General features: G+C 61.0%; 50 protein-coding genes (1 of these 50 only partly in view). 22 read left to right on the top strand and 28 right to left on the bottom strand.

Features of this window, described 5'->3' with window-relative positions; all coding sequences use genetic code 11:
* Positions 1-198: 198 nt before the first annotated feature.
* Positions 199-1,119: a histone deacetylase gene (locus J4E63_RS01080; RefSeq protein ID WP_207280772.1), complete on the bottom strand. Its 921-nt coding sequence runs from the start codon at positions 1,117-1,119 to the stop codon at positions 199-201.
* Between the two features lie 73 nt (positions 1,120-1,192).
* Between J4E63_RS01080 and J4E63_RS01085 the strand changes: the two genes are divergently transcribed.
* The 3 genes from J4E63_RS01085 to J4E63_RS01095 all read left to right on the top strand — a co-directional run bounded on the left by J4E63_RS01085 (position 1,193) and on the right by J4E63_RS01095 (position 3,326).
* A complete protein-coding gene (locus tag J4E63_RS01085; RefSeq protein ID WP_092332940.1) occupies positions 1,193-1,762 on the top strand; it encodes a GNAT family N-acetyltransferase in 570 nt (189 codons plus the stop codon).
* Positions 1,763-1,866: 104 nt separating this feature from the next.
* Positions 1,867-2,736: an acyl-CoA thioesterase II gene (gene tesB / locus J4E63_RS01090; protein ID WP_072411434.1), complete on the top strand. Its 870-nt coding sequence runs from the start codon at positions 1,867-1,869 to the stop codon at positions 2,734-2,736.
* A complete protein-coding gene (locus tag J4E63_RS01095; protein WP_207280773.1) occupies positions 2,733-3,326 on the top strand; it encodes an HAD family hydrolase in 594 nt (197 codons plus the stop codon). The genes tesB and J4E63_RS01095 overlap by 4 nt, the downstream gene beginning before the upstream one ends.
* A 118-nt stretch (positions 3,327-3,444) precedes the next feature.
* Here J4E63_RS01095 and J4E63_RS01100 read toward each other — a convergent pair whose 3' ends face one another.
* Entirely contained in the window at positions 3,445-4,392 is a 948-nt protein-coding gene (locus tag J4E63_RS01100) for an alpha/beta hydrolase (protein WP_207280774.1), read from the bottom strand.
* Positions 4,393-5,277, bottom strand: coding sequence for a neutral zinc metallopeptidase (locus J4E63_RS01105; protein ID WP_207280775.1), 885 nt, complete (start codon positions 5,275-5,277; stop codon positions 4,393-4,395).
* 252 nt (positions 5,278-5,529) lie between these two features.
* Here J4E63_RS01105 and J4E63_RS01110 point away from each other — a divergent pair, with 252 nt between their 5' ends.
* Entirely contained in the window at positions 5,530-6,408 is an 879-nt protein-coding gene (locus J4E63_RS01110; RefSeq protein ID WP_207280776.1) for a DMT family transporter, read from the top strand.
* 180 nt (positions 6,409-6,588) lie between these two features.
* Here J4E63_RS01110 and J4E63_RS01115 read toward each other — a convergent pair whose 3' ends face one another.
* The gene (locus J4E63_RS01115) at positions 6,589-7,926 is read right to left on the bottom strand and encodes an MFS transporter (protein ID WP_207280777.1); all 1,338 of its coding nucleotides are present in this window, start codon (positions 7,924-7,926) and stop codon (positions 6,589-6,591) included.
* A gap of 271 nt (positions 7,927-8,197) precedes the next feature.
* On the opposite strand from J4E63_RS01115, the gene quiC reads away from it, so the two are divergent.
* Positions 8,198-10,099, top strand: a complete 1,902-nt coding sequence (gene quiC / locus J4E63_RS01120; RefSeq protein ID WP_192263572.1) for a 3-dehydroshikimate dehydratase QuiC — start codon at positions 8,198-8,200, stop codon at positions 10,097-10,099.
* Between the two features lie 103 nt (positions 10,100-10,202).
* On the top strand, positions 10,203-10,880 hold the full coding sequence (locus J4E63_RS01125; protein ID WP_060740520.1) for a TetR/AcrR family transcriptional regulator: 678 nt from the start codon (positions 10,203-10,205) through the stop codon (positions 10,878-10,880).
* 151 nt (positions 10,881-11,031) lie between these two features.
* Here the strand turns inward: J4E63_RS01125 and J4E63_RS01130 are convergent, their stop codons facing one another.
* The 4 genes from J4E63_RS01130 to J4E63_RS01145 all read right to left on the bottom strand — a co-directional run bounded on the left by J4E63_RS01130 (position 11,032) and on the right by J4E63_RS01145 (position 14,976).
* A complete protein-coding gene (locus J4E63_RS01130; protein WP_404943321.1) occupies positions 11,032-11,883 on the bottom strand; it encodes a shikimate dehydrogenase in 852 nt (283 codons plus the stop codon).
* Positions 11,884-11,888: 5 nt separating this feature from the next.
* Positions 11,889-12,329: a type II 3-dehydroquinate dehydratase gene (aroQ, locus tag J4E63_RS01135; RefSeq protein WP_047702651.1), complete on the bottom strand. Its 441-nt coding sequence runs from the start codon at positions 12,327-12,329 to the stop codon at positions 11,889-11,891.
* Positions 12,330-12,604: 275 nt separating this feature from the next.
* Complete coding sequence (gene trmA / locus J4E63_RS01140; RefSeq protein WP_092205477.1) at positions 12,605-13,684, bottom strand: tRNA (uridine(54)-C5)-methyltransferase TrmA; 1,080 nt, start codon at positions 13,682-13,684, stop codon at positions 12,605-12,607.
* A complete protein-coding gene (locus J4E63_RS01145) occupies positions 13,681-14,976 on the bottom strand; it encodes an NCS2 family permease (protein WP_092174016.1) in 1,296 nt (431 codons plus the stop codon). Before J4E63_RS01145 ends, trmA begins: the two co-directional genes overlap by 4 nt.
* Before the next feature lie 204 nt (positions 14,977-15,180).
* Here J4E63_RS01145 and J4E63_RS01150 point away from each other — a divergent pair, with 204 nt between their 5' ends.
* From J4E63_RS01150 to J4E63_RS01170, 5 genes are all read left to right on the top strand, one after another.
* Positions 15,181-15,633, top strand: a complete 453-nt coding sequence (locus J4E63_RS01150) for a DUF4879 domain-containing protein (protein ID WP_092205475.1) — start codon at positions 15,181-15,183, stop codon at positions 15,631-15,633.
* Between the two features lie 137 nt (positions 15,634-15,770).
* Positions 15,771-16,337, top strand: coding sequence for a DJ-1 family glyoxalase III (locus J4E63_RS01155; protein WP_207280782.1), 567 nt, complete (start codon positions 15,771-15,773; stop codon positions 16,335-16,337).
* Between the two features lie 178 nt (positions 16,338-16,515).
* Positions 16,516-17,037: a (2Fe-2S)-binding protein gene (locus J4E63_RS01160; protein ID WP_060740527.1), complete on the top strand. Its 522-nt coding sequence runs from the start codon at positions 16,516-16,518 to the stop codon at positions 17,035-17,037.
* Positions 17,034-18,035 (top strand): xanthine dehydrogenase family protein subunit M, encoded by a 1,002-nt coding sequence (locus tag J4E63_RS01165; RefSeq protein ID WP_207280784.1) that lies wholly within the window; start codon positions 17,034-17,036, stop codon positions 18,033-18,035. The genes J4E63_RS01160 and J4E63_RS01165 overlap by 4 nt, the downstream gene beginning before the upstream one ends.
* Positions 18,035-20,236, top strand: coding sequence for a xanthine dehydrogenase family protein molybdopterin-binding subunit (locus J4E63_RS01170; protein WP_207280785.1), 2,202 nt, complete (start codon positions 18,035-18,037; stop codon positions 20,234-20,236). Before J4E63_RS01165 ends, J4E63_RS01170 begins: the two co-directional genes overlap by 1 nt.
* Here J4E63_RS01170 and J4E63_RS01175 read toward each other — a convergent pair.
* The gene (locus J4E63_RS01175; protein ID WP_060740530.1) at positions 20,233-21,471 is read right to left on the bottom strand and encodes an MFS transporter; all 1,239 of its coding nucleotides are present in this window, start codon (positions 21,469-21,471) and stop codon (positions 20,233-20,235) included. The two genes, J4E63_RS01170 and J4E63_RS01175, sit on opposite strands and share 4 nt — an antisense overlap.
* A gap of 516 nt (positions 21,472-21,987) precedes the next feature.
* Here J4E63_RS01175 and J4E63_RS01180 point away from each other — a divergent pair.
* The 3 genes from J4E63_RS01180 to J4E63_RS01190 are packed head-to-tail and all read left to right on the top strand — an operon-like array spanning position 21,988 to position 24,605.
* A complete protein-coding gene (locus J4E63_RS01180; RefSeq protein WP_192263584.1) occupies positions 21,988-23,418 on the top strand; it encodes a cytochrome ubiquinol oxidase subunit I in 1,431 nt (476 codons plus the stop codon).
* Between the two features lie 3 nt (positions 23,419-23,421).
* Positions 23,422-24,429: a cytochrome d ubiquinol oxidase subunit II gene (gene cydB, locus J4E63_RS01185; protein ID WP_207280786.1), complete on the top strand. Its 1,008-nt coding sequence runs from the start codon at positions 23,422-23,424 to the stop codon at positions 24,427-24,429.
* Between the two features lie 11 nt (positions 24,430-24,440).
* Positions 24,441-24,605 (top strand): DUF2474 domain-containing protein, encoded by a 165-nt coding sequence (locus tag J4E63_RS01190; RefSeq protein ID WP_003205785.1) that lies wholly within the window; start codon positions 24,441-24,443, stop codon positions 24,603-24,605.
* 40 nt (positions 24,606-24,645) lie between these two features.
* On the opposite strand, the gene J4E63_RS01195 is transcribed toward J4E63_RS01190, so the two are convergent.
* Entirely contained in the window at positions 24,646-25,785 is a 1,140-nt protein-coding gene (locus tag J4E63_RS01195) for a class I SAM-dependent methyltransferase (RefSeq protein WP_207280787.1), read from the bottom strand.
* Positions 25,786-25,965: 180 nt separating this feature from the next.
* Positions 25,966-26,679, bottom strand: a complete 714-nt coding sequence (locus J4E63_RS01200; RefSeq protein WP_207280788.1) for an autoinducer binding domain-containing protein — start codon at positions 26,677-26,679, stop codon at positions 25,966-25,968.
* Positions 26,680-26,971: 292 nt separating this feature from the next.
* On the opposite strand from J4E63_RS01200, the gene J4E63_RS01205 reads away from it, so the two are divergent.
* Entirely contained in the window at positions 26,972-27,748 is a 777-nt protein-coding gene (locus J4E63_RS01205) for a ferredoxin--NADP reductase (protein ID WP_092332978.1), read from the top strand.
* 2 nt (positions 27,749-27,750) lie between these two features.
* Here J4E63_RS01205 and mscL read toward each other — a convergent pair whose 3' ends face one another.
* Positions 27,751-28,164, bottom strand: coding sequence for a large-conductance mechanosensitive channel protein MscL (gene mscL / locus J4E63_RS01210; protein ID WP_003205779.1), 414 nt, complete (start codon positions 28,162-28,164; stop codon positions 27,751-27,753).
* 283 nt (positions 28,165-28,447) lie between these two features.
* Here mscL and katB point away from each other — a divergent pair, with 283 nt between their 5' ends.
* The 3 genes from katB to radA all read left to right on the top strand — a co-directional run bounded on the left by katB (position 28,448) and on the right by radA (position 32,067).
* Positions 28,448-29,989, top strand: coding sequence for a catalase KatB (gene katB / locus J4E63_RS01215; protein WP_092205467.1), 1,542 nt, complete (start codon positions 28,448-28,450; stop codon positions 29,987-29,989).
* A gap of 119 nt (positions 29,990-30,108) precedes the next feature.
* Positions 30,109-30,657: an ankyrin repeat domain-containing protein gene (locus tag J4E63_RS01220; RefSeq protein ID WP_207280789.1), complete on the top strand. Its 549-nt coding sequence runs from the start codon at positions 30,109-30,111 to the stop codon at positions 30,655-30,657.
* Positions 30,658-30,699: 42 nt separating this feature from the next.
* Entirely contained in the window at positions 30,700-32,067 is a 1,368-nt protein-coding gene (gene radA, locus J4E63_RS01225; RefSeq protein ID WP_207280790.1) for a DNA repair protein RadA, read from the top strand.
* Positions 32,068-32,205: 138 nt separating this feature from the next.
* Here radA and J4E63_RS01230 read toward each other — a convergent pair whose 3' ends face one another.
* Positions 32,206-32,562 (bottom strand): PilZ domain-containing protein, encoded by a 357-nt coding sequence (locus J4E63_RS01230; protein WP_207280793.1) that lies wholly within the window; start codon positions 32,560-32,562, stop codon positions 32,206-32,208.
* 158 nt (positions 32,563-32,720) lie between these two features.
* On the opposite strand from J4E63_RS01230, the gene J4E63_RS01235 reads away from it, so the two are divergent.
* From J4E63_RS01235 to yjiA, 3 genes are all read left to right on the top strand, one after another.
* Complete coding sequence (locus tag J4E63_RS01235; RefSeq protein ID WP_207280794.1) at positions 32,721-34,787, top strand: carbon starvation CstA family protein; 2,067 nt, start codon at positions 32,721-32,723, stop codon at positions 34,785-34,787.
* 15 nt (positions 34,788-34,802) lie between these two features.
* Positions 34,803-35,000 carry a YbdD/YjiX family protein gene (locus J4E63_RS01240; RefSeq protein ID WP_003182142.1) on the top strand — a complete coding sequence of 66 codons (198 nt, stop codon included), beginning with the start codon at positions 34,803-34,805 and terminating at the stop codon, positions 34,998-35,000.
* A 291-nt stretch (positions 35,001-35,291) separates the two neighbouring features.
* Positions 35,292-36,260 carry a GTPase gene (yjiA, locus tag J4E63_RS01245; protein WP_060740538.1) on the top strand — a complete coding sequence of 323 codons (969 nt, stop codon included), beginning with the start codon at positions 35,292-35,294 and terminating at the stop codon, positions 36,258-36,260.
* Here yjiA and J4E63_RS01250 read toward each other — a convergent pair.
* From J4E63_RS01250 to J4E63_RS01275, 6 genes are all read right to left on the bottom strand, one after another.
* Complete coding sequence (locus J4E63_RS01250; RefSeq protein WP_207280795.1) at positions 36,252-36,965, bottom strand: GntR family transcriptional regulator; 714 nt, start codon at positions 36,963-36,965, stop codon at positions 36,252-36,254. The genes yjiA and J4E63_RS01250 overlap by 9 nt on opposite strands.
* A gap of 22 nt (positions 36,966-36,987) precedes the next feature.
* Positions 36,988-37,692, bottom strand: coding sequence for a FadR/GntR family transcriptional regulator (locus tag J4E63_RS01255; protein WP_060740540.1), 705 nt, complete (start codon positions 37,690-37,692; stop codon positions 36,988-36,990).
* A gap of 59 nt (positions 37,693-37,751) precedes the next feature.
* Entirely contained in the window at positions 37,752-39,065 is a 1,314-nt protein-coding gene (locus J4E63_RS01260) for a C4-dicarboxylate transporter DctA (protein WP_192263832.1), read from the bottom strand.
* Between the two features lie 326 nt (positions 39,066-39,391).
* The gene (locus tag J4E63_RS01265; RefSeq protein WP_207280796.1) at positions 39,392-39,937 is read right to left on the bottom strand and encodes a hypothetical protein; all 546 of its coding nucleotides are present in this window, start codon (positions 39,935-39,937) and stop codon (positions 39,392-39,394) included.
* A 207-nt stretch (positions 39,938-40,144) separates the two neighbouring features.
* Entirely contained in the window at positions 40,145-41,398 is a 1,254-nt protein-coding gene (gene glyA / locus J4E63_RS01270; protein WP_060740543.1) for a serine hydroxymethyltransferase, read from the bottom strand.
* 229 nt (positions 41,399-41,627) lie between these two features.
* Complete coding sequence (locus J4E63_RS01275; RefSeq protein ID WP_207280797.1) at positions 41,628-45,476, bottom strand: bifunctional diguanylate cyclase/phosphodiesterase; 3,849 nt, start codon at positions 45,474-45,476, stop codon at positions 41,628-41,630.
* 271 nt (positions 45,477-45,747) lie between these two features.
* On the opposite strand from J4E63_RS01275, the gene ettA reads away from it, so the two are divergent.
* Positions 45,748-47,412, top strand: a complete 1,665-nt coding sequence (ettA, locus tag J4E63_RS01280; RefSeq protein WP_192263824.1) for an energy-dependent translational throttle protein EttA — start codon at positions 45,748-45,750, stop codon at positions 47,410-47,412.
* 119 nt (positions 47,413-47,531) lie between these two features.
* Here the strand turns inward: ettA and lanM are convergent, their stop codons facing one another.
* The 9 genes from lanM to J4E63_RS01325 form a co-directional block, all read right to left on the bottom strand.
* Positions 47,532-50,600: a type 2 lanthipeptide synthetase LanM gene (gene lanM / locus J4E63_RS01285; RefSeq protein ID WP_207280799.1), complete on the bottom strand. Its 3,069-nt coding sequence runs from the start codon at positions 50,598-50,600 to the stop codon at positions 47,532-47,534.
* An 84-nt stretch (positions 50,601-50,684) separates the two neighbouring features.
* Positions 50,685-50,843 (bottom strand): hypothetical protein, encoded by a 159-nt coding sequence (locus J4E63_RS01290; RefSeq protein WP_170842353.1) that lies wholly within the window; start codon positions 50,841-50,843, stop codon positions 50,685-50,687.
* Positions 50,844-50,996: 153 nt separating this feature from the next.
* Positions 50,997-51,140: a hypothetical protein gene (locus tag J4E63_RS01295; protein ID WP_207280803.1), complete on the bottom strand. Its 144-nt coding sequence runs from the start codon at positions 51,138-51,140 to the stop codon at positions 50,997-50,999.
* Between the two features lie 190 nt (positions 51,141-51,330).
* On the bottom strand, positions 51,331-51,822 hold the full coding sequence (locus J4E63_RS01300; protein WP_207280804.1) for a GreA/GreB family elongation factor: 492 nt from the start codon (positions 51,820-51,822) through the stop codon (positions 51,331-51,333).
* Between the two features lie 70 nt (positions 51,823-51,892).
* Entirely contained in the window at positions 51,893-52,249 is a 357-nt protein-coding gene (locus J4E63_RS01305) for a hypothetical protein (protein WP_207280805.1), read from the bottom strand.
* A gap of 114 nt (positions 52,250-52,363) precedes the next feature.
* Positions 52,364-52,933 (bottom strand): hypothetical protein, encoded by a 570-nt coding sequence (locus J4E63_RS01310; RefSeq protein WP_207280807.1) that lies wholly within the window; start codon positions 52,931-52,933, stop codon positions 52,364-52,366.
* Entirely contained in the window at positions 52,930-54,189 is a 1,260-nt protein-coding gene (locus J4E63_RS01315; protein ID WP_207280809.1) for an AAA family ATPase, read from the bottom strand. Before J4E63_RS01315 ends, J4E63_RS01310 begins: the two co-directional genes overlap by 4 nt.
* A 131-nt stretch (positions 54,190-54,320) precedes the next feature.
* Positions 54,321-56,174, bottom strand: coding sequence for a DUF4105 domain-containing protein (locus tag J4E63_RS01320; protein WP_207280811.1), 1,854 nt, complete (start codon positions 56,172-56,174; stop codon positions 54,321-54,323).
* Between the two features lie 89 nt (positions 56,175-56,263).
* Positions 56,264-56,686, bottom strand: partial view of a DUF3015 domain-containing protein gene (locus J4E63_RS01325; protein WP_057451579.1) — the 3' portion only. It continues 66 nt past the right edge of the window; the window shows 423 of its 489 coding nt (coding positions 67-489); its start codon lies beyond the right edge, outside the window; its stop codon occupies positions 56,264-56,266.

Consider the following 56,686-nt stretch of genomic DNA (forward strand, 5'->3'; position numbering starts at 1 on the left):
GTGTCAGCGGCATTGATGTAGCTGACCCTCCGCTATCGCGAGCAAGCTCGCTCCCACAATTGGGTCGGTAGGTGTTGTTGAGAACTCTGATCAAAAAACAGCCAAGCCCCTGCAAGCTATAGGCAACATAGCCTGTAGGCCGTTTCGCTCAGGTTATCCACAGGCCGCTCCACAGGCATTGTGGGTAAAGCCCAGGTTTCAGTGACAACCTGATGACGTCCAGACCCTTTGTGCGCTGTGGTGCAGGATCCCGTGGCGGCGAGCCAGGGCCTGGCGGTCCTTGCTGTAGCCACCGCCGATCACGCCGACCACCGGGATGTCGCGGCCCAGGCAATGGCGCATGACGCTCTCGTCCCGGGCGGCGAGGCCTTCGTCGGTCAGTTTCAGATAGCCGAGGGCATCGTCCTTGTGCACATCGACACCGGCGTCATACAGGACCAGGTCCGGTTGGTAGAGCGGCAGCAGGTAGTTCAGGGCGTCGTCCACCACCTTCAGGTAGGCGGCGTCCTCCATGCCCATCGGCAGGGGAATGTCCCAATCGCTGTGCGCCTTGCGTGCGGGAAAATTCTTTTCGCAGTGCAAGGAAACTGTCACGGCGTCCGGGGTGTCATGGAGTATTCGGGCGGTGCCGTCGCCCTGATGCACATCGCAATCGAAAATCAGCACCCGCGAGACCCGACCGCTGGCCAGGAAATAGCGGCTGATCACCGCCAGGTCGTTGAAAATGCAGAACCCGGCCGGGTGGTCGTAGTGGGCGTGATGGGTGCCGCCGGCCAAGTGACAGGCCAGTCCGTGTTCAAGGGCTTGTTCGGCGGCCAGCAGCGAACCGCCCACGGCGCGTACCGTTCGGCGGGCCAGGGCTTCGCTCCAGGGCAGGCCAAGTCGCCGTTGGTCTTCGCGGGACAACTCGCCGCCCATGTAGCGTTCGATATAGGCACGGTCGTGGGCCAGGGCGAGGATGTCCGGCGGACACAGCGATGGGCGCAACAGGTCCGTGTCGCGGGTCAGGCCGCTGTCCACCAAGTGATCGCGCAGCAGGCGAAACTTGTCCATGGGGAAACGGTGTTCCGCCGGGAATTCGGGGCTGTAGTCTTCGTGATAGATCAGCGGCAGTGACATGGTGTTTTCAGTAGTGATTGAGTGACGGATCCTACCAGCGATGTAGACTCTGGAGCATGGAAAGGGAGTGAAGATGGAGCCGATACTGGAACTGGAAAGCGCACGGTTGCTCTTGCGGCAGTGGCGCGATGATGACTTGCCGGAATTTGCCGCCATGTGCGCCGACCCGCAGGTGATGCGTTATTTCCCGGAACGCCTGAGCCGCCTGGAAAGCGCCGCCCTGATCGGCCGTGTGCGAGGGCATTTCGCCGAGCATGGTTTTGGTTTGTGGGCGCTGGAACGCAAGGACACCGGGGACTTCATCGGCTTTACCGGGCTCGGTGTGGTCGGGTTCGACGCGCCGTTCACGCCGGCCATCGAAATCGGCTGGCGCCTGGCCCGGGAGCACTGGGGCCTGGGGTATGCCAGCGAAGCGGCGTGGACCGCCCTGCGTTGTGCCTTCGACCAGTTGACGCTGGACGAAGTGGTGGCGTTCACCGCCGTCGATAACCTGCCCTCGCAAAAGGTCATGCAGGCCATTGGCATGCATCACGACCCGGCGGACGACTTCGAGCACCCGACACTCGCCGTCGGTCATCCATTGCGTCACCATGTGCTTTATCGCATCAATCGTGAGCAGTGGTTGCAGACCCTGCACGGTTAGCCGACACGGACGTTTACAATGCCCGCCAAATGGCCCGGGCCAACAATCGATCCACCGCCGCAGCGTAGACTGCGCGGTCATTGCGCTGTGTGAGGAAAGTCTGAATGAGCCACGTGTTGGAAGATCTGGTCGACCTGCTGACCCTGGAACCGATCGAAGAGAACCTGTTTCGCGGTCGTAGCCAGGATCTGGGGTTTCGCCAATTGTTCGGCGGCCAGGTGCTGGGCCAGTCGTTGTCGGCGGCCAGCCAGACTGTGGAAGAGGCGCGCCATGTGCATTCGATGCACGGTTATTTCCTGCGTCCGGGCGATGCCGCGCTGCCGGTGGTCTACCAGGTGGACCGGGTGCGCGACGGGGGCAGCTTCAGCACCCGGCGGGTGACGGCGATCCAGAAGGGTAACCCGATTTTCACCTGCAGTGCGTCGTTCCAGTACGACGAACAGGGCTTTGAGCACCAGAGCACCATGCCTCAGGTAGTCGGGCCGGAAAACCTGCCGTCCGAGCTGGAGCTGACCCAGCAGCGCGCGCACCTGCTGCCCGAGCACATGCGCGAAAAACTGCTGTGCCCCAAGCCGATCGAGGTGCGCCCGGTCACCGAAAAAGACCCTTACAACCCGCAACCAGCCGACCCGGTGAAATACGTGTGGTTCCGTGCCGATGGCGCCCTGGCGGACTCGCCGGCCTTGCACAAGTACCTGCTGGCCTACGCGTCGGACTTCGGCCTGCTGACCACTTCGCTGCTGCCCCATGGCAAATCGGTGTGGCACAAGGATATGCAGGTCGCCAGCCTCGATCACGCCTTGTGGTTCCATGCCGACCTGCGCGCCGATGACTGGTTGCTCTACGCCATGGACAGCCCGTGGGCCGGCAATTCCCGTGGATTCTCCCGGGGCAGCGTGTTCAACCGCGCCGGGCAACTGGTGGCCTCGGTCACCCAGGAAGGCCTGATTCGTCACCGCAAGGACTGGGCATGAGCCTGTCCGAGGTTCGTCATTGGGTGTTCGACATGGATGGCACGCTGACCATTGCCGTGCATGACTTCGCGGCAATCCGCGTGGCCCTGGCGATTCCCGCCGAAGATGACATCCTCACTCATCTGGCAGGGTTGCCCGCTGAGGAAGCGGCGGCCAAGCATGCCTGGTTGCTGGAACACGAACGGGACCTGGCGCTGGGTTCCAAGCCTGCGCCTGGCGCGGTCGAGTTGGTGCGAGAACTGGCCGGGCGCGGCGATCGCCTGGGGATCCTGACCCGCAACGCCCGCGAATTGGCCCACGTGACCCTGGAGGCCATTGGCCTGGCGGACTGTTTCGCCGTGGAGGATGTGCTGGGCCGCGACGAGGCACCGCCCAAGCCACATCCCGGTGGCCTGTTGAAACTGGCCGAGGCCTGGAACGTGGCGCCGGACACGCTGGTGATGGTGGGTGACTACCGCTTCGATCTGGACTGTGGCCGGGCGGCGGGTGCGCGGACGGTGTTGGTGAACCTGCCGGACAATCCATGGCCGGAGCTGACGGATTGGCATGCACGCGATTGTGTTGAGTTGCGGCAGATGTTGTCGGCTTGAGAGGACGGTTGACTGATCGATCGCCATCGCGAGCAAGCTCGCTCCCACAGTGGCGCATGCAGAAAACTTTGTGGGAGCGAGCTTGCTCGCGATGAGGCCCTGTAAGCCTCCACAAAGCTTACTGCCCGAACAACGCCTTCAGCCCCTCCGGCGAATTGAACATCCCACTCCCATCGTGCCCGACCCCCGGCACTTCGATCAGCCGCTGGTTCAGCCCCACGGGATGACGCCGGGTCAGGTAGTCGAAAAAGAAATGCCCGCGCAGTAACCGGTACGCCCCCTGGGTTTGCGCTTCACAGCCCTTGTCCAGCGCCGGATGCTCCGGGTCGACGTCCTGCTGCCCGAGCAGATAAGCGATGTCGCGTTTGACGTAGTTCTCCTCCAGGCGGGCGGGCGTCTGTCCGGCGGCATAGGCGGGCAGGTCCTGCAGGCCGTATTTCCAGCGATTGAAGCCAGGGCAACTGGCGGGGTCGAAGGCCATGGGCCGTTGCCCATCGAAATAGGCATAGGACGACGGGTTGGCGATGACAAACCGCGGGTTGATCCGGTACTGGCCCTGGGCGAGCAGGGCATAGCGCTGCACAACCTGGGCACCGCCGGAATGGCCGGCGATGACGATCTCCTTCACTTCGGGAAACTGCTGCCGGTCACTGACCCGCGCAACGATGTCATCGAGCACTTGGAAGGAACTGACCGGATTCGGCCCTGTGGACAGACCACCGGCCATCCAGTCGTTGCCGTGCCAGCGTAAAAGGTCGTTGGGCAATTGATGCCTGGCCACGTCCTGTTCGTTGAGAAACTGCGGGGCGATGATCAGGGTCGTGGCCAATTGACCCGCCTGCTCGGCGGCCTTTTCGGCGCTGTGCAGGTAGGTGTCGGCATTGCGCAGCCGACCATGGAGGATGATCAGCACGCGCTGGATGGACGCCGGGGGCGGGCTGACGGCGACGGCCATGGCACCGCCCTTGAGTTGCAGGCGCCCTTGGGCGACCACGTTGACGCCGTGTTCCTCGGCCTGGGCAACGGTGCAGCACAGCACCAGCCCGATCAACGCGCGCCACTTCATCTACAGGTTTTTCGCCGCGAACGTGTCGCACTGGCTGACCTGGCCCTGGGCGAAGCCGGTCTTGAACCAGCGCACCCGCTGCGCCGAAGTGCCGTGGGTGAAGGAGTCCGGCACTACGCGGCCCTGGCCTTGTTGCTGCAAGCGGTCGTCGCCGATGGCGTTGGCGGCGGTCAAGGCTTCCTCGATGTCCCCCGGCTCCAGCCAGTTCAGGCGTTTTTGCGCATGGTTGGCCCAGACGCCGGCCAGGCAATCGGCCTGCAATTCCTGGCGCACCAACAAGCCGCCGTCGCCTTCCATCTGCCGGCCTTGCTGGCGGGCTTCCTGGATCTTCGCCGATACACCCAGCAGCGTTTGCACGTGGTGGCCGATTTCGTGGGCAATGACGTAGGCCTGGGCGAAATCGCCAGCGGCGGCGAAGCGTTGGGACATTTCCTGGAAGAAGCTCATGTCCAGGTAGACCTGCCGGTCGGCCGGGCAATAGAACGGACCGGTCGCCGAGGAGGCCAGGCCGCAGGCCGAGTTGACTCGACCGCTGAACAACACCAGTTTGGGTTGCTGGTACTGGCGTCCGGCCTGTTGGAAAACCTGGCCCCAGGTGTCTTCGGTATCGCCGAGGATCGAGCGCACGAACTCGGCCTGTTCATCGTTGGCCGGTGGCGCCTGGCGGGTTTGTGACGTGGCAGGCGCGGACTGGTCCATCTGTCCGGCCAGTTGCCCGAGAATCTGCATCGGGTCCTGGCCAGTGATCCAGCCAATGCCGACGATCAGGATAATGGCGGTCAGGCTCAATCCCTTGCCGCCCCCGAAACGCATTCCGCCACCGCCCCCACCGTCACCACGGGCGTCCACCACGTTGTCACTGCGGCGACCTTTTCTCCATAACATGTGGGAATTCCTCTGAATGACCCTGCTAAAAATGACTGCTGTGGCGGTGAGTCTAGCTTTTAGGCGCCCAAGGTGCGCGCCGCGCTTGAGCTGTCAGGCAACGGACACGGGTTTTGGTTCAGCGGTGAGTCAATCCTGCCTGGCGCCGGAATTTTCATTACACTTCGGATTCAGAACTTATCGGCATGCTCGCGGGCCCAATAACTGCAACGTGCGTCACGGCCCCTACATCAAGCAACGCAGGTTTCCCTCATGACCGTCAGCACACCGCTCTCCGGCGTCAATCAGGCTTTCAAGGGCATCGTGCTTATTCTGGTCGCAACGTTTCTGTTCTCCAGTCATGATGCTTTAGCAAAATATCTCTCGGGTTTCTATCCGATCGTCATGGTGGTGTGGGCCCGCTATGTGGTGCACACATTGCTGATGGCGGGTATTTTCCTGCCCCGTTCTGGGTTGCGTGTCCTGCGTACCAAGCGCCCTTTATGGCAACTGGCCCGGGCTTTGTGCCTGCTGGGCACCAGTCTGTTTTTCACCACTGCGTTGATGTTCATTCCACTGGCGGAGGCGACGGCGGTCAACTTCCTCGCGCCCGTGCTGGTGACCGCGCTGTCGGTGCCGTTGCTGGGCGAACATGTGACGCGCGGTCAATGGATCGCGGTGATCTTCGGTTTTATCGGGGTGTTGATCATCGTCCATCCCGGTGGCGATCTGTTCACCCCGGCGGTGTTGTTGCCCTTCTGTTCGGCGTTGTTTTTCTGTTTCTACCAACTGCTCACGCGCAAGCTCAGTGAGATCGACAGCCCGACCACCAGTAATTTCTTTGCTGGCCTGTGCAACACCTTGGTGATGAGCGCGCTGGTGCCGTTCTTCTGGCAAGTGCCGAGCCTGTGGCATGGGGTGATGATGCTGGCGCTGGGTGCCTGTGGGATGACCGCGCACTTGATGCTGACCCAAGCCTTCCGCTTTGCCGCCCCGGCGCTGCTCGCGCCGTTCGGGTATTGCCAGATCGTGTTTGCCGGCCTGCTGGGCTGGTTGTTCTTCAGCCATACGCCGACGCTGACCACCGTGGTGGGCATCGCCCTGATCTGCTTGAGTGGGTTGGCGGCGGCGTGGCAACAGCGGCGCAAGTAACCGCCACACAGAACCCTTTGTGGCCAGCCCAGTCCCTTGGCCAGCACAGCCCTCTGTGGCGAGGGAGCTTGCTCCCGCTGGGCTGCGAAGCGGCCCTCGCTTTTTTGCGATTGCTGCGCAATCGAGCGGGAGCAAGCTCCCTCGCCACAGGTGGATCGCTGTCCGTTAGCGTGTGGACAGTCAGTTTTCCAGGGTCGGCACTTTGCGCGGCGCCATGAAGTACAGCCAGGTCAGGGCAATGAAGTACATTGCCGGAATCAGGGTGAACAGCACGGTGTAGTTGTTGTTGGTGATCGTAAGGATGTGGCCCACCAACTGGGTCATGAACATCCCGCCGATGGCCGCGCACATGCCGCCGAAGCCGAACACCGTACTCATCATGTGCTTGGGCGTGTAGTCCATCACCAGGCTCCAGATGTTGGCGGTCCAGGCCTGGTGCGCGCCGATGGCCAGGGAAATGGCGAACACCGCCATCCACAGGTTGCTTGCGCCGGCGGCCATGATCACGCCGATGATGCAGCAGGCGAACAGCAGCATGGACACCAGTCGCGCCTTGATCGGATTGAGGCCGCGACCGATCAGGAACGAAGACAGGATCCCGCCGCCCACGCTGCCGAAGTCGGCGGTGAGGTAGATGATGATCAGCGGGATGCCCATCTGGGTCACGTTGATGCCCAGGTTGTATTGCTGGTTCAGGAACGGCGGCAACCAATAGAGATAGAACCAGAACACCGGCGCGGTGATCGAGTAGGCCAGGGCGAAGGCCCAGGTGCCGCGCATGCGCAGGATGCGTGAGAACGGTACGCGGACCTGGTCCGGTTCATCCTGGGCCTGGATGTAGTCCAGCTCCGACTGTTTGACGGTGGGGTGGTCTTCGGGGTTGAAGTATTTCAGGCCCCAGAACAGCAACCAGATCCCGCCCAGGGCGGCCATGCACAGGAACGCGGCCTGCCAGCCCCACACGTGCAGGACCAGCGGCAGCAGCATCGGGGTGAACATCGCGCCAACGTTGGTCCCGGCGTTGAAAATGCCGGTGGCCACGGCCCGTTCACCGGCCGGGAACCACAGCCGGGTGGTCTTCACGCAGGCCGGGTAGTTGGCGGCTTCGGTGAGGCCGAGGATGAAGCGGCAGACCATGAAGCCCACCGCCGAGGTCGCGAGGCCATGGGCACCGGTCGCCAGGCTCCAGAGCAGCACGGCGCAGAAGAACACGCGCTTGACGCCGATCCGGTCGATGAGCCTCCCTTGCAACACAAAGCCGATGGCATAACCGACCTGGAACCAGAAGTTGATGTTGGCGTAATCCATCGCCGTCCAGCTCATTTCCTTGGCCAGGATCGGCTGCATGACGCCGAGGGCGGCGCGGTCGATGTAGTTCAGGGTGGTGGCGAAAAACACCAGGGCGAGCATGCCCCAACGGGTCTTGCCCACGGCCATGGCGCCGCGGATCTTGTCACCGACGCTGCCGGTGGAGGCCCCCAGGCCAGGGGCCAGGCGGGAACTTTGGGAAGGAATCATAGCGTGTACCCGTTTTTGAAATTCTTATGGTCGGTCTGGGTCTGTCCATCGACGTCGGCGATCAGGGCTTGCGTCGATGTGGGGAGCGATGGTGCGCAGTGAGCAAAAAATCGTCAATTCGGCAATCGGCATTTTGTTCGATAATCGCCCAAAAAACTAACCGGATGGTACATATTAAATTGCTGAAAGAAACCGGCAGCTCAATAATCGCCTGACTCTTTCAAAAGCGGCGCACCTTTTGTAGCCGATGCCTGTCCCGGGAGCCGAAGTCATGCAGCGTTCCATTGCCACCGTATCCTTGAGCGGTACCTTGCCGGAAAAACTCGAAGCCATTGCCGCCGCCGGTTTTGACGGGGTGGAAATCTTCGAGAACGACCTTCTCTATTACGATGGCAGCCCGCGGGAAATCAGGCAGATGTGCGCCGACCTGGGCATCGCCATCACCTTGTTCCAACCGTTTCGTGACTTCGAAGGCTGCCGTCGCGATCGTCTGTCGCGCAACCTGGAGCGGGCCGAGCGCAAGTTCGACTTGATGCAGGAACTGGGCACCGACCTGGTGCTGGTGTGCAGCAACGCCTCGGCCGACAGCGTCGGCGATGAACAGATCCTGATCGATGACCTGCGCCTGCTGGCCGAACGGGCCGGTGCGCGGGGCTTGCGTATCGGTTACGAAGCGCTGGCCTGGGGCCGCCACGTCAATACGTATCAACAGGTCTGGAACATCGTGCGCCAGGCCGATCACCCCAGCCTTGGCGTGTTGCTCGACAGCTTCCATACCTTGTCCCTCAAGGGCGATCCGAGTGCGATCGCCGAGATCCCTGGCGAGAAGATTTTCTTCGTGCAAATGGCCGACGCGCCAATCCTGGCCATGGATGTCCTGGAGTGGAGCCGACATTTCCGTTGTTTCCCGGGGCAGGGCGAATTCGACTTGCCGGGGTTCCTGGCGCCGATCATCAAGAGTGGTTATACCGGGCCGCTGTCGCTGGAGATCTTCAACGACGGCTTCCGCGCCGCGCCGCCACGGGCCAATGCTGCCGACGGTCTGCGTTCGCTGCTGTACCTGGAAGAAAAGACCCGCCAGCGTCTGGCCGAAGAAGCGAGCGTCGTCGGCAATGCCGACATCCTGTTCGCCACCCCGCCGGCCAGCGAATATGACGGCATCGAATTCCTCGAGTTCGCCGTGGACGATAGCCTCGGTGCCAAGCTTTCCCATTGGCTGGAGCGGCTGGGGTTCGTCAAGGCTGGCCAGCACCGTTCGAAGAATGTCAGCCTGCTGCGCCAGGGCGATATCAACCTGATCCTCAACAGCGAACCGTACTCCTTTGCCCACAGTTTTTTCGAAGCCCACGGGCCTTCGTTGTGCGCCACCGCCGTGCGCGTGAAAAACAGTGCCAGCGCCTTGGAGCGGGCCGTTGCCTACAAGGGCCAGCCCTACCGCGGGCTGGTGGGGCCCAATGAGCTGGAGCTGGCGGCGGTGCGTGCACCGGACGGCAGCCTGATCTACTTGGTGGACCAGGAAGCCGACGTCTACGGCACCGATTTCAACCTGCAACCGGGGGCTGTCATCGGGGCCGGGCTCAAGCGCATCGACCACATGGCCATGGCGCTGCCGGCCGACAGTCTCGACAGTTGGGTGCTGTTCTACAAGAGCCTGCTGGATTTCGAGGCCGACGACGAAGTTGTCTTGCCCGACCCCTATGGCCTGGTGAAAAGCCGTGCGCTGCGCAGCCGCTGCAGTTCGATCCGCTTGCCGCTGAACATTTCCGAGAACCGCAACACCGCGATCTCACACGCGCTGTCGAGTTATCGCGGCTCCGGTGTGCATCACATCGCCTTCGATTGCGACGACATCTTCGCCCAGGTCAGTCGTGCCAAAGAGGCGGGCGTGCCGTTGCTGGACATCCCGCTCAATTACTACGACGACCTGGCGGCGCGTTTCGATTTCGACGACGAGTTCCTTAGCGAACTGGCCTATTTCAATGTGCTGTACGACCGCGACGCCCAGGGTGGCGAGCTGTTCCACGTTTACACCGAGCCGTTCGAGGGGCGGTTTTTCTTTGAGATCATCCAGCGCAAGAACGGTTACGCCGGTTATGGCGCCGCCAACGTCGCGGTGCGCCTGGCGGCCATGGCCAAGTCCCGCAGCGGTGGCTTGCGGCACGCCAAGTTGTAGAGAAATCGTAAACGCGGCGGTAATGGGCAGTGGCGTGGCTTCCTTCAATGCACGGTGCGGCCCATAATCGCCAGCCTGTGCAGTGATGGCCGTGAGCCCCGCAATGACTATGAATCCAGAGCTTTCCGCCGCGCTCGACGAACCCGTCGCCACGCCGCGCAAGAGTCGCAAGAACAACCCGGAAAAGACCCGGGAAAACATTCTTCAGGAAGCCATCGTCGAGTTCGTCCAGCAAGGCCTGGCCGGCGCCCGGGTCGATGCCATCGCCGAGCGCATCCACACTTCCAAGCGCATGATCTACTACTACTTCGGCAGCAAGGAGCAGTTGTACGTCGAGGTGCTGGAAAAACTCTACGGGGATATCCGCACCACCGAGAGCCGCTTGCACCTGGCGGAACTGGCCCCGGTCGACGCGATCCGGCGCCTGGTGGAATTCACCTTCGACCACCACGACCGCAACGTGGATTTCGTGCGCATCGTCTGCATCGAGAACATCCACAACGCCGAGTACGTGAAGCAGTCAGGCACGATCAAGGCGATGACCAACACCATCCTCGATTCCCTGGGTGTGATCCTGCGTCGCGGCGCCGAAGAGGGCGTGTTCCGTGCCGGCCTCGAACCGCTGGATATACACCTGCTGATCAGCTCGTTCTGTTTCTACCGGGTATCCAACCGCCAGACGTTCGGTGAGATCTTTCAGATCGACCTGTCGGCTGAAGCGGTCAAGCAACGGCATCGGCAGATGGTTTGTGAGTCGGTGTTGCGCTACCTACAGCCCTGACACTGGAACCGAATGTGGGAGCGGGCTTGTGTGGGAGCGAGCTTGCTCGCGATAGCGGTCGATCAGCCAACACCGATTGTGACTGAAACACCGTCATCGCGAGCAAGCTCGCTCCCACAAGTCATTCCCACAAGGGATTTATCACCAGGCTTTAGTGATTCATGCTTTGAAAATGCGCCAGCATCCGCTGCGCATCCGGCGCCACGCCGCTGAACAGTTCGAACGCCTTCACCGCCTGGAACACCGCCATATTGCCGCCATCCAGGGTGCGGCAGCCGATGGCGCGGGCGTTGCGCAGCAGTTCGGTTTCCAGTGGGAAGTAGACGATTTCCGCGACCCACAGGGTGCCCCGCAACAGCTCGACCGGCACCGGCATGCCCGGTAGTTTCGCCATGCCCATGGGCGTGGTGTTCACCAGACCGTCGGCCTCGGCCATGGCGGTGGGCAGGTCATGCCCGGCGCGAGCGCGGCCTGGGCCGAAGTGTTGGTTCAAGTTGTTGGCCAGCGCCTCGGCACGGCTGACCTCGACGTCAAAAATGCTCAGGGTCTCCACGCCCTCCAGCAGCAGCGCATGGGCCACCGCCGCGCCGGCGCCACCAGCGCCCATCTGGACCACGCGCTGGCGCGCCACGTCCCCCAGGCCGCGACGAAAACCTTCGGCGAACCCCAGGCAGTCGGTGTTGTGGCCGATGCGCTTGCCGTCCTTGAGCACCACCGTATTGACCGCGCCGATGCCGCGGGCCTCGGGCGACAAGTCATCCAGCAGCGGGATGATCGCCTGTTTGCAGGGGAAGGTGATGTTCAGGCCGGTGAAGTCCATGCGTTCGGCGGCCACCAGCAAGTCAGTCAGGGCGCCGCTGTCGAGCTTCAGCGCGTCGAGGTCGATCAGCCGATAGAGGTAACGCATGCCTTGGGCATCGCCTTCCTGCTCATGTAGCGCAGGCGTGCGTGACGCCTGGATGCCCGCACCGATCAGGCCGGCCAGCACAGTGATATTCGACATGCTCATCAACCCTTCAACCGCTGACTGAAATGTTCAAGGGCCAGGCGATAACCATGGCTGCCAAACCCGCACATCACGCCAATGGCGACGGATGAGACGAAGGAGTGATGGCGGAATGTTTCGCGGGCGTGGACGTTGGACAGGTGGACTTCGATGACCGGTACTTCGCTGGCCACCAGGGCGTCGCGGATCGCCACGGAGGTGTGGGTCCAGGCCGCCGGGTTGATGACGATACCGGCGCACCGGCCCCGGGCGCCGTGAATCCAGTCCAGCAGCTCGCTTTCCTGATTGGTCTGGCGAAACTCCACCGCCAAGCCGAATTCTTCAGCGGCGCGGCCACACAGTGCCGAGATGTCGGCCAGGGTTTCATGGCCGTAGGTTGCCGGCTCGCGGGTGCCGAGCAGGTTCAGGTTCGGGCCGTTGAGCACCAGAACGATCGGAGGCATCGCAATTTCTCCACATTTTTATTGTTGGTGTCGGCGGGGTTTCAGCCGGTGGAGATAAATTGTACTAGATGGTTAATTTGGTCAAATAAAGCCGACGCCCATGGCCATTAAGTGTTCGATGATCGAACAAGGGGCTCAGACTCGGTAGTTGGGAGACTGCAACTGTGGCGAGGGAGCTTGCTCCCGCTGGGCTGCGCAGCAGCCCCAAGCTTTTTGCGGTTGCTGCGCAACCGAGCGGGAGCAAGCTCCCTCGCCACACAGGTGTGTGACTGGACTTACCGCCGAGTCAACAACACCCCGGATTCCATGTGATGGGTCCAAGGAAATTGATCGAACAACGCGCAACGCGTGATGCGGTGGGTGTCGTTCAGTTGCGCGATGTTCGCGGCGAGGGTGTCTGGGTTGCAGGAGATGTACAGGATGTTGTCGAAGCGCCGGGTCAGCTCGCAGGTATCCGGGTCCATGCCGGCGCGAGGCGGGTCGACGAAGACGCTGCCGAATTCGTAGCTTTTCAGGTCGATGCCCTGCAGGCGGCGGAACGGCCGGACTTCGTTCAGGGCTTCGGTCAGCTCTTCGGCTGACAGGCGCACCAGCGTGACGTTATCCACAGCGTTTTCGCTGAGATTGCTCAGCGCGGCGTTCACCGAGGTCTTGCTGATTTCGGTCGCCAGGACTTTGCGCACGCGGGTGGCCAGGGGCAGGGTGAAGTTGCCGTTGCCGCAGTACAACTCCAGTAGATCGTCGTTGCGCTCCCCCAATGCCTCGTAGGCCCAGTTGAGCATCTTCTGGTTCACCGTGCCGTTGGGCTGGGTGAAGGCGCCTTCGGGCTGGCGATAGCTGAAAGTGCGGCCGCCCACTTCGAGTTGCTCCACCACATAGTCATGGCCGATCACTTCCCGCTTGCCCTTGGAGCGGCCAATGATGCTCACGCCCAGGTCGGTTGCCAGTTTCGAGGCCGCAGCGTGCCAGTGTTCGTCCAGCGGGCGGTGATAACACAGGGTGATCATCGCGTCGCCCGCCAGGGTGGTCAGGAACTCCACCTGGAACAGTTTATGGCTCAGGGGCGCGCTGGCTTGCCAGGCGGCCTTGAGTTGCGGCATCAATTGGTTGATGCGCAGGCTGGCGATGGGAAATTCCTCGATGAGGATCGGCGTGCGCTTGTCGTCCTGGGAGAACATCGCGTAATGCCGTTCGCCGGCCTCGCGCCACAGGCGGAACTCGGCCCGCAGGCGAAAGTTTTTCAGGGGCGAATCGAACACCGCAGGTTCCGGTGCCTCGAACGGAGCCAGCAGGTCACGCAAGCGGGTGACCTTGTCCTGCAACTGAGCGGCGTAGGCCTGGGAATCAAAAGTCATGCGTTGAACCAACCCAACTTGATCACGAACAGGATCGACAGAATGACCAGCGCCGGGTTCAGTTCACGGCCACGGCCAGACACCAGTTTGATGGCGGTCCAGGCGATGAAACCGAAGGCGATGCCGTTGGCGATGGAGTAGGTGAATGGCATCGCCAGGGCGGTGATCACCACCGGGGCGGCGACGGTGATGTCGTCCCAGTCGATTTCCGCCAGGCCCGAGGTCATCAGCACGGCGACGAACAGCAAGGCCGGCGCAGTGGCGAAAGGCGGGACGCTGGCAGCCAGTGGCGAGAAGAACAGCGCCAGCAGGAACAGGATCGCCACCACGATGGCGGTCAGGCCGGTGCGCCCGCCGGCGCTGACGCCCGCTGCCGATTCGATGTAACTGGTGGTGGTGGAGGTGCCCAACAGCGACCCGGCCATGGCGGCGGTGCTGTCGGCGATCAGCGCACGGCCCATCTTCGGCATGTGGCCGTCCTTGCCCATCAGCCCGGCGCGCTTGGCGACGCCGATCAGGGTACCGGAGTTGTCGAACAGATCGACGAACAGGAAGGCGAAGATCACGCTCACCAGGCCGATGTCCAGGGCGCCCTTGATATCCAGTTGCAGGAAGGTCGGGGCCAGGGACGGTGGCGCGGAGATGACGCCGCCGAACGGGGTGAAACCCATCAGGATCGAGACAAGGGTGACCGCCAGGATGCCGATCAGCACCGCGCCGCGGACTTTCAAGGCTTCGAGGGCGACGATCAGGACAAAACCCAGGGTCGCGAGGATCGGCGCCGGTTGCTTCAAGTCGCCGAGGCCGACCATGGTCGCCGGGTTTTTCACCACGATGCCGGCATTGTTCAGGGCGATCAGTGCCAGGAACAGGCCGATACCCGCGGCGATGGCCGAGCGCAGCGGTAGCGGGATGCTGTTGATGATCCATTCGCGGATGCGAAAGATCGACAGCAGGAAGAACAGCACGGCGGAGATGAACACCGCGCCCAGCGCCACTTGCCAGGTATGGCCCATGTGCAGGACCACGGTGTAGGTGAAGAAGGCATTCAGGCCCATGCCCGGTGCGAGGGCGATCGGGTAGTTGGCGATCAGGCCCATGACCGTGGAGCCAATGGCCGCCGCCAGGCAGGTGGCGACGAACACCGCGCCTTTGTCCATGCCGGTTTCGCCAAGGATGCTCGGGTTGACGAACAGGATGTAGGCCATGGCCAGGAACGTCGTGACGCCCGCCAGGATCTCGGTCCGCACGTTGGTGTTGTGTGCCTTGAGTTGAAACAGCCTTTCCAGCATGTCTGCTCCCCGTGGCGCGCCCGGCGCCGTGAATGTATCGACCTCAACAGCAAAGCACAGGTCGCCAGCGGCGCCCGGGAATTTTCTGCGGGTCGGAAAAAGCCGCGCATCATACCAGCAGCGTAGCGTTGTGGCTGCGATCGTCGTCGATGTTTTGCCAACGCGCCAAGTGGGCCATACTGCGCGCGGTTCCGGGAGGTCTCTATGCTTCAGATGAATAAAAAGCTGCTAGCGGTCGTGGGTTGCGCGCTGGGCCTGTGGTTGCCCGGCCAGGCCGCCCATGCCGCGTCGGCGCCGCCCTTGAGTGAGGTCAAGGTGCTCAAGGTCGAGTCGCCGGCCTGCGGCTTCGAGGACATCGTCCCGGGGCAGGCGCAGACGCGTTGCGATCACGGCCCGACGATCAAGGTCTATGTGCTGGAGGTCGGCTATGGCCGTCAACCCCATGTCACCCTGGACGGCTTTGAAGTCGACGGCACCCGCTCGCCGGTGTGCGCGTACAGCAATGGCAATCTCAATGACTGCTCCGTGCGGACCAAGGTCGTCGGCTATTTGTATATCTTCGACCTGAAAGGCAAGCAAGAGGGCACCTTCAGCTTCAGCAACCAGTCGATCAACGCACCGGGCAACCGGATGTCGACCCAGCTGTACATCAAATAGCCGCTGGGCCCTGTAGGAGCTGCCGAGCGCAGCGAGGCTGCGATCTTTCCCCCGACGCTTGAATCCCAAGCGCATATCAAGAGATCGCAGCCTTCGGCAGCTCCTACACTACAAGCATCACCCAGCGGAGAGTGCCCATGATTCCTGGAACCAAGATCCCCCGAGCCCTGATAGCCGTCGCCGAGGGTGTCGACGACTTGCAGACGGTCACCTTGATCGACGTGCTGCGTCGAGCGCAGATCGAAACCGTGGTGGCGAGCATCGAAGGGCGGCGCATGCTCACCTGCGCCCGCGGCACGCGCCTGACGGCCGATGGGATGCTGGTGGACGTGCTCGCGCAGGATTTCGACCTGGTCGTCCTGCCAGGCGGCATCATCGGCGCCCAGCACCTGGCGGCTCATCAGCCGCTGCAACAACGGCTCAAGGACCAGGCCGCCGCCGGACGTTTCTTCGCCGCCATCGCCGAAGCCCCGGCCCTGGCGCTACAGGCCTCCGGCGTCCTGCGCCAGCGCCGCATGACCTGCCTGCCCGCAGTGAGCCAGCAGTTGTCCGGTTGCAGTTTCGTCGATCAGCCTGTGGTGGTGGACGGCAACTGCATCACCGCCCAAGGCTCGGCCGCTGCCCTGGCGTTTGCCTTGACGCTGGTGGAGCAACTCTGTGGCAAGGGCGTGAGGAGCGTGGTGGCGGCAGAGTTGCTGGCCTGACACTCTTGATCCACATCGGCCTGTGGCGAGGGAGCTTGCTCCCGCTCGGCTGCGAAGCAGACGCTGGCATTCTTTCATCGCGCATTTGCCTTGAACGCTCACCCCCACCCTGAAGTCGTACCCCTTATGACGGCGGTTTTCCAAAACGCCGCGAGTACGACCAACCGTGAGGTGTTCCATGAGCGCGACCCTGTCCGAAGCGACGCAGGCGTCCTTCGTCCGTCATCCGATCCGTCTGACCCTCAATGGCCAGGTGCGAGAGTTGCAAGTGCTGGCCTGGACCACGTTACTGGACCTGCTGCGCGAGCAACTGGACCTGGTGGGCAGCAAGAAAGGCTGCGACCACGGCCAGTGTGGCGCCTGCACGGTGCTGCGCGACGGCAAGCGGATCAATGCCTGTCTTACGCTGGCCGTCATGTGTGATGGCGCCGAACTGATCACTGTCGAAGGCCTGGCCAGCGACGACCAGTTGCATCCCATGCAGCAGGCTTTCATCAAGCACGACGCGTTCCAGTGCGGTTATTGCACGCCAGGGCAGATCTGTTCGGCGGTGGGCTTGGCCAACGAAGGCCGGGCGAAGACCCGTGGGCAGATCAGCGAGCTGATGAGCGGCAACCTGTGCCGCTGCGGCGCCTACACCAACATTCGCGATGCCATCGAAGAAGCTCTGCCACTTTGCCAGCAGGGAGGTGATCAATGAATCCCTTCCAATACAGCAAGCCCGACACGCTGCAGGCCGCCGTCGATTTGTCGAGCCCGGTTTCCCGCTTCATCGCCGGCGGCACCAACCTGCTGGACCTGATGAAGGAAAATATCACCCGTCCCGAGCACCTGATCGACATCACCGGGTTGCCCCTGGCGGACCTCAGTGAAACCCCTTCCGGCGGGGTGATGATCGGGGCCTTGGTGAGCAATGCCGACCTGGCCTGGCACCCGTGGATCGAGCGCCGTTATCCACTGCTGGCCCAAGCCATCCTGGCGGGTGCCTCGCCGCAACTGCGCAACATGGCCAGCACCGGCGGCAACCTGCTGCAACGCACCCGCTGCTATTACTTCTACGATGCGAGCGTACCGTGCAACAAACGCCGACCCGGCAGCGGTTGCCCGGCCCGGAACGGTTTGAACCGGATCCACGCGATTTTCGGTGCCAGCGATCAATGCGTGGCCACCCATCCCTCCGACATGTGCGTGGCTTTGGCGGCCCTGGAAGCGGTGGTCCATGTCCTGGGCCGGGGTGGGGCGCGGACCATCGAGTTCGCTGACTTCCATCGCCTGCCCGGCGATGCTCCGGAGCGGGATAACCAACTGGCCGACGATGAGCTGATCACCGCTATCGAATTGCCTGCCGCCGGTTTTGCCGACCATAGCCACTACCTGAAGATCCGTGATCGCGCTTCCTACGCCTTTGCGCTGGTTTCAGTGGCGGCGGCGCTGGAGCTGGACGGGCCGGTGATTCGCCAGGCACGCCTGGCCCTGGGGGGCGTGGCGCACAAACCCTGGCGCGACCGCGCCGTGGAGAGCTGGCTGACCGGGCAGACCGTCAGCCGCGAAACCTTCACCGCCGCTGCCGACGCGCTGCTGCAAAACGCCGAGCCGCTGGAGCACAACGGCTTCAAAGTCAGACTGGCGCGCCGGGCGATTGTCCGTGCCTTGAGTGACGCCGCATTGGGTTGCGCACCCCAGGGAGGACACGCCTGATGAACGCTCCGAGCAAATCCATAGGGCAACCCCTCGACCGGGTCGACGGCCTGCTCAAGGTGACGGGCCAGGCCCGTTACGCCGCTGAATACCCCGAGGACGGCTTGCTGCACGGCAGCGTCGTCTCCGGTACGGTCGCCCGTGGTCGCGTAGTGCGCATCGATGCATCCCGAGCCCTGGCACTGCCCGGCGTGGTCGCGGTCATCGACCACACCAACCGGCCAAGGATTGCCAGCTACGACGAGCCCTACCAGGATGCCGATGCGGCGGACGGCTCGCCGTTCCGGCCGTTGTACAACGACCAGGTGCTCTACAGCGGCCAGCCGCTGGCCCTGGTGGTGGCGGAAAACCTTGAGCTGGCCCGGTATGCCGGTTCGCTGGTGGAAATCGAATACGACGCCGAGGCGCATCAGACCGATCTGATCACCTTGCAATATGACGCCCATCCGGCACCGGCCGAACTGCCCAAGCCCCGTGGGAATTTTCAGGGCGAATACGCCAGCTCCGCGCTCAGCGTGGACGTTTCCTACAGCACGCCGGTCGAACACCACAACCCGATGGAGCCACACGCCTCTACCGTGTTGTATCAGCCTGATGGCAACCTGCACATCCACGACAAGACCCAAGGCACGCAGAACTGCCAAGCCTATGTGCAAAAGGTCTTCGGCCTCGAGAAAGAACAGGTGCGGGTGTTTGCCGCGTTTGTCGGCGGCGCCTTCGGTTCCGGGCTGCGCCCGCAGTATCAATTGCCGTTGGCCGTGATGGCGGCACTGGCTCTCAAGCGCTCGGTGCGGGTCAGCCTGACGCGCCAGCAGATGTTCACCTTTGGCTATCGGCCGCGAACCCTCCAACGGGTGCAACTGGGGGCGGCGGCCAACGGTCGCTTGCTGGCTGTGGCGCACACCGCTATCGGCCAGACCTCGCGTTTCGAGGACTTCACCGAGCACGTGGTGGAGTGGAGTGGCATGCTTTATCACTGCGACAACGTGGCGTTGACCTATAAGTTGGTGCCGCTGGACGTCTACACGCCCTTGGATATGCGCGCGCCCGGTGCCGCCCTCGGGCTGATCGGCCTGGAATGCGCCATGGATGAACTGGCCTGTGCCCTGGCGATCGATCCGATCCAGCTGCGCTTGATCAACTACGCCGAACGCAACGAGAACGAAGGCAAGCCGTATTCCAGCAAGGAACTGCGTGAGTGTTATGCCCAAGGCGCCCGTCGTTTCGGCTGGGACAAGCGCAACCCGGAACCACGCAGCATGCGTGAAGGCCGGCAATTGGTGGGCTGGGGCATGGCCGGTGGCGTTTGGGAAGCCATGCAGCAGAAGGCCAGTGCCCAAGCCTCTCTGGATACGCATGGCAAGCTCACCGTCAGCAGCGCCACCACGGACATCGGCACCGGGACCTACACGGTCATGACCCAGATTGCCGCCGAGGCGTCAGGCGTTTCCCTTGGGGACGTCACGTTTGTCCTAGGGGATTCGTCGCTGCCCACTGCGCCGCTGCAGGGCGGTTCGTTCACCGTCTCGTCGGTGGGTAGCGCCGTGCAGCAGGCCTGTGAAGCGCTGAAGGAAAAACTCCTGGCCGTGGCTCGCCAGGCTTGCCCGGCCTTCAGTGGCGCCACCCTTGAACAAGTCACCTTCGTGGATGGCCAACTGCGGCTGGGCGAGGCGAGTGTCGCATTAGCGGAGCTGGCGCAAAAAAGTGGCGAGACACCGTTGCAGGCCCAGGTCACCGCCGAGCCGGATGCAAAACGCCAGGCCTACGCCACGGCCACTCACTCCGCGGTGTTTGTCGAAGTGTGGGTGGATGAGGACTTGGGGACGGTAAGGGTCAACCGAGTGGTCAGCGCCATCGCCGCCGGCCGGGTCGTCAACCCGAAAACCGCCCGCAGCCAGATTCTCGGTGGCGTGGTGTGGGGCGTCGGCATGGCCTTGCACGAAGAAACCCTGACCGATCACGTCCTGGGGCGTCACATGAACCACAACCTGGCCGAGTACCACGTGCCGGTCAGCGCCGACATCGGCGACATTGACGTGGTTTTCGTCGCAGAACACGACGAGGTCGTCAATGCGCTCGGGTCCAAGGGCGTCGGCGAAATCGGCGTCGTCGGGGTGGCCGCGGCGGTGGCCAATGCGATTTACCATGCCACCGGCAAGCGGGTGCGGGACTTCCCCATCACCCTCGACAAGTTGCTCTAGGCTTTTGCTGCATCCACGGGTTCGTGCATCCGGTCACGGTTGGCCAGGGTCGGGAACAGCTTGATCCAGGTCCCGGTCACCAACAGCGTGCCGACACCGCCCATGACCACCGCCGGCACCGTGCCGAACCAGTGGGCGGTGAGGCCGGATTCGAACTCGCCCAGCTGGTTCGAAGCGCCGATGAACAGTCCGTTCACCGCGCTGACCCGGCCGCGCATTTCATCCGGGGTTTCCAGTTGCACGAACGAGGCACGGATCACCATGCTGATCATGTCTGCCGCGCCCAGCACCACCAGCACCGCCAGGGAAAACCAGAACGAGGTGGAGAGGCCGAAGGCAATGGTGGCGACGCCGAACACGCCCACCGCGGTGAACATCACCCGGCCGACCTTGCGCTCCACGGCAAACCGCGCCAGCCACAACGACATCAGCAAGGCCCCGACCGCCGGTGCCGAACGCAACAGGCCCAAGCCCCAGGGGCCGGTGAGCAGGATGTCCTTGGCAAACACCGGCAGCAGCGCCGTCGCGCCGCCGAGCAACACCGCGAACAGGTCCAGGGAGATCGCCCCGAGAATGTCCGGGCGGCTGCGAATGAAGCGAATCCCGGCCAGCAAAGAATCCAAGGTCGCCTTGCCTTTGTTCAGCGGCGTCTGCCGGGCGGGCAGGTTCAGCATCAGGCAGCAGGCGATGATGTAGAGCAGCACCGTCGGCCCATAGACCCAGACGCTGCCGAAGGCGTAGAGCAAGCCGCCGAGTGCCGGAGCGACGATGGTGGCCGATTGCTGGGCCGATTGCGCGGCGGCCACGGCGCGGGGAAACAGGCCCGCCGGTACGATGCTCGGCAGCAACGCCTGGGTGGTCGGCATTTCGAAGGAGCGAGCGGCGCCCAGCAGGAAGGCGAGGATGAAGATCATCTCCCGCGTGACGTTGTCGGTGGCGCTGCCAATCGCCAGCGCCAGGGCAATCATGGCCTGCAATGACTGGCAAATGGCTGCGACCTTGCGCCGGTCATAGCGGTCCGCCACGTGCCCGGTGTGGAGCATGAACAGCACGCGCGGGGCAAACTCCACCAACCCCACCAGGCCCAGGTCCAGGACGTTGCCGGTCAGTTGATAGAGGTTCCAGCCGATGGCCACGGTGAGCATCTGGAAGCCGCTGGCGGTGAATATCCGGGCCAGCCAGAAGGCGATGAAGGGACGATGGTGACGGAGCAGCAGCGGCGCTTGGCTGGGCATCTATGACGGGTCCGATGAGGAAGGCATCGAGATTATCACCGAGCTGTAACCAGAAATTACGCCCGCTGGAAAAAATAGTTAGCCAAACATCTACTTCAATCTTTGGAACTCTGTAGCCCAGGGGCATGGCGGACAACTGTGGCGAGGGAGCTTGCTCCCGCTGGGCCGCGAAGCGGCCCCAAGAAAGGCGACTGCTGCGCAGTCGAGCGGGAGCAAGCTCCCTCGCCACGGGATACCGTGGCTTCAAAACAACGGGGCCGATGCTGGTACCCCGCGCTGAGACAACCTGTCACGCGACAAAAGACCACGCCGTCCATCGGCAATATTGCGACTACTCTTTGAGCATTGCTTGATCCAGATCAATACCCTTCGGGGCGTTGGGCTGGCGGCCATCCGGCCAGAGTCCTGCGTTGTGACGGTTATAAAAAGAACGATTTGAAAAGCATCGCACTCCATATCCCTGGGGGCCGGTGCCAGCCCCGCCCGCAGCCGGTTTTACCTGACAGAGGAAGACTTATGTTCGGTTTGGAGGCGCTCGATCTCGCCCGAATCCAGTTCGCGTTCACGATCTCGTTCCACATCCTGTTCCCGGCCATCACCATCGGCCTGGCGAGTTACCTGGCAGTGCTCGAGGGGCTGTGGCTCAAGACCCGCGATGACACCTACCGCGACCTGTATCACTTCTGGTCGAAAATCTTTGCCGTCAACTTCGGCATGGGGGTGGTGTCCGGGTTGGTCATGGCCTATCAGTTCGGGACCAACTGGAGCCGCTTTTCGGACTTCGCCGGTGCGGTGACCGGCCCCTTGCTGACCTACGAGGTGCTCACGGCGTTCTTCCTCGAAGCGGGTTTCCTGGGCGTGATGTTGTTTGGCTGGAACCGCGTCGGCCGTGGCCTGCATTTCTTTTCCACGGTCATGGTGGCGATCGGCACCCTGATCTCGACCTTCTGGATCCTGTCCTCCAACAGCTGGATGCAGACCCCCCAGGGCTACGAAATCATCGACGGCCGGGTGATCCCGGTGGACTGGCTGGCGGTGGTGTTCAACCCCTCGTTCCCTTATCGATTGCTGCACATGTCCACCGCGGCGTTTGTCGCCACGGCGTTCTTCGTCGGCTCGTCGGCGGCCTGGCATTTGCTGCGCGGTCGCGATAACCCGGCCATCCGCCGGATGCTGTCGATGGCGATGTGGATGGCCTTGCTGGTGGCGCCGATACAAGCGGTCATCGGCGACTTCCATGGCCTGAACACCCTCAAGCACCAACCGGCGAAAATCGCCGCCATCGAGGGCCACTGGGAAAACGTCGGCAATGAACCGACCCCGTTGATCCTGTTCGGCTGGCCCGACATGCAAGCGGAAAAAACCAAATACGCCGTGGAAATTCCTTACCTGGGCAGCCTGATCCTGACCCACAGCCTGGACAAACAGGTGCCGGCCCTCAAGGAGTTCCCGCCTGAGGACCGACCGAACTCGACCATTGTGTTCTGGTCGTTCCGGATCATGGTCGGCCTCGGCTTGCTGATGATTTTCACTGGGCTGTGCAGCCTGTGGCTGCGCCGCAAGGATCGGATCTATCAATCCCGACCGTTCCTCTACATGGTGCTGTGGATGGGGCCGTCCGGGCTGGTGGCGATCCTGGCCGGCTGGTTTACCACGGAGATCGGCCGCCAGCCCTGGGTGGTCTATGGCTTGATGCGCACGGCCGATGCTTCGTCCGGCCACAGCTTCGCGCAGATGAGCATCACCCTGGTGTTGTTCGTCGTGGTGTATTTCGCGCTGTTCGGTGCAGGCTTGAGCTACATGATGCGCCTGGTGCGCAAGGGGCCGGAGGCCCACGAAGCCGAGCCGAGCGATGGTGGCCCGGGCCAGAAACGTACGCCGGCCCGGCCATTGTCGGCCGCCGACGACGATGTGGACCACAACGACCGCTCGAACAAGGGGAATTGAGTCATGGGTATTGATCTTCCGCTGATCTGGGCCGTGGTCATCATCTTCGGCATCATGATGTACGTGATCATGGACGGTTTCGACCTGGGGATCGGCATCCTCTTCCCCTTCGTCAAGGGCGAGCGCGACCGTGACGTCATGATGAACACCGTGGCACCGGTCTGGGACGGTAACGAAACCTGGCTGGTGCTGGGCGGTGCCGGGCTGTTCGGGGCGTTTCCGCTGGCCTACTCGGTGGTGCTTTCGGCGCTGTACCTGCCGTTGATCCTGATGCTCATCGGCCTGATCTTCCGCGGCGTGGCCTTCGAGTTCCGCTTCAAGGCCAAGGCTGAGAAGCGTCACCTCTGGGACAAGGCGTTCATTGGCGGTTCGCTGACGGCCACCTTCTTCCAGGGCGTGGCGCTGGGGGCGTTCATCGACGGCTTTGAAGTGGTCAATCGCCAGTTCGCCGGCGGTTCCCTGGACTGGTTCACGCCATTCACGGTGTTCTGTGGCCTGGCGTTGATCGCGGCCTACGCGTTGCTCGGTTGCACCTGGCTGATCATGAAGACCGAAGGCAAGTTGCAAGAGCAGATGCATGACCTGGCCCGGCCGCTGGCGTTCGCGGTGCTGGCCGTGATCGGTATCGTCAGCATCTGGACGCCGCTGGCCCACGCGGACATCGCGGCCCGCTGGTTCACATTGCCGAACCTGTTCTGGTTCCTGCCGGTGCCGATCCTGGTGCTGGTGACCATGTACGGTTTGTTCCGCGCGGTGGCCCGCAATGCCAACTACACGCCCTTCATCCTGACCCTGGTGCTGATCTTCCTCGGCTACAGCGGCTTGGGCATCAGCCTGTGGCCGAACATCGTGCCGCCGTCCATCTCGATCTGGGACGCCTCGTCACCGCCCCAGAGCCAAGGTTTCATGCTGGTGGGCACGCTGTTCATCATTCCGTTGATCCTGGTGTACACCTTCTGGAGCTACTACGTGTTCCGCGGCAAGGTGACCCACGACGACGGCTACCATTGAGGGCGTCGAGCATGGCCAAACCTGACTTGAAAGACATCGAGGCCGCCGAACGCAAGCCTCTCTGGCAGCGGCTCGGCTGGCTGGCGTTGATCTGGGCTGGCAGTGTGCTGGCGTTGTTCATCGTCGCCAGCCTGATGCGGATGTTCATGAATGCCGCGGGGCTGACCACCCACTGATTTCCCTGCCGGAGCGAGCTTTGCTCCCGCAACGGACGGTCTATTTGCGGGCTTTGAGAATCACGAATTTCGGCGTGGCGGCCACTTGCTCGACGCCTCGGAACAACCGCGCCAGTTTGCTGTGGTAGCCCAGGTGCCGGTTGCCGACGATGTACAGCGCGCCACCCACCACCAACGCTTCGCGAGCCTGCTGAAACATCCGCCAGGCGAGGAAGTCGCCCACCACTTGCTGCTGGTGGAAGGGCGGGTTGCACAACACCACATCCAGTGACTGCGCTTCTTGCCCGGCCAGGCCATCGCCGGCCCTGATGGTCACTTCGCGTTCGCCGAGGGCCGCACGCCAGTTCTCGGCGGCCGATTGCACGGCCATGTACGACTCGTCCACCAGGGTGTAGCGGGCCTCGGGATTTTGCAGGGCACTGGCGATGGCCAGCACGCCATTGCCGCAGCCCAGGTCCGCGACCCGGGCCGTGCCGAGGTTTTTCGGCAGGTGTGGCAGGAACGCGCGCGTGCCGATGTCCAGGCCTTCGCGGCAGAACACGTTGGCATGGTTGAGCAGTTCGATCTTCGGCTCGTCCAGCCAGTAGCGCGTGGGGTAGGGCGACACGACCGGCGTACTGCTGGGTGAAGAGGCAGCGGGCGGTGTGGCGATCAACAACCGCGCTTTTTTTACCGCCAGGGAGGCTTGCACCGGGCCGATGTAACGCTCCAGCAAATCGCCGGCGGCCCGGGGCAGGTGCTTGATCATGGCCCCGGCAATCACCTGGGCGCCCGGCGCCAGTTGGCCTTGCAGGCGAATCAGTTGTTCCTCCAGCAGGGCCAGGGTTTTCGGTACTTTGATCAGGACGCGATCGAACGGGCCGGTCAACGGTTCGCTGGCCGGCAACGTTGGCACGGCATCGAAGGGCCGGCCATTGCGCACCAGGTTTTTCTCCAGTGCCTGCAATGCCAGGAAAGAATCACCGCTGCTGGTCACCAGGACGTTGCCGGCCAGGCTGGCGGCCAGGGCGCCGAAGCCGTCATTGAGCACCAGGACCCGAGTCTGCGCGGCCGGTTGTTGTTCGGCCAGATACGCGAGCAGGTATTCATCGGCCGCATCGAAGGCTTGCAGCGGTTCGTTCTGCTGTTCGGGTTGGCGGATCAGGTCGAGTTGGGCGAAAGGGCTGTCAAACAGGGGCATGGCTGGGGACTCTGGAAATCAACGAATGTCCCGCTGCCTGGAGGTAGGTGTCTGTGCGGGACCGCCTGAATGAACTGCGTCGCGTGTAAAAAGCGGCATCATTCAAGAGGGACCGTAAATGGTACGTTTTTTTGTTGCACATTACTCGCGGGTTTTCAGCCCGGCAGTGCCGCGCCACGGTCAGATCACATGGATATGGGCAGCCTTGGCCACCGCCGAAATTTTATTGCTGACGTTCAGTTTTCGCATGCAACTGCACACATGGAAATTCACGGTTCGTTCGGAAAGGCAGAGGATCCTGCCCACTTCCGAAGCCGTCTTGCCTTCGGCCGACCACCTCAGTACTTCGATTTCTCTCGGCGACAAGTGATAGTTCTGCTTGACTGCGACGGTGTCAGACAGTTTTTTGCTGGCGAGTACATGGAGCTTTTGACTGGCGAAGATGGCGTAGCCGAGATTGCCATAGTGTTCCTCGATATCAATGGGGCAATGGGTTCGTGCGAGGCTGAACAGGCTGCACTGTGTCCCTTGGTCGTCATGAACGGCCTGGGTCCAGCCGTACTTGAGTCCCTGTCGATTAAGTTCTCGCCATAACTTGGGGGCCTGAGCGAAAACAGTCTCATCCCACAAGATTGGGAGGGGGGATTGATTGCAATGTGCTACTAATGGATCGCTCGACGCATAACCGTTTTGTTCATAAAGTCGGTCCCATCCATAAGGGTAATTATTCAGGTTCACCTTGCTGGTGTGTTTGTCGGGGCTTCCGAGATAGGCTGCAAATGCGCAATATTCAAATCCCTGATTGTTAAAGAAATTCAATACCAGACGATAGGCCGTCTGCAGGTCTTTTTCACAGGATAATTTCCTCAGTAACAAGTCCTTCCACCTGTCCATCGCTTTCTCCTGGGTTTGATTCGTCCATGCGGATCCAATCCATGATGCGAAATTTTAGTGTAGGACTATTCCTAACTTGTAGTGATTTTTTTTTAGTTCTCTTACATTTGGAAATATCTAAGGGGATAAATTTTCTATTTGGTTTATTTTACATGGCTGTAACTTTGTATAAGTTCAGTAAAGGATTTATCAAAGAAGGCGGCGACTGTAGCTAAAATGCCATTACTTGCTGTCGGTGGTGAAGACGCTCACTTTGCGGGACACTGCAGGTCTTGTCCCCTAGGAGTGGCTCATGACCGACAGCGCAGAGAAGTTCACCCGCCAAACCTTGCTCGATGTCCAGCCAGTGACGTCTCATTTGTTTACGTTACGCACGACCCGGGATCGCGGCTTTCGCTTCCGGGCGGGTCAGTTCGCCCGGCTGGGCGTCGCCAAGGCGGACGGCACCACTGTCTGGCGGGCGTACTCCATGGTGTCGTCGCCCTTCGACGAGTTTCTCGAATTCTTTTCCATCGTGGTTCCCGAGGGTGAGTTCACCAGCGAACTCAGCCGCTTGCAACCGGGTGACGAACTGTTGGTGGATCGCCAGGCCTTTGGCTACCTGACGCTGGACCGCTTCGTCGATGGCCGGGATTTGTGGTTGCTGTCCACGGGGACGGGCGTGGCGCCGTTTCTTTCGATTCTCCAGGATTTCGAGGCCTGGGAAAAATTCGAGCGGATCATCCTGGTCTACAGCGTGCGCGAGGCGCGGGAGTTGGCGTATCAGGACCTGATCAAGGAACTGCCCCAGCGCGACTACCTGGCCGAGTACGCTCACAAGTTTCGTTTCATTGCGACCGTCACCCGTGAGCAGCACCCGGGGGCGCTCAGTGGGCGCATCACCACGTTGATCGACAACGGCGAACTGGAGCGCGCGGCCGGTGTAGCGCTGACGCCGGAGCATTCGCGGGTGATGCTGTGTGGCAACCCGCAAATGATCGACGACACGCGCAAGCTGCTCAAGGCCAGGGGCCTGCAACTGAGCCTGACCCGTCGTCCGGGCCAGGTGGCGGTGGAAAACTACTGGTAGGCTCAGGGCCGCTCGTTCTGAGCCTTGAGCAGGTCGCGAATCTCACTCAGCAGCAGCTCTTCCTTGGTCGGAACCGGAGGGGCGCTGGGGGCTACGGCTTCTTCACGCTTGAGGCGGTTGATGGCCTTGACGCCCATGAAAATGGCGAACGCCACGATGATGAAGTCTATGGTGCTCTGGATGAATTTACCGTAGGCCAGCACCACGGCAGGCGCATCACCCTGGGCGGCCTTGAGGGTGATGGCCAGGTCACTGAAGTCCACGCCACCGATCAGCAGGCCGATTGGCGGCATGACCACGTCGCCCACGAATGACGAAACGATTTTGCCGAAAGCGGCACCGATGATGATCCCGACGGCCATGTCGACGACATTGCCTTTGACCGCGAAGGCCTTGAACTCGCTTAGCACGCCCATGAGTTATTCCTTGTAACAGATGAAAGATGAGTGGCAGTGTAAATCAGCCCAACGAGTCTTGCTCGAAACGCCTGCTTACAAAGCTTCAGTTATCGACCGGGGCTTGGATGAAAAGTTTACAAAGTGCCATCAATCGCGCGTGATACGCGGTTTCGGCCCGGGGGCCCTATAACGTTTTTTCTATCGGTGCGGTACGGCATTTCTATTTAGGTTTTTCTTTTCCCGGCACTAGCCTCTGGATGGCGCACATGGATGCGCTCTATAACATCAGAGGAACATGCCTATGAACACTTCCCTCGGCCACGGGGCTTACTCCCATCGCCGCGCTCTTTTTGTGCTGACCGCGAGCCTTCTATCCTTGTCTGTCAACGCGGCCACCCTGACCCGGGACAACGGTGCGGCGGTCGGCGATAACCAGAATTCGCAGACGGCAGGTCCCAACGGTCCGACCCTGCTGCAAGACGTGCAGTTGATCCAGAAGCTCCAGCGCTTCGATCGTGAACGCATCCCCGAGCGCGTGGTGCATGCCCGTGGTACCGGTGCCCACGGCACATTCACGGTGTCTGACGATCTCAGCGACCTGACCAAGGCCAAGGTCTTCGCCGCGGGCCAGGTCACCCCGGTGTTCGTGCGTTTTTCCGCCGTGGTGCACGGTAATCATTCGCCGGAAACCCTGCGCGACCCCCGCGGCTTCGCCACGAAGTTCTACACCGCCGACGGTAACTGGGACTTGGTGGGCAACAACTTCCCGACTTTCTTCATTCGCGATGCCATCAAGTTTCCGGACATGGTCCATGCGTTCAAGCCCGACCCGCGGACCAACCTGGACGATGATTCGCGCCGTTTCGATTTCTTCTCCCATGTTCCAGAGTCGACCCGTACCCTGACCGAGTTGTATTCCAACTCCGGCACGCCGGCCAGTTACCGTGAAATGGACGGTAACGGTGTGCATGCCTACAAGCTGATTAACGCCAAGGGTGACGTTCATTACGTGAAGTTTCATTGGAAAAGTTTGCAGGGCTTGAAAAATCTCGATCCGAAAGAAGTTGTGAAAGTTCAGGGTCAGGATTACAGCCATATGACCAATGATCTGGTGAGTCATATTAATAAGGGCGACTTCCCGAAGTGGGACTTGTACGTCCAGGTGCTCAATCCACAAGACCTTGCCAAGTTCGACTTCGACCCACTGGATGCGACCAAGATCTGGCCGGGCGTGCCTGAGCGCAAGGTCGGGCAAATGGTCTTGAACCGTAACCCGGCGAATGTCTTCCAGGAAACCGAGCAGGTGGCGATGGCGCCAGCGAATCTGGTGCCAGGCATCGAGCCTTCCGAGGACCGTTTGCTTCAGGGCCGGGTGTTTTCCTATGCCGATACGCAGATGTACCGTCTAGGCGCCAATGCCCTGCAATTGCCGATCAACGCCCCCAAGGTGGCGGTGAACAACGGTAACCAGGACGGTGCGATGAACCCAGGCAGCACCAGCACCGGCGTGAATTACCAGCCGAGCCGCCTGACGCCTCGTGAAGAACCGCAGGCGGCACGCTACAGCCAGGCCGCGCTGAGTGGCAGCACCCAGCAGGCGAAAATCCAACGCGAGCAGAACTTCAAGCAGGCCGGTGATTTGTATCGTTCGTTCAGCAAGAAAGAACGTGATGACCTGATCGAAAGCTTTGGTGGCTCTTTGGCGACCACCGATGACGAGAGCAAGCACATCATCCTGTCGTTCCTCTACAAGGCCGATCCTGAATACGGCACTGGCGTGGCCCGTGTCGCCAAAGGTGACTTGGCCCGGGTCAAGGCTCTGGCGGAAAAACTGACTGACTGATCCACCTGTGGGAGCGAGCTTGCTCGCGATGCAGGCGACTCGGTCTGGCTGTGCACCGCAGCGCCTGCATCGCGAGCAAGCTCGCTCCCACAGTATTGAGTTCATGGGGAGACGTCATGATGGGTAAATTTCTTTTGACGATGCTTGCGGCCTGGTCAGTCAGTGTATTGGCCGATCAGCCAATACCCACCGAACCGGCGGCGGTACAGGAACAGCTGCAAAACTATTATTTCGACGCCGCTCGCCGGGGCGATGTGCCGATGCTCGATACGTTTATCGAGGCCGGTTATTCGCTCGATACCCGGGATGAGAAGGGCTACACCGCGCTGATTCTGGCGGCTTATCACGGCCACGCTCCGGCGGTGGAGCGGTTGCTGGCCGCGGGGGCCGATGCCTGTGCCCAGGACAAACGCGGCAATACGGCGCTGATGGGCGCCATTTTCAAGGGCGAAGTGCAGATTGCCCGTCGCTTGCTGTCCACCGATTGCAGCCCGGACCAACGCAACGGTGCCGGACAGACCGCCGCGATGTACGCGGGTCTGTTCAAGCGTGGCGAGTTGCTCGATGCCTTGAAGGCCAAGGGCGCCGACCTGGAGGCCCGGGACCCGTTGGGCAATACCGCGGCGGATCTGGCGAAGGGTGAAATCAGAATGCCGGCCCCTCAGTGAACCTTGGCTGGGCTATCATCGCGGTTTTACCCCGGAGTTCAGATGGCCAAGGCAAAGCGCATGTACGGCTGCACCGAGTGCGGCTCGACCTTTCCCAAATGGGCCGGCCAATGCAGCGAATGCGGGGCCTGGAACACCCTGACCGAAACCATGGTGGAAAGCGGCGGCGCGGCGGCCCCCAGCGGGCGCACGGGCTGGGCCGGTCAGCAGGCGCAGATCAAGACCCTGGCCGAAGTCAGCGTTGAAGAAATCCCGCGATTTTCCACCGCCTCCGGTGAACTGGACCGGGTGCTGGGCGGCGGCCTGGTGGACGGTTCGGTGGTGCTGATCGGTGGGGACCCGGGCATCGGCAAATCCACCATCCTGCTGCAAACCTTGTGCAACCTCGCCACCCGCATGCCGGCGCTGTACGTCACTGGCGAAGAGTCCCAGCAACAGGTCGCCATGCGCGCCCGGCGCCTGGGCTTGCCCCAGGACCAGTTGCGGGTCATGACCGAGACCTGCATCGAAACCATCATCGCCACGGCGCGCGTGGAAAAGCCCAAGGTGATGGTGATCGACTCGATCCAGACCATTTTCACCGAACAGCTGCAGTCGGCCCCGGGCGGCGTGTCCCAGGTGCGTGAAAGCGCAGCGTTGCTGGTGCGCTACGCCAAGCAGAGTGGCACGGCGATTTTCCTGGTGGGCCACGTCACCAAGGAAGGTGCGTTGGCGGGACCGCGGGTGTTGGAGCACATGGTCGATACCGTGTTGTACTTCGAAGGCGAGTCCGATGGCCGCCTGCGTTTGCTCCGGGCGGTGAAGAATCGCTTTGGTGCCGTCAATGAATTGGGCGTGTTCGGCATGACCGACAGGGGCCTGAAAGAAGTCTCGAACCCTTCGGCGATCTTTCTGACGCGTGCCCAGGAAGAAGTCCCGGGCAGTGTGGTCATGGCGACGTGGGAAGGGACCCGGCCGATGTTGGTGGAAGTGCAGGCGCTGGTGGATGACAGCCACTTGGCGAACCCACGGCGGGTCACCCTGGGCCTGGATCAGAATCGGCTGGCCATGCTGCTGGCGGTGTTGCATCGACACGGCGGGATTCCGACTCACGACCAGGACGTGTTCCTCAACGTCGTGGGCGGGGTCAAGGTACTGGAGACCGCATCCGACCTGGCGTTGATGGCGGCGGTCATGTCCAGCCTGCGCAACCGGCCGCTGCCCCATGATTTGCTGGTGTTTGGCGAAGTGGGGTTGTCGGGGGAAGTGCGACCGGTGCCCAGCGGGCAGGAGCGGCTCAAGGAAGCGGCCAAGCACGGTTTCAAACGCGCCATCGTGCCCAAGGGCAACGCGCCGAAGGAAGCGCCGCCAGGGTTGCAGATTATCGCGGTGACCCGCCTGGAACAGGCGTTGGATGCGCTGTTCGAATAACACTGGCAATTGCGCAAGGAATGTATGTGGGAGCAAAGCTTGCTCGCGATGCAGGCGACTCGATTTTGAAGGGCCGCATTGCAGCCATCGCGGGCAAGCCTTGCTCCCACATGAGTCCCTCACCAAGGGGATGGCAGTTCAAGTCTGGATCAACGCCGCCAATTCCCGCTCCAGCTCGTCATGGTCGCCCAGGTTCAGCTCTATCAATCGGCGCAGGTGGGCGATGGATGCCAGGTCGATATGCTTGCAGACGAAGCCCAGGTGACCATGGTCATCATGGGCCAGGCGAATTTCCATTTTGATCTCGGCATCGGGACTCAAATGGATATCGGCCATGAAGGAATGTTCGGGATCGCCAAGCCAGGGCTCGGGTTTCTTGATCAGCAGCCCCTTGAGGGACAGGTCCAGCAGTTCCACCGACCATCTATAGGGGCCTTGGCTCAGCTCGGTCCTGGCATGGAAGTCAACTCGTACGAAGCGGCGACGTTCGCTCATGACGCATTCCCTCTGAAGATTCATTGACTATAGACCCAACTGACGGGGCATCGTCACCGTTCGGCAACAGACAGACGAATGTCGAGTATGGCCTTTGCCCGGGTTAGCGCTAAACTCCAATGGCTATCTTTCTTGTCCACCCTGGCTGGAATATAAAAATGAAAAACAATAATAGCCTGCTGCGCCATCTGCCCTGGCTACTGCTGGCCGTCGTAGGAGCGTGCGCCCTGGGCGTCGTGGCATTGCGTCGAGGCGAGGCGATCAACGCCTTGTGGATCGTCGTCGCCGCCGTGGCCATCTACCTGGTCGCCTACCGCTACTACAGCCTCTTCATCGCCAACAACGTGATGCAACTCGATGCGCGCCGGGCCACTCCCGCCGTGCTCAACAACGATGGCCTGGACTACGTCCCGACCAACAAACACATCCTCTTCGGCCACCACTTCGCGGCCATTGCCGGCGCGGGGCCGCTGGTCGGGCCGGTGCTGGCGGCGCAGATGGGCTACCTGCCCGGCACGCTCTGGCTGATCGCCGGCGTGGTGCTGGCCGGTGCGGTGCAGGACTTCATGGTCCTGTTCCTGTCCACCCGCCGCAACGGTCGCTCCCTGGGCGACATGGTGCGCGAGGAAATGGGCCGCATCCCCGGCACCATCGCGCTGTTCGGCTGCTTCCTGATCATGATCATCATCCTCGCGGTGCTGGCGCTGATCGTGGTCAAGGCCCTGGCCGAGAGTCCGTGGGGGATCTTCACGGTGATGGCGACCATCCCGATCGCGATGTTCATGGGCATCTACATGCGCTACATCCGCCCGGGTCGCATCGGTGAAATCTCGCTCATCGGCGTGCTGTTGCTGCTGGGGTCGATCTGGCTGGGCGGGCAAATCGCTGCCGACCCGGTCTGGGCCAAGGCCTTTACCTTCACCGGGATCCAGATCACCTGGATGCTGATCGGCTACGGTTTCGTCGCGGCGGTACTGCCGGTGTGGCTGATCCTGGCGCCGCGGGACTACCTGTCGACCTTCCTCAAGATCGGCACCATCGTCGCCCTGGCGATCGGCATCCTGGTCACCATGCCCGAGCTGAAAATGCCGGCGCTGACCCAGTTCACCGACGGCACCGGGCCGGTGTGGAAGGGCGGGCTGTTCCCGTTCCTGTTCATCACCATCGCCTGCGGCGCGGTCTCGGGCTTCCATGCGCTGATCTCCTCGGGCACCACGCCCAAGCTTTTGGATAACGAAACCAACGCCCGCTACATCGGTTACGGCGGCATGCTGATGGAGTCCTTCGTGGCGATCATGGCCATGGTGGCCGCTTCGGTGATCGAGCCGGGCGTGTACTTCGCCATGAACAGCCCGGCGGCCATCGTCGGCGGTGACGTGGTGGCCGTGGCCCAGACCGTCAGCAGTTGGGGTTTTGCCATCACGCCCGAGGCGCTGCAAGCGGTGGCCAAGGACATCGGCGAGACCACCGTGCTGGCCCGTGCCGGCGGTGCGCCGACCCTGGCGGTGGGGATCGCGCAGATCCTGCACTCGGTGCTGCCGGGTGAGAACACCATGGCGTTCTGGTACCACTTCGCGATCCTGTTCGAAGCGCTGTTCATCCTCACGGCCGTGGACGCCGGCACCCGTGCCGGGCGGTTCATGCTCCAGGACCTGCTGGGCTCGTTCGTGCCTTCGCTCAAGCGCACCGAATCCTGGCCGGCCAACCTGATCGCCACCGCCGGCTGCGTGGCGCTATGGGGTTACTTGCTGTACCAGGGCGTGATCGATCCGCTGGGCGGCATCAACACCTTGTGGCCGCTGTTCGGCATCTCCAACCAGATGCTGGCCGGTATCGCCCTGATGCTCGCCACCGTGGTGCTGATCAAGATGAAGCGCCAGCGCTACGTCTGGGTCACGCTGCTGCCGGCGTCCTGGCTGCTGATCTGCACCACCACCGCGGGCCTGATCAAGCTGTTCGACGCCAACCCGGCGATCGGCTTCCTGGCCCTGGCGCGCAAATACAACGATGCACTGGCCGCCGGCCAGATCCTGGCCCCGGCCAAGAGCATCGAGCAGATGCAGCACGTGGTGTTCAACGCCTACACCAACGCCACGCTGACGGTGTTGTTCCTGTTCGTGGTCTTCAGCATCCTGTTCTACGCGCTCAAGGTCGGCATCGCCGCCTGGGGCACCAAGGAACGCACGGACAAAGAAGCGCCATTCCAGGCCCTGCCGGACGCTTGATAGAGGATTGCAACGATGTTCAATGACTTGAGTCGCCTGGGTAAATACCTCGGTCAGGCCGCCCGCCTGATGGTCGGCATGCCCGACTACGACAACTACGTCGAGCACATGCAAACCAAGCACCCGGACAAACCGATGATGGACTACGAGGCGTTCTTTCGCGAACGCCAGGAGGCCCGTTACGGAGGCAAGGGTGGGCCCAAGTGTTGTTGAACCGCTGATTGCCAGTGGATGATGTAACCCTTGTGGGAGCGAGCTTGCTCGCGAAGGCGGTGGGTCAGTTGACGATGATGTCGCTGATCCACCGCCATCGCGAGCAAGCTCGCTCCCACAGTTGTTTTGGGATGGTTTCAACATTTGCGTACACCACAGAATCCCTGTGGGAGCGAGCTTGCTCGCGATGCTGGAGTGTCAGTTAATGATAATGTCGACTGACCCGACGCCTTCGCGAGCAAGCTCGCTCCCACAAAACCGTTTTCCTTTCAGGCATCAAGGAGATTCAGTTTGTCCTCTCCCATCCCGGTCACCATCCTCAGCGGCTTCCTCGGCGCCGGCAAGACCACGCTGTTGCGCCATCTGCTCAAGGCCGAGCACGGCCTGAAAATCGCCGTGATCGAGAACGAATTCAGCGATGCCGGTATCGACACCCAACTGTTGGGCGACGAGCCGGTGCAAGTCATGACCCTGGCCAACGGCTGCGTGTGCTGCACCATTCACACCGACCTGACCAAAGCCCTGTACCTGTTGCTCGAACGGCTGGACAGCGGCGAGATCGCCTTCGACCGCCTGGTGATCGAGTGCACCGGCCTGGCCGACCCGGCCCCGGTGGCGCAGACTTTCTTTATCGACGAGGACCTGCGCGAGCGCTATATCCTCGATGGGATCCTGACCCTGGTGGACGCGGCTCACGCCGACATCCACCTGACCCAGGCCATCGCCCAGGCCCAGGTCGGGTTTGCCGACCGCCTGCTCCTGAGCAAGACCGACCTGGTGGACGCCGCCCAGGTCCAGGCCCTTGGCGAGCGCCTGACGCGCATCAACCGACGGGCACCGATCAGGGTGGTTGAACACGGCCAGATCGACCTGGCCGAGTTGCTCGACATTCGCGGTTTCAATCTCAATGCGGACCTGGGCGCAGGGTTCAGCCTGCGCCCGGTGGGCAAGGCAACCCCGGGCGATCGCATCAGCAGCCTGGTGCTGCGCACCGACAAGGCCCTGGATATCGACAAGCTCAGCGAGTTCATGAACCAGTTGCTGGAAGAGCACGGCAAGCAATTGCTGCGCTATAAAGGCGTGCTGAACATCGCTGGCGAACCCCGCCGGCTGGTGTTCCAAGGCGTGCTCAAGTTGTATGGTTTCGATTGGGACACTGAATGGGCGCCCGACGAAGCCCGGGAAAGCGTGATCGTGTTCATCGCCGACGAACTGCCCGAAGAGAAGATCCGCGCTGGCTTCGAAGCCGCGCTACTTTGACGATCCCGCGCCTGCGACCAGCAGCAGTTTTTGCTCCAGATGGTCCAGGTGCTCGTCCATCAGCCGCACCGCTTCATTGACGTTGCGGCCTTCCACCGCGTCGACGATCGCCAGGTGTTCCTGCCAGGCGCAATGTCGGCGGGACTTGACCTCGTGGCGTGCCAGGGCCAACGAGGTCAAGGGCACCAGGCTGCCGAGGAATTGCATCAACGGCGCGTTGCCGGCCATGGCGGCCAGGTGCAGGTGAAACTCGCCGGACAGGCGTATCGCCGGGCCACGCTCGCCGCGGTCCAGGCACTGGCGCTCGTGCTCCACCAGATCGCGCAGGTGCTGCAAGTCCTTGGGTTGCGGCGCCTTGCAGGCCAGGCGCACCAGGGTCTGCTCGGCCAGGCGGCGAGCATGGAGGATCTGCCGCGTCTGCTCCAGATCCGGCGCGGCGACTTGTGGCCGGTGGTTGGGCCGCAATATCACCACTTGCTGATGGGACAGGCGCGCCAGGACACGGCGAATGATGCTGCGGCTGACACCGAACACGTCTCCCAGGCTTTCCTCGGTGAAACGGCTGGCCGGAGCGATGCGTTGTTCGAGAATGGCGTCGAAGATCCGCGGGTAGATATCGTCCACCGACGGTTTGCCGATCTGGCCGGGCAGGGGCAGGGTGGCGAGTACATTGCGGTTGTGTCGATGGGAAACGAGAGTGTTCATGGCGGTCTCCGCAGGCCCAGGCTCAAGTGCCGAGGTTGTCGTCCGGAATATTCAATTCGATGCCCATGCGCTGGCCTTCCCGGAGAATGTGCCGACGCATTTCGGCGCTGGCCTGGGCGCTGTTCTTGCCACGAATGGCACGGACCACGGCTTCGTTCTCTTCCAGGCGTTCGGCCAGGTGCTCGGGCGAGTTGCGCAACACATCGGCGCTTTGCTTGAGGGCGTTGCTGGTCTGCTGGACCACGTTCTGGAAGATCGGATTGGACGTCAGGGCAAACAGTTCTTCATGGAAAGCGATGTAGGCATTGGCGCAGGCGTCGCTGTCGTTGGCTTCCAAGGCTTCGCGCATGTCCATGAGGGTCAGGCGCAACTGGCCGACATCCTTGCTGCTGATGGACTGGGCCACCAGGCCGACGATGAAGGGTTCCAGGGTGTAGCGCAGTTGCAGCAGGTCTTCCAGGCTCGCGCCGGCCATGGCACTGCCTTCGCTGACGGCATCGCCGGGATTGGCCTCCAGCACCACGACGCCTTTGCCGGGCATCGAGCGCACCAGGCCCAGGGTCTCCAGCACAATCACCGCTTCACGCAGGCTTGGCCGGCTGATGCCCAGTTGCTCGGCCAACTCGCGCTGGCCGGGCAACATGTCGCCCGAGCGCCACTGACCCCGGGCGAGGGCGGCGCGGAGTTTCTCCACCACGGAATTGACGACGGTCGATGAGCTGATCACATGTGACTCCTTGGAAATCAATCAGGCGATGCCGGCTCTCGGGCCGGCATCGCCGTCTTTCAGAATTGCTGGTGATGGGCACTGCCCACCGGTTTTCTGGGTTGGAAGGTATAGCCTTGTTGGCCGGACAGCACCTTGCGCGCCCGGGGAACGTCGATGTCTTTCTCCCAGCGGGCGATCGCCACGGTCGCCACACAGTTGCCGATCAGGTTGGTCAGGGCCCGGCCAATGCCCATGAACCAGTCCACGGCCAACACCAGCACCAGGCCGACCACCGGAATCGCCGGGATCGCGGTCAGCGTCGCCGCCAGGATCACCAGCGCCGAGCCGGGAATTCCGTGGGCGCCCTTGGACGTGATCAGGGATACCAGCAGGATGGTCAACAGATCGCTCAGGGCCAAGGGCGTACCGGTGGCGTTGGCAATAAAGACAATCGCCAGGGTCAGGTAGATGGAAAACCCGTCCAGGTTGAATGAGTAACCGGTTGGAATCACCAGGCCCACGGTGGAGCTGCCGATCCCCAGGTGTTCGAGCTTGCGCATGATCTGGGGCAGCACGGCATCGGACGAAGCAGTGCCGAGTACGATCAGCAGCTCTTCGCGCAGGTACTTGAGAAACGGCAGCATCGGCAGGCCCGACGCACGCATCACCAGACCAAGGATCAGCGTGACGAAGGCGATGCAGGTCAGGTAGAACAGGCCGACGAGGCTGCCCAGGTGCTGCAGCGAGTCCAGGCCATATTTGCTGGTGGTGAAGGCAATGGCCCCGAACACACCGATAGGGGCCAGGCGCACGATCATGCCCATGATGCGGAAGATCACATGGCTGAGTTCGTTGATTAGCCGCGAGATGCCGGAAGCCGCGTCGCCCACCAGGTTCAGTGCACTGCCGAACAGCACTGAAAACAGCAGGACTTGCAGAATGTTGTTTTCAGCGAAGGCACCGATCACCGAGGTTGGGATCAGGTTCATCAGGAACTGGGGGGTAGTGACCATGTGCTGGCCGCGTTGGGCGATGTCGTTCACGTCCGCGCTGGAGAGCTGCTCCAGGTGGATGTTCGCGCCGCTGCCAATGCCTGTGCTGAAAGCGAGGACCAGGCCGATGACCAGGGCGATGGTGGTGAGGACTTCGAAGTAGATGACCGACTTGAGGCCGATGCGCCCGACTTTCTTGAGATCACCGGCGCCGGAGATGCCGCTGACCACCACGCAGAAAACGATCAGGCCGATGAGCATCTTGATCAGCTTGATGAAGCCGTCGCCGAGGGGTTTGAGCTGTGCGGAGTATTCGGGAAGGGTAAGCCCGCAGACGATGCCGAGCACCAGTCCGAGGACAACTTGTAGAAAGATCGACCGCGAGCACCATTTGAGCATGGGAGGGATTCCTGGTTCGGTGTCCTTGTTCGCCAGGGTGGCTGGCGTCGGGACTTCATTATTGTGGTCTTACCGGTTTGTCCAGTGCAGGCGCAGTCTAGGCGCTGTTTTCGCGGATGTGCAAGTGCGATGATGAGGATTTGGCTTGACCGGTCTTACCAGTTGCGGTGAAAGCCCTGAGCTTGAGCCTTTTCTCGGCCGGAAAAAAAATATCGCCAGATGCCTAAGTGGGTCAGTTAAGGAGAGCACCCAGGACTGTGGCGAGGGAGCAAGCATCCTCGCCACAGGGGGATAGATGGGGTGTCCCTGCCTTGCATTAAAATGTTCTACGGGTATTTTTCTCCGAGGTTGCTCAGAATGAACGTCGCCTTTGACTGTTCTTCCGTCTCGGCAAGATAGAGATAAGGCGAGCCCCGTAATCTTAAGCCCCCCACATGTTTTCTATTGGCTGTCATGAGTGAAATACGGCTGTGACCGGGTTTGATGGTTTTCGGCGTGAGGACATTCTGTTGAAAGTCGATAAGAGTAAAAAGTGTTGGCATTTTAGTATTGGGATCCTGTGCGCCAAGTACTTCAAACCAACTTTTACTGAGCAGTTTGTTGTAGTGCTCGCCGGCGTTTTTTATGGTCAGCAGATAGCCACCCGCCGTATGCCGGAAATGCAGTCGCAAGGGCTCGCCACGCGTCCTCGGGTCTTCGGCGCGCATGCCAAGCAGGTGTGAGTGGTCCTGGGTCTGGGGTTTGCCGGTATAAAATCCACCGCTGAAAGAACTGACGGTCGCCATCGCGGGTTTGCCATGCAGCCGTTCCAGTAGGTTGACGTGAGCGCTAAACATATCAAGTGTTGCATGAAAGGAATGTTCACTGTCCATGTGAATATTGACTCCTGTAAGGGTTGATTAAGTTTGGGGTGGGGCGAGTTGGATCTTATTGAGTTATTAGTCGCTTGTGGGATTGCCTGTATTGCAGGACGTTAAATGCTGGCTGGCGTTAGTTGTCTGGTCGTATGTTATGCATGCCAATAAAAAAGGCCCGCATCTTTCGATGCGGGCCTTTTTGGCTACGTGTTGGCGAGCTGATTAAGCGCCGTATACCGGCAGCTTCTTGCAGATAGCCTTGACCTTCTCACGCACGGCGTCGATGACCGCTTCGTTGTTCAGGTCCGCCAGGATGTCGCAGATCCAGCCGGCCAACTCCTTGCACTCGGCTTCCTTGAAGCCGCGAGTGGTCACGGCCGGGGTGCCGAAGCGCAGGCCCGAAGTGACGAACGGAGAGCGTGGGTCGTTTGGCACCGAGTTCTTGTTCACGGTGATGAACGCCTTGCCCAGCGCCGCGTCAGCGTCTTTGCCGGAGATGTCCTGCTTGATCAGCGAGAGCAGGAACAGGTGGTTTTCAGTACCGCCGGACACCACGTCGAAGCCGCGTTCGATGAACACGCCGGCCATGGCCTTGGCGTTTTTCACCACTTGTTGCTGGTAAGCCTTGAACTCAGGCTGCAGCGCTTCCTTGAAGCAGATCGCCTTGGCTGCGATCACGTGCTCCAGCGGGCCACCCTGGGCGCCCGGGAAGACGGCGGAGTTCAGCTTCTTCTCGATGTCGGCATTGGCGCGCGCCAGGATCAGGCCGCCACGTGGACCGCGCAGGGTCTTGTGGGTGGTGGTGGTGACCACGTCTGCGAACGGCACCGGGTTCGGGTACACGCCCGCGGCGACCAGGCCGGCCACGTGGGCCATGTCGACGAACAGGTAGGCACCGACCTTGTCGGCGATTGCGCGGAAGCGTGGGAAGTCGAGGATCTGCGAGTAGGCGGAGAAACCGGCCACGATCATTTTCGGCTTGTGCTCGAGGGCCAGGCGCTCGACTTCGTCGTAGTCGATCAGGCCGTTGCCGTCGATGCCGTACTGGATGGCGTTGTACAGCTTGCCGGAGGAGGAAACGCTGGCGCCGTGGGTCAGGTGACCGCCGTGGGCCAGGCTCATGCCCAGGATGGTGTCACCGGCCGACAGCAGCGCCAGGTACACGGCGGCGTTGGCTTGGGAACCAGCGTGCGGCTGGACGTTGGCGTAATCGGCGCCGAACAGTTCCTTGGCGCGGTCGATGGCCAGTTGCTCGACCACGTCGACGTACTCGCAACCACCGTAGTAGCGCTTGCCCGGGTAACCTTCGGCGTACTTGTTGGTCAGTACCGAGCCTTGAGCTTCCATCACCGCGGGGCTGGTGTAGTTTTCCGAAGCGATCAGCTCAATGTGCTCTTCCTGGCGCTGAGCTTCTTGCTCCATGGCGGCAAAGAGATCGGCGTCGTACTTGGCAATAGTCAAATCACGGCTGAACATGGCGGTCCTCAAGGATCGGGGCAGAAAAGGGGGGCATTCTACCTCAACCGGTTTTGGAAGGCATATGAAAGGGCGTCATGTCGCGGACGAATGGGATTCACGCGACATTCTGCGTAGCCTTGGCGGGGCCCATCGCGAGCAAGCTCGCTCCCACATTTGGACCTGCGTGCCCATCACCCTGTGGGAGCGAGCTTGCTCGCGATGAGGCCACTACAGGCACCGAAGAGCCTCAGTCGAGCATGAACAACGCATCATTGCTGAACTGCGCTTCGAACCGATTGGCCGGCATCGGTCGGCCGAACAGGTAGCCCTGGACTTCGTCGCAGCCATGCTCGCGCAGGAAATCCAGCTGCTCGTGGGTCTCGACGCCCTCGGCGATCACCGCCAGGTTGAGGCTGTGGGCCATGGCGATGATTGCCCGGGCGATCTGCGCATCCTGCTCGCCGGACGGCAGGCCGTCGACGAAGGTGCGGTCGATCTTCAGCACGTCGATGGGGAATTGCTTGAGGTAGTTGAGCGATGAATAACCGGTGCCGAAGTCATCGACGGCGATGCTCAGGCCCAGGTTTTTCAGCCCGGCGAGGATTTGCATCGCCTCGCTGACTTCGCGCATCAGGATACTTTCCGTCAGTTCCAGCTCCAGGCAGGCCGGGGGCAGGCCGGTGCTGCGCAGGATATTGGCGATGCGCGTGCCCAACTGGCCGTCGGAGAACTGCCGGGCCGAAATGTTGACCGAGACCTTCGGCACCCGGACCTTGGCCTGGTGCCAGGTCCTGAGTTGTCGGCAGGCTTCGGTGATGACCCAGTCGCCGACATCCACCACCAGCCCGAGCTCTTCGAGCACCGGGATGAAATCCCCCGGTGGCACCAACCCACGTCGCGGATGGCGCCAGCGCAGCAGGGCCTCGGCGCCGGTCAAACGTTTGCCATCGCCGCTGAACTGCGGCTGGTAATACAGCACGAACTCGTTCTGCTCCAAGGCGTGGCGCAGGTCGCTTTCCAGTTCCAGGCGCTCCAGGGCGCTGGCGTTCATGTCGGCCTGGTAGAACTGGAAGTTGTTCTTGCCACGCTCCTTGGCGTGATACATGGCCGTGTCGGCGTTCTTCATCAACTGGCTCAGTTCGTTGCCATCCTGGGGGCTCAGGGCGATACCGATACTGGCGGTGACGAAAAACTCGCGGCCTTCGAGCACGAATGGCCGGACCAGGCTGGCGAGGATCTGCTCGGCCACAGTGATGGCCCGGTTCAGCGCCATTTCACGGCTGACGCGTGGTTGCAGCAGCAGGGTGAACTCGTCGCCGCCCATGCGCGCCACGGTGTCGTCGTCGGCGACGCAGCCGAGCAGGCGCGTGGCCATCTCCTTGAGCATCCGGTCGCCGGCGGCGTGGCCCAGGGAGTCGTTGATCGGCTTGAAGCGGTCAAGGTCGAGGAACATGAGCACGACCCAGGTCTTCTGCCGCTCGGCCGATTGCAGCGCAGTGTGCAGGCGATCCTGGAACAGCGTGCGGTTGGGCAGGTGGGTCAGGGCGTCGTAATAGGCCAGGCGATGGATGCGCTGCTCGCTGGCCTTGCGTTCGCTGATGTCGCTGAAGAAGCACACATAGCTGGCCAGGTCGCCTTCGTCGTCCAGCACGGCGGTGATGCCGACCCAGGCCGGGTAGTGTTCGCCATTGCGGCGCTTGAGCCAGACTTCGCCTTCCCAGGTGCTGTGCTGTTGCAACTGCTTGAGCACGTAGCGCAAGTGGGCTTCCTGTTGCTCGTCCACGGTCAGCATGTTGGGCAACTGGTCCAGCACTTGCGACACGGCATAACCGCTGACGCGACTGAAGGCTTCGTTGGCCTGGACAATGTAGCCGGCCGGGTCGGTGATCAGGATCGCCGAGGTCGAGTGCTCGAAGACCGTGGCGGCCATGCGCAGGTCTTTTTCGGCGCGACGCTGTTGGCTGATGTCGCGGCCAACGCCCAGCACGCCTTCGAACGCGCCGTGTTCATCCCACACCAGCACCAGCCGCAGCTCGATGGGGATCTTGCGCCCATCGGCGCGCAGGCAGTCGAACAGGAACAGTTGGGTCTGCATCTGGTTACGCAGCTCGGCCAGATGCTCGGGCTTGTCGAGGGCCTTGCTGACGTGGTCCATCAGGCTGTAGATGCCGGTCAGTTGTTGCGGATTGGCGATGATCGATTGCCAGCCGTTCTGGAAAATCCAGTCGGCGGTGTAACCCAGCACCGCTTGCACCGACGGGCTGACATAGTTGAGCGAAAGCTTGTTGTCGGTGGAGAAAATCACGTCGCTGATGCTTTCGGCGAGCATCCGGTAGCGTTGCTCGCTGTCGCGCAGCGATTCGCTGGCCTCGATCTGCTCGGTGACGTCCTTGGCCACGCCGATGATCCGGGTCACCTGGTCATGCCGGTCCCGGGCCAGTGCCTGTTCGCGAATGTCGAAACAGCGCCATTTGCCATTGCGATGGCGAAAGCGCAATTGGCATTGCAACAGCTGCGTGTACCCGCCGCGCCGTTGTTCCTGGCGCAGGTTGTGGTAGTGATCGGCGTCGTCGCTGTGCAGCAGGATTTCCCAGAAGTACTCGCCCATCTGGTGCAGTTCGGTGCGGTCGTAGCCCAGGGTCTGGCCCAGGTGATGGTTGCTGAAGATCATCCGCTGGCTGATGACATCCTGCACATAGAGATGATCCGGAACGGTGCGCACCACGTCGGACCAGAAACCTTCGCGTTCGAGCAGCGAGAGCTCGATCAGCTTGCGGCTGGTGATGTCGCTGATGCTCAGGATGACTGCGTTGTAGTCGGGCTGTTTTTCCGGCAGGCGCAGCACCAGCCACAGGTGCTGGTCACGGCCATGGGCGTCCTGGAGCTTGATTTCCAGTTCCAGTTGCTTGTGTTGGTCGAGCAGCGCTTCGAGCAGTTTCGAGCCGATGGGGTTGTTGTCTGGCGTGCCCTTGCCGACCAGCAACTGCCAAGCCTGGGCACAGGAGTCGACGTTGAGCAGTTTCAACGCCATCTGGTTGACTTCGGTGACGTGAACTTCCTGGCGCAATTGCTCGAGTTGGTGAGCGGTTTGCAGCCAGGCGCGCAATTGATCGCCATTGTGCAGGCCCGCCCGCTCAAAAAAGGCCTTGAGCCCCGACAGGTCCAGCACGCACAGGGCCACGCCGGTGCCTTCGAAAATATCCTGGTAACGCCGTCGACCTTCGTGCAACTGTCGCTGGCGCCGACGCATGTTCAAGAGGGCGATGACGGGCAATAACGAAAACGCCAGGCCCAGCAGGCACTTGCCGATGAAGGCCGGCAGCAGTTGCTCGATCACCTGGCGACGGTCGAACAGCCCCCGCAGTTGCCAATCGCTGCTGCTCAGGGGCACGGTCAGTACCGTGTTCTCCAGGTCGTCCGGCGACAGGTGGGCAGGGCTGATGGAGGGCAGGCTTTCGTCGCGGCTGACGATCTGCTGGTTGAGGCGGTTTTCCACCAGCCACAGCGGGCGCAGCCCCACATCGGCTTGCTTGGTCAAGGTGGCGAAAAAGTTCGGCGTCAGGCGCAGGGCCCAATAGCCACGGCTGCTGCCGCTGGCCTGGTGCAACAACAGATGCACCACGGAGCCGTCTTCGGCATTGCTGAAATAATGGGCCTGGGCCCGGCTGCGCCGCACCAGTTCACCCAGGTAGTCGGCGTCATGGCTGTCGGCGTCGCTGTCACTGAGCACTCGCCCGGAAGGGCTCAGCAGTGCCAGGCTGCGCAACTCGGGTAACGATTGCTGGAGTTTACGTACCAGGGCCTGCTGTTCGTCAGCACTTTGTGGCTGTTCGACGATCGGTAGCAGGTTGAGGGCGATTTGCGCGTTCAGGGCCATGTTCAGGCTGACTTGCGAGGCAAGATCGGCGGTGTAGTCGATGGTGTATTGGCGCTGTTGCTGTTGGGTTTCACGCAATTGGTCAAGCAGTTGCCAGAACAGCAAGCCGAGCAATAGCAGCACCAGCGTGGCCAGCGCGCCCTTCAGCGTCCCGCGCAGGGGCGAGCCGGGCACGACAGCGGGTGCGCGAGGGGACAGGGGCGGAGTGACGTTGGACAAGCTGTAATCCTGCAGTTTGCTGGACTGGCGCGACGTGCACTATAAGCCGGACGCCCGAAGGGCGGCTAGCATGCCTTGACTTGTGGCAAAGTGCCAGCCCCTGGCGGCTGGACCTTGACCGACGGTTGAGGTAGCTTTGCCGGTCAAACAAGAGCGTTCCAGCTCCAGATTCCCAGGCTCTATCCGCCCGCAGGCATTGATGACCGTCAAGTGCCGGCGCCGCGCATGGCCTGGCTCGTTCTTTTCACCTGTCACTGACGCTAGGTTCACCATGGCTCAATACGTCTTCACCATGCATCGGCTGAGCAAAGTTGTTCCGCCGAAGCGGGAAATCCTGAAAAATATTTCATTGTCGTTCTTCCCCGGGGCCAAGATCGGCGTACTGGGTCTCAACGGCTCGGGTAAGTCCACGCTGCTGAAAATCATGGCCGGCGTCGATAACGAATTCGACGGTGAAGCCCGTCCGATGCCGGACCTGAACATCGGTTACCTGCCCCAGGAACCGCAGTTGGACCCGAGCAAGACCGTGCGTGAAGTGGTCGAGGAAGCGGTCAGCGTGATCAAGGACGCCCAGGCGCGCCTCGACGAGGTCTATGCCGCCTACGCCGACCCGGATGCCGACTTCGACAAGCTGGCCGCCGAACAGGCCAAGCTCGAAGCGATCCTGCAGGCCAGCGACGGCCACAACCTGGATCGCCAACTGGAAGTTGCCGCCGATGCACTGCGCCTGCCGGCCTGGGATGCGAAGGTCGAACACCTCTCCGGTGGTGAAAAGCGCCGCGTGGCCTTGTGCCGCCTGCTGCTGTCGGCCCCGGACATGCTGCTGCTCGACGAACCGACCAACCACTTGGACGCCGACTCCGTCGCCTGGCTCGAACACTTCCTGCATGACTTCCCGGGCACCGTGGTTGCGATCACGCACGACCGTTACTTCCTGGACAACGTCGCCGGCTGGATCCTGGAACTCGACCGCGGCGCAGGCATTCCGTACGAGGGCAACTATTCGGGCTGGCTGGAAGCCAAGTCCGATCGTCTGGCCCAGGAATCCAAGCAGCAGTCGGCCCATGAAAAAGCCATGAAGGAAGAACTGGAGTGGGTGCGCAAAGGCGCCAAGGCCCGCCAGTCCAAATCCAAGGCACGTCTGCAGCGCTTCGAGGAAATGCAGTCCCAGGAATTCCAGAAGCGCAGCGAAACCAACGAGATCTACATCCCGGCCGGTCCACGCCTGGGCGACAAGGTCATCGAGTTCAAGAACGTCACCAAGGGTTATGGCGACCGCGTGCTGATCGACAACCTGTCGTTCTCTATGCCCAAAGGCGCCATCGTCGGTGTGATCGGTGGTAACGGCGCGGGTAAATCCACGCTGTTCCGCATGCTGATGGGCAAGGAAACCCCGGATTCGGGCAGCATCGAAATCGGTGAGACCGTGCAACTGGCTTGCGTCGACCAGAGCCGCGAGGACCTGGACGGCAGCAAGACTGTGTTCCAGCAGATCTCCGACGGTTCCGACCAGATCCGCATCGGCAGCTATGAAATTCCGTCGCGCACTTATGTTGGTCGCTTCAACTTCAAGGGCGGCGACCAGCAGAAGTTCGTCAAGGACCTGTCCGGCGGTGAACGCGGTCGCTTGCACCTGGCGTTGACCTTGAAAGAGGGCGGCAACGTCCTGCTGCTCGACGAACCGTCCAACGACCTCGACGTCGAAACCCTGCGTTCCCTGGAAGAAGCCTTGCTGGACTTCCCGGGCGCCGCCATTGTGATCTCCCACGATCGGTGGTTCCTCGACCGTGTGGCGACCCACATCCTGGCGTACGAAGACGACTCCCAAGCGGTATTCTTCGAAGGCAACTACACCGAGTACGAAGCCGATCGCAAGAAACGCCTCGGCGAAGCGGCCGCCCAGCCGCATCGTGTACGGCACAAGAAACTGGCCTGATAGGGTCGGTTGCAGATCAGGAATGTGGGAGCGAGCTTGCTCGCGATGGCGGTGGTCAGTGACATTGAAGTTGACTGATCCACCGCCATCGCGAGCGAGCTCGCTCCCACAGTTCTAGCCTACGTCTGCAGCGCGAAATCGAGCGAGAGTATGTTGGGGATCGTTGGATCGATCTCATACAGCAAGGCATAACCTGCCCCCGTAATGCCCGTCAGCAGGCTGACATCGGGAACCCGATCATGGTCGAGGAAGGGGCCTTCGAAAAACTGCCGGGCGACTTCGCCAAGCGCCTGCTTGACCCTGCTGATGCCCTCGGGGTTATCGGCGTGCCGATACAAGTCATAAAGGCAGATCAGATTGCCGAAATCGCCATGGCACAGGTTATAGCCATCGCCCAAGCCGTGCTGCCAGAGATTGTTCTCGCAACGCTGGATGTCGTCGAGCACCGTCTGCCGGGTGGTTTCGTCCAAGGCCTCGCCCATCGACTTCATGAGTTGTCGCCTGGCGATGAGGATGCCGCCGTCTCCGTGACACCACTTGGTGGCATGGTCGACAGGGCCCAGGTCTCTCAGGTCCAGCCAGAAACCCTCTCGGCTCAAGCGATTTTCACCCTCCAGTACCTGGATGGCCAAGGGCACCAACGCCATATCGCCGGTCACATCATAGGCTTTGCACAAGGCCTGGATGACGCCGGAGAGACCATGGGACAGGCCCGTTAAAATGACGGAGCGGTCATCACGTCGAAGAAGCTGGCCTTCTTCGATCAGTATCTGGTCCTTTATGTAGGCAACCATGCGCCGAATGGCCGGCCGCACATCCGCTTGCGCCGATAACCCATGGATATTGGCCAGCAGCGTCACCGCACCACAACAGCCGCCCAGGAAGTCGAAATCGTAGTCTTCAGGGGGGACATCAATCAGTTGGGTCAGCAGGCTGGCAATTTTCTCATCGTGTTGCGGATCGCCGGTGATTTGGCGACGATTGATGAGCAGATAGAGATAAGAGCCCAGGCCATGATAGGCACTGACGGTCAGGTCGGCTTTGAAAAAGCCAAAATGCTGCTCCAGTGAGGCCAGTACCTGATCCATGAGCGACAACAAGTGTGGTTTGCCGCTTACCTTGAACAGGCTCAGATAAAACAACCCAATCCCGGCGATACCGGAGTACAACCCATGATCCATGGGTGAAGGGTATTTTCCATGAGTCGTTGGGTGCGTATGAAAAGCCAACCAACTGACGTCCGTTGCCGTTCCCTTGATCGCAAGCGCTTCGAGGCGGGAACTGATGCCGAGTATTGCGTCGAGTCGATCCGCTTGGGGCGCTTTGTTTAGGGGGGCACGTGATGACGGCTGTCCATTTGACTCTGGATACAAACACATTTCGAGCAGTGTGAGTTGTAATGCCCTATCGGCTGCGGACAGATTGGCTATTTTCTGTAAGCAGCTTTTTATCGGGGGTTGTACTTTCGTCATGTCTATTGTTTCACCTTGTGCGCTCATCAAAGCGTTGGAGTTGAGCGGCATGGTGAAACACGGAATGCTGGATCTTTGCAGGTCGGCTATTTCATAACGCGGGATGCCCTTTGCTCGATAGGGCTCTTTCAAGTCTTTCCACAGGGTTGCAAGCAGAAGCTCCCGGTCCAACATGTTTTTCATGAAGCGAGGATGGCGGCTCAGTCCGATAAAGTCCGCATAACGTTGAGAGTTTTTGAGCAAAACACGGGTTGATAATTCGCCTGCGGATTGCTCAAGCATCTGCATGATCGTGTGCCGATGCGTCATCAACTCGCCATAAGCATATTCAAAGCCGTGGACAAGTTCGGCTTTATACGTTTCATGCCCCTTGCGTTCACCCTGCAAAAGCGGCAAATGCTTTTGCTGCAGAAGGTGTTCGAACTCGACTTTACGTAAATGGTAAAAGCCATCTTCGAAAACCAGGGAGTGGCGGGTGGAAATGAACAGCGCTTGCCGAGTCAGCCCGCTCTGGTCGTTATTGGACTTTTGTGAAAAGGGTACGAAGCCGCTGGAGCACACCGACTGCTGGATCAATTTGAAGGTGTTGGACAGTGCGCTATCGAGAGGCAGTTCGAGTAGCAGGTCGCTGGTGGACGCAGTGAACAAGCACTCAAGATCGATCATGACAGGGCTGCTGCCACACGCAATGATGTTCTCGTAATGGAAGTCGATGCCGTTGAGTGCATGAATGACAGCGATCTGTGCGCCCATCTTTTTGTAGAACAGCGCTACGTCTGCTGCGCTGTCACAAGGCGTGTTGTCGATTTTTTCTACCCAGCTATGCCGTTCGCGGCTGAGAATCCTTGGCGCGCGAATAGAAAAACAATCCGCGTCTGTCCACTCACGTAATTGTCCCAGCAGGCGATTGAAAAAAACTGCTTCACGGCTTGCCCGTGGTTTGTAGACCAAGGAGGTTGTGCGGAATTTAACCTGGCAGACCGTTTCACCGCGACCGTGAGGGTCACCCAGGCCGAACTCGATAGCGTCGATTTTTCGGGATGGAATTGAGAATGCCATCTCCAGTGCGTCAACATCGCCGGCGAAGTCGAGTATGACCGCATAAAGATAGTTGAGGGTGTCTTCCAGTAAATCAAAAAGCAGTGTTGCCAGCACAGGATATGAATCGAAAAATTCAAACAGCGGCAACGTGCGCAACTGTTCGCTGAACCCGCCCAGGTCAATCCCGTCGCCGTCCGCAATCCGCGTATTCAGATAGTGGACCAGGCTTTGTTCCGATGCGCGTCCGACACGGGCCAAGACATAGTGCTCAAGGCTTGCCAGCAGGGCGGCTTCATCAATGTGCAGTGACGCCTTGGCGTAGCGCCCATCCGCCTTGAACGTATCGATGAAATAAAGAAAAAAGCGGTAGCCAAACCAATAAAAATTGTCTTTGCCGCTCGCGGTCTTTTCCCTGCCGACGTGAAGGCTGTCAAGGCGAGCAAGCTTTTCCTTCAAGGCCCTCAAGACGGTTTCGCCGTCGTCAGGCTGGCGCTGTGGGTTACCGGGTGCCTTGGCATACGACGCCAGTTGTTCCCGGTTCAACCCGAAATGATCCAGCAAGGCCTGATCATCAGCATGCAGGCGGGTCAGGTTGTTTAAAAAAAGGGCGATGTCGCCGTCGGAAGTGAATCTGTACTGACCTCGCTGATTCAACTTCAAAGCGTTAACAAGCATGCCGTCGATCCTGAAATGGATAGAGCAGGCGTTGCCTGCTCTATGGTTATGGGTGTTGCCTGTTTGGACGATCAGTGGAAGGGCTTAGCAGCCGAGTGTCGAGCATTCGAGATTGGTGCACGTGCCAAAGGTGTTGCATTCCATTGTCGTTGCCAGTATCGAGCCCATGTTTTTGGTGGGCGCTTGATAAGCGTCGAAGTCGCTATAGAAGTCACCGGACATGTTCAGGATCTGTTCGCTCATGGTGTTTTCCTCATCAGTTATCAAACATCAAGTACAGTCAGTTGGGTGCGAGCAAGCGCATCCGAACGGTAGGATGTTGATGATGTTGTTTTATAGGTGGGGTTAGGGAGTATCAAAGACCTGTTGTGCAGGTCTGTTTTGATGGAAAAGGATTTAGCATAAAAGAGCGCTGCAGTTTATGGTGCCGCATTCGACAATAGTCAGTGCTGCTGACTCGGAGCCGAGATCAGTGACCTGTTGGTAGAACTTGAAGTCGCTGTCGAAGTCACCTGACATTGCCAGTATCTGCTCGCTCATTAGTGCATCTCCTTTCTGTTTTTACAGTGCGCCGATTACGGTGCGGGAAAAACAGTAGCATGGTCCTGATTTGACGCAAACTTGTTGTTATGACCTCATGTTGCAGTTACATATGGCCACAGGCAAGTAACAGATTGTTGTCGGGTCTTGATGTTAGAGTCTTTAATCATGTTTAAAGAAGCCGGCTACATCATGGAATATCTATCGCCACGACCTCGATGGCGAGATCTCCCAGTGGTCGCTTCCATGTCACTTCATCCCCCACCTTCGCCCCCAACAACGCCCGCCCCAGCGGCGAGCCCCAGTTGATCAAGCCACTGGCCGCATCGGCCTGGTCTTCACCCACTAACTGCACTCGCTGTTCGTGATCCTGATCATCGACAAAGGTCACCCAATGCCCGATCCGCACTTGATCGGACGACATCGGTGCAACGACCTGGGCGCTTTGCAGGCGCTGCTTGAAATAGCGCAGATCCCGTTCAAGGTCGGCGATCCGTTGTTTGTCCGCCAAATCCCCTCGGGTCGCCTGCTGGCCGTGCAACGCCTGCAATTCGGCGACCCGGGCCTGGAGTTGGGCAAGCCCGGTGGGCGTGACGTAATTGGGTTGCGCACTGACCTGACGTTCGACCGGCTGGTCGGCCTGGGCAGCGGCGTTGTCTTCGTTGACGAAAGCGCGGCTCATGGTGTTCTCCTCTATTGGAGTTTGGTCCATGGTCGCAGGCTTTTGGTTTCGACGAATGTCTATGCGCGACTCACGGTGAGCGATAAGCCCGGGCGGCGTCCCGGTCCTTTTCTTGTTGCCAGGCACGTTCGTGGTCATCCCAATGACGATCGCGGTAGGCATTGCGCTCCTCGCTTTCGCGCATCGCCTGGCACTGCCGGAAACCATCGCTCCAGCCTTCTGCGTAGCGTGGGTCCTTCAGATAGCGCGGCACATCTTTGCGGAACTGACCGGTAATCACGCCTGCGGCTTGCCGGCCACTGCTGCAACCGTCGTCATAGCCATCGGCGAACGCCGGTGGATAACCCCGGGCAATCAGGTCCTGGTGGGTGGTTTCACAGCCGCTGACCAGCACCAACACACTCAATACCGCTACCGCACGCCACATGCTTGTCTCCCTGCCGCATTGGCGGCCTTACCAAGAGAGTTTAGAAGCGCAGTTGTAGGCGGGAGGTGAAAGAATGATCAAAAAATCTGCTATTGCAGGTAAATAAGGCCGCCTTCACAGGGCTGCTTTTTCAACGGCATCGGCAATCAACGGTGCCACTTCACGGAGTCCTTCGAGCGTCAGCTTGTTTTGTTTGTACATGTTGTACCAACTCTGGCGCCAGCGAATGACGCGCTCCCCATCACGCAATTTGAGTCGTTTGAGTGTGTACTCGGCTTTTTCGCGATAAGCCGCAGGAATCGCTTCGGTGGTGCGCATCTGAAGCGACGGCAAAATGATTTCGAACCAGCCTGGACCCACGTCATAGGGATCGAGCACCGTGTCATCAGCCGTTTTCTTGCTGGAATTCAGCGTGCCGGAGGCAAAGCGGTAATTGCTCCATTCGTAGGTCAGGCCCGGGTAGTTCTTGTAGCTGAGGTAGTGGTCGACCGTTCCGCCGGTAGGGTCGAGCATGGCCGCATAGGCGCACAGGTTGGTGTAATGATCGGCCAACGCTTGCGAGCATTTGTTCCAGAGCGGTGAGGGACGAGGAGCACCCGGATTATCCTTGAGCCATTGTTTTCCTGGTGTCCTGACATTTTTATCGAAATCGGTGGGTTCCTTTGGCCTGGTCACCGGGATCATTGATTGTCCTCGCCGAGCTTCAGGAGGCCGCTCTCGATCAGCCAGCGTGGCCAGAATTCATCGTGGGCCGGAAGCAGCTTTTGCAGCGCCCTGTGGATCGAAGCTCGGGTCTTGAGACCTTCAGGCAGTTGCTTCTCACCACGCATGAACGCTTCGGCGGCCTCGATGGCTTTTTCTGCCTCCAGCGAGCGCGCCTGTTCCAGTCCGAACGTGTCAGAGACCAACCAACTGCTGGCGTCACCCTGGGCCGCCCAGTGTCCTTGTGTCAGCGTGACCTTCTGGTCCTGGATCGACAATTGAATCTGATCGTCCTGTTCGCCATCGAATATCGGCTCAAGGGAGGCGGCGACCAGGGGCGAGTGCGTGGCAATCAGGAGTTGGGGGGGAGCGGCGCCGTGGTTCCGGCGCAAGGTCTTGATGGCCTGCAACAGGCTGGGCATCAGCGTGCGTTGCCACCTTGGATGTAGATGAGTCTCGGGTTCGTCGAACAGGATGACAAACCGACGCTCGGGCTTTTTGCCAAGCAGGTCGGCCGCTACCTGGTGTTCATACCAGGCCCATACGAGAAAATAAGCCAGCCCCAATACGCGTCTTACGCCGGCAGAGGCCAGCGTGACCGGAACGTTCTGATTGCCAAGGGTGAGTGTCGGTCGTTCTCGACCCTCGCCCAGGTAGACTCGTCTGGGGGCTCCGACACATAACGGTTCAGTGGCGGGTGAAAGGTCGCGCAACGCGTTTTTCAAGGCGTCGAACTGGGGTTTGTGGCCGTTTTGCCAGTTGACCCAGTCACGCTCCAGGCCTTCACAGACCCTTTGCCCATTGACGTCGAGGCCATCCCATACGGCGTCGGCGGAAAAGTGATACGCGGCGGGTCGATCCTTATCGGAGCGCCAGTAATTGCGGGCCGGATCCCATACGGAGAAACCACCATCGATGCGTACGTAAACCACGATGCCGGGCATGGTGGGACGGCTTTGTTTCAGGGGCCAGGAGCTGTCTTCCCGTTTGTAGGTCGACACGACAGGCTGGGCGACGCCGGATTTGCCCTTTACAACATATTCAATGGAGGACTTGCCGGGGTTTACAGGCAGGGCTGGCGTATTGGCCCAGGTACGTGTCAGCGCCCACCAGGCCAGGTCCAGCAAAAAGCTTTTGCCCAGTCCATTGTCACCGGTAATCAGATTGATTCGTGGTGCCCAGTTAACTTCGAGCTCAGGAGCAGGCCCCACGTTTTTCATGTGCAGATAATCAAGCATCGCAGCATTCAATTCCGATTAAAGGTTGATCCGGGCCAATCTACTTGATTTTGCCTGACTTCGAAACGAACCCCGAAACTCGCCTCCATTCGACCTGGGAATGGGCCTCGGTCCTCTCTCTCGCTCAGATATCAATAGTGATACCACTTCACCTCGAGCATCACCTCGTTCTCCGGCGAAGCCAGGTGGCTGAACTCTCGCTGGGCACTCAAGCGCAGGCCGAGGTTGCGGGACAACTCCCATTGCTGGTTGAGGCTCAGGCTACGCCGCACTTCGCCGTTGACGAAATAATCGCCCTTGGCTTCCAGGCTCAAGTTGCCCAGCGGGTTTTTCCACAGCACGCCGCTGTTGAAACCGGCGGCCGGGGCGATGAACTGGGCGAAATCGTTGTTGTGCTCCACCCGCACCGTGCCCAGGGCAAAGCCCAGCACATCTTCGCCCAGCGCCCAAGTGCCACCGGCCCCGCCGTTGACGTGGCTGACCAAGGTTTCATCGTCGTGTTTGCCCGGCACCCGCTCCAGGCCGCCGGTAACCTGCCAGGACAGCGGTTGCAGCAGCTCGTTGCGTGGGGTCAGGGAGCGAATGGTCGCCAGATCCAGTTGCTGCACCTGCCAGTCATTGCCTTCGTACTGGCGCAGTTTTAATTGCAGGATTTCGATCTGTGCCCCCAGCGGGAAACTTTCGGCGTTGTCGTTGAGGTCGTGATAGGCCATGCGCAAGCCGTATTCGCCGAACGCCCGGTCGCCCCGTGTGCCGAGGCCTGCCTGCCAGGTGCGGGATTCATGGCCATCCTCGGGCAGGCCCGGTTGCGGGATGTCGAGTTCCGGTGCGGGGTTCTGGTTGATCGCCCGCAACAGCTCGAAGCTGCGCTGGGCCCGTTGCGGATCGCGTTCCTGGCCGTTGGCGCGATAGCGTTCCAGGCGATACGCCGCGTCGATGATCAGTGCCTGGCGTTCGCGGGGCAGCGCCTTGAATGCCGGTGCTTGCAGTTGCTGCTGATCGGCGCTGACGTTCAGCACCCACTGTTGTTCGTCATCGCTGAGCGGTTCGGCGCGGCTGAGCAGTTCCCGTTCCCGGGACGGCCGATACTGGATGCTTTCCACCAGGCCGGCTTCTTTCACCGCTTTGACGGTGTCGGTGGGAATCGCCGTCAGCGGGAATTGTTCGGTGAGGCGCAGGCTGGGGCGGGCCACTTGCAGTAATTCGAGCAGGCGATAGGAACAGTTTTCGTCGAAAAAGAAATAGTCGAACTGAATCTGCTTGAGTTCCCAGACGTGCTCGACCATGCGCTCGGTTTCCGCCTGGCTCAGGTTGAGGCGGTATTCCCACAGGTCGCGGTTCTCCAGGCTACGGTACTCGGAGAGTTTTTCCTGGTACGGCACCAGGGCGAACAGGCCGGGATAGCCCCCCATCAGGCCCTTCCAGGCATAGAGGATGCTGTTGTCCGAACCTTCGATGTAGGCGCCAAAGTTGATCGCGTAGCTGAGCAGGGCGGTCTTGTCGCTTTGCACATCGGCCTGGTCGATGCGCAACAGGGTGTGGCCGAACATCGAGGACGGACTGTTGAGGTACGCGGCGGGGAAAATCATCACCGCACTGTGGGGCGACACGTCCTTGAACCACTGGGTGAAGTCGCTGCAGTTGACCGCCGGCAGGTCTGTCAGGCTGAGCTGCGCCTTCAGCCAGCGGGTGCGCGCCGGGTACACGCACTGGGCATGTTGCTGGCCGGCGCTGGCCGGACCATACAGGGCTTGCAGCGTGGCGGTCAGTTCACGGTCAGGGTGTTCGTTGCCATCGGGGGCGAGGAAGAATTTTTTGTCGCTGATATAGCTGCGCCAGCCACCCAATTTGGCGGTTTCGTAGTGACCCAGGGAGATCCAGAAGCGGTCATTGGCCAGTTGCTGCAAACGTTGAGGGTCGATATGAGGCGCGGCGGACAGCGGGGCGCACACACAGAGCGCCAGCCAGGCAAGGCGTTTGAGCATAGTTGGCTACTTGGAAAGTCGAAAAAATAAAGACCGATGGGGCCCCAAAAAGAAAACCCGCTCCCCGAGAGGAGCGAGTGGTGCCGAGCTTAAGCTTGAGTGGCGTACTTGGCCAGGCGAGGGTCGCTTTTCAGTACGGCCAGGGTGTTGGTATGCACATCTTCTGCGGTCACGTCAGCCTTGCTGAAGATCTGCTGGAAGTGCTCGTGGGTAACGGCGGAGAAGTGTGCGCGATCTTCCGGCGCCACGCCCAGTACCACGGCATAGGTGGTCAGCGCTTCGCCCTGACCCTTGGCCATGTCTTCGGACAGCTCGTTCATCATGCCATTCATGGCCAGCCAGGACTTGCCACCGTAGGTCAGTGCCGCGTTGGTCGAGCAGCCGTTGGTGCCGGAGGTCATGCCGAAGGTTGCGTTACCGGAAGTGCCGTTGGTGGTGGATGCCAGGAAGTGTGCCGGAGTGCCACGCTGACCTTCGAACAGCATGTTGCCCCAGCCGCAATCCGGGCCGCC

It is taken from the genome of Pseudomonas sp. FW300-N2F2 (assembly GCF_017351655.1).
Classification (GTDB): Bacteria; Pseudomonadota; Gammaproteobacteria; order Pseudomonadales; family Pseudomonadaceae; genus Aquipseudomonas; species Aquipseudomonas fluorescens_AA.

What these genes read in the sequence shown, in the direction of transcription:
- J4E63_RS01080 (WP_207280772.1), bottom strand. Translation starts at nt 1,119, where the DNA reads ATGTCACTGCCGCTGATCTATCACGAAGACTACAGCCCCGAATTCCCG.
- J4E63_RS01085 (WP_092332940.1), top strand. Translation starts at nt 1,193, where the DNA reads ATGGAGCCGATACTGGAACTGGAAAGCGCACGGTTGCTCTTGCGGCAG.
- tesB (WP_072411434.1), top strand. Translation starts at nt 1,867, where the DNA reads ATGAGCCACGTGTTGGAAGATCTGGTCGACCTGCTGACCCTGGAACCG.
- J4E63_RS01095 (WP_207280773.1), top strand. Translation starts at nt 2,733, where the DNA reads ATGAGCCTGTCCGAGGTTCGTCATTGGGTGTTCGACATGGATGGCACG.
- J4E63_RS01100 (WP_207280774.1), bottom strand. Translation starts at nt 4,392, where the DNA reads ATGAAGTGGCGCGCGTTGATCGGGCTGGTGCTGTGCTGCACCGTTGCC.
- J4E63_RS01105 (WP_207280775.1), bottom strand. Translation starts at nt 5,277, where the DNA reads ATGTTATGGAGAAAAGGTCGCCGCAGTGACAACGTGGTGGACGCCCGT.
- J4E63_RS01110 (WP_207280776.1), top strand. Translation starts at nt 5,530, where the DNA reads ATGACCGTCAGCACACCGCTCTCCGGCGTCAATCAGGCTTTCAAGGGC.
- J4E63_RS01115 (WP_207280777.1), bottom strand. Translation starts at nt 7,926, where the DNA reads ATGATTCCTTCCCAAAGTTCCCGCCTGGCCCCTGGCCTGGGGGCCTCC.
- quiC (WP_192263572.1), top strand. Translation starts at nt 8,198, where the DNA reads ATGCAGCGTTCCATTGCCACCGTATCCTTGAGCGGTACCTTGCCGGAA.
- J4E63_RS01125 (WP_060740520.1), top strand. Translation starts at nt 10,203, where the DNA reads ATGACTATGAATCCAGAGCTTTCCGCCGCGCTCGACGAACCCGTCGCC.
- J4E63_RS01130 (WP_404943321.1), bottom strand. Translation starts at nt 11,883, where the DNA reads ATGTCGAATATCACTGTGCTGGCCGGCCTGATCGGTGCGGGCATCCAG.
- aroQ (WP_047702651.1), bottom strand. Translation starts at nt 12,329, where the DNA reads ATGCCTCCGATCGTTCTGGTGCTCAACGGCCCGAACCTGAACCTGCTC.
- trmA (WP_092205477.1), bottom strand. Translation starts at nt 13,684, where the DNA reads ATGACTTTTGATTCCCAGGCCTACGCCGCTCAGTTGCAGGACAAGGTC.
- J4E63_RS01145 (WP_092174016.1), bottom strand. Translation starts at nt 14,976, where the DNA reads ATGCTGGAAAGGCTGTTTCAACTCAAGGCACACAACACCAACGTGCGG.
- J4E63_RS01150 (WP_092205475.1), top strand. Translation starts at nt 15,181, where the DNA reads ATGCTTCAGATGAATAAAAAGCTGCTAGCGGTCGTGGGTTGCGCGCTG.
- J4E63_RS01155 (WP_207280782.1), top strand. Translation starts at nt 15,771, where the DNA reads ATGATTCCTGGAACCAAGATCCCCCGAGCCCTGATAGCCGTCGCCGAG.
- J4E63_RS01160 (WP_060740527.1), top strand. Translation starts at nt 16,516, where the DNA reads ATGAGCGCGACCCTGTCCGAAGCGACGCAGGCGTCCTTCGTCCGTCAT.
- J4E63_RS01165 (WP_207280784.1), top strand. Translation starts at nt 17,034, where the DNA reads ATGAATCCCTTCCAATACAGCAAGCCCGACACGCTGCAGGCCGCCGTC.
- J4E63_RS01170 (WP_207280785.1), top strand. Translation starts at nt 18,035, where the DNA reads ATGAACGCTCCGAGCAAATCCATAGGGCAACCCCTCGACCGGGTCGAC.
- J4E63_RS01175 (WP_060740530.1), bottom strand. Translation starts at nt 21,471, where the DNA reads ATGCCCAGCCAAGCGCCGCTGCTGCTCCGTCACCATCGTCCCTTCATC.
- J4E63_RS01180 (WP_192263584.1), top strand. Translation starts at nt 21,988, where the DNA reads ATGTTCGGTTTGGAGGCGCTCGATCTCGCCCGAATCCAGTTCGCGTTC.
- cydB (WP_207280786.1), top strand. Translation starts at nt 23,422, where the DNA reads ATGGGTATTGATCTTCCGCTGATCTGGGCCGTGGTCATCATCTTCGGC.
- J4E63_RS01190 (WP_003205785.1), top strand. Translation starts at nt 24,441, where the DNA reads ATGGCCAAACCTGACTTGAAAGACATCGAGGCCGCCGAACGCAAGCCT.
- J4E63_RS01195 (WP_207280787.1), bottom strand. Translation starts at nt 25,785, where the DNA reads ATGCCCCTGTTTGACAGCCCTTTCGCCCAACTCGACCTGATCCGCCAA.
- J4E63_RS01200 (WP_207280788.1), bottom strand. Translation starts at nt 26,679, where the DNA reads ATGGACAGGTGGAAGGACTTGTTACTGAGGAAATTATCCTGTGAAAAA.
- J4E63_RS01205 (WP_092332978.1), top strand. Translation starts at nt 26,972, where the DNA reads ATGACCGACAGCGCAGAGAAGTTCACCCGCCAAACCTTGCTCGATGTC.
- mscL (WP_003205779.1), bottom strand. Translation starts at nt 28,164, where the DNA reads ATGGGCGTGCTAAGCGAGTTCAAGGCCTTCGCGGTCAAAGGCAATGTC.
- katB (WP_092205467.1), top strand. Translation starts at nt 28,448, where the DNA reads ATGAACACTTCCCTCGGCCACGGGGCTTACTCCCATCGCCGCGCTCTT.
- J4E63_RS01220 (WP_207280789.1), top strand. Translation starts at nt 30,109, where the DNA reads ATGGGTAAATTTCTTTTGACGATGCTTGCGGCCTGGTCAGTCAGTGTA.
- radA (WP_207280790.1), top strand. Translation starts at nt 30,700, where the DNA reads ATGGCCAAGGCAAAGCGCATGTACGGCTGCACCGAGTGCGGCTCGACC.
- J4E63_RS01230 (WP_207280793.1), bottom strand. Translation starts at nt 32,562, where the DNA reads ATGAGCGAACGTCGCCGCTTCGTACGAGTTGACTTCCATGCCAGGACC.
- J4E63_RS01235 (WP_207280794.1), top strand. Translation starts at nt 32,721, where the DNA reads ATGAAAAACAATAATAGCCTGCTGCGCCATCTGCCCTGGCTACTGCTG.
- J4E63_RS01240 (WP_003182142.1), top strand. Translation starts at nt 34,803, where the DNA reads ATGTTCAATGACTTGAGTCGCCTGGGTAAATACCTCGGTCAGGCCGCC.
- J4E63_RS01250 (WP_207280795.1), bottom strand. Translation starts at nt 36,965, where the DNA reads ATGAACACTCTCGTTTCCCATCGACACAACCGCAATGTACTCGCCACC.
- J4E63_RS01260 (WP_192263832.1), bottom strand. Translation starts at nt 39,065, where the DNA reads ATGCTCAAATGGTGCTCGCGGTCGATCTTTCTACAAGTTGTCCTCGGA.
- J4E63_RS01265 (WP_207280796.1), bottom strand. Translation starts at nt 39,937, where the DNA reads ATGGACAGTGAACATTCCTTTCATGCAACACTTGATATGTTTAGCGCT.
- glyA (WP_060740543.1), bottom strand. Translation starts at nt 41,398, where the DNA reads ATGTTCAGCCGTGATTTGACTATTGCCAAGTACGACGCCGATCTCTTT.
- ettA (WP_192263824.1), top strand. Translation starts at nt 45,748, where the DNA reads ATGGCTCAATACGTCTTCACCATGCATCGGCTGAGCAAAGTTGTTCCG.
- lanM (WP_207280799.1), bottom strand. Translation starts at nt 50,600, where the DNA reads ATGCTTGTTAACGCTTTGAAGTTGAATCAGCGAGGTCAGTACAGATTC.
- J4E63_RS01290 (WP_170842353.1), bottom strand. Translation starts at nt 50,843, where the DNA reads ATGAGCGAACAGATCCTGAACATGTCCGGTGACTTCTATAGCGACTTC.
- J4E63_RS01295 (WP_207280803.1), bottom strand. Translation starts at nt 51,140, where the DNA reads ATGAGCGAGCAGATACTGGCAATGTCAGGTGACTTCGACAGCGACTTC.
- J4E63_RS01300 (WP_207280804.1), bottom strand. Translation starts at nt 51,822, where the DNA reads ATGAGCCGCGCTTTCGTCAACGAAGACAACGCCGCTGCCCAGGCCGAC.
- J4E63_RS01305 (WP_207280805.1), bottom strand. Translation starts at nt 52,249, where the DNA reads ATGTGGCGTGCGGTAGCGGTATTGAGTGTGTTGGTGCTGGTCAGCGGC.
- J4E63_RS01310 (WP_207280807.1), bottom strand. Translation starts at nt 52,933, where the DNA reads ATGATCCCGGTGACCAGGCCAAAGGAACCCACCGATTTCGATAAAAAT.
- J4E63_RS01315 (WP_207280809.1), bottom strand. Translation starts at nt 54,189, where the DNA reads ATGCTTGATTATCTGCACATGAAAAACGTGGGGCCTGCTCCTGAGCTC.
- J4E63_RS01320 (WP_207280811.1), bottom strand. Translation starts at nt 56,174, where the DNA reads ATGCTCAAACGCCTTGCCTGGCTGGCGCTCTGTGTGTGCGCCCCGCTG.